Origin of the sequence: Methanolobus profundi (assembly GCF_900114835.1) — an archaeon.
In the GTDB taxonomy this organism is placed as follows: Archaea; Halobacteriota; Methanosarcinia; order Methanosarcinales; family Methanosarcinaceae; genus Methanolobus; species Methanolobus profundi.
Window position 1 is genome coordinate 1 of record NZ_FOUJ01000007.1, and the last position, 57,671, is coordinate 57,671.

58 protein-coding genes and 1 tRNA gene (1 of these 59 running past the window's edge) are annotated in these 57,671 nt (G+C 41.7%); 28 read left to right on the forward strand and 31 right to left on the reverse strand.

Annotated elements, in window-relative coordinates; genetic code table 11:
• From BM008_RS14970 to BM008_RS13205, 3 genes are all read left to right on the forward strand, one after another.
• The coding region (locus BM008_RS14970) for a hypothetical protein (RefSeq protein ID WP_177188075.1) at positions 1–888 on the forward strand (888 nt) is incomplete at its 5' end.
• 9 nt (positions 889–897) lie between these two features.
• Positions 898–1,812: a hypothetical protein gene (locus BM008_RS13200; protein WP_091937812.1), complete on the forward strand. Its 915-nt coding sequence runs from the start codon at positions 898–900 to the stop codon at positions 1,810–1,812.
• A gap of 8 nt (positions 1,813–1,820) precedes the next feature.
• Positions 1,821–4,562 (forward strand): hypothetical protein, encoded by a 2,742-nt coding sequence (locus tag BM008_RS13205; protein ID WP_091937814.1) that lies wholly within the window; start codon positions 1,821–1,823, stop codon positions 4,560–4,562.
• On the opposite strand, the gene BM008_RS13210 is transcribed toward BM008_RS13205, so the two are convergent.
• Together BM008_RS13210 and BM008_RS13215 are read right to left on the reverse strand one after the other, a co-directional pair.
• On the reverse strand, positions 4,545–5,753 hold the full coding sequence (locus BM008_RS13210; RefSeq protein ID WP_177188076.1) for a tyrosine-type recombinase/integrase: 1,209 nt from the start codon (positions 5,751–5,753) through the stop codon (positions 4,545–4,547). The genes BM008_RS13205 and BM008_RS13210 overlap by 18 nt on opposite strands.
• A gap of 77 nt (positions 5,754–5,830) precedes the next feature.
• Positions 5,831–5,904 (reverse strand) — tRNA-Thr (locus tag BM008_RS13215).
• A 97-nt stretch (positions 5,905–6,001) separates the two neighbouring features.
• Here BM008_RS13215 and BM008_RS13220 point away from each other — a divergent pair.
• From BM008_RS13220 to hisC, 9 genes are all read left to right on the forward strand, one after another.
• Positions 6,002–6,556 (forward strand): aldolase, encoded by a 555-nt coding sequence (locus BM008_RS13220; RefSeq protein WP_091937818.1) that lies wholly within the window; start codon positions 6,002–6,004, stop codon positions 6,554–6,556.
• Positions 6,557–6,614: 58 nt separating this feature from the next.
• Positions 6,615–7,229: an archaetidylinositol phosphate synthase gene (gene pgsA, locus BM008_RS13225; protein WP_091937820.1), complete on the forward strand. Its 615-nt coding sequence runs from the start codon at positions 6,615–6,617 to the stop codon at positions 7,227–7,229.
• 78 nt (positions 7,230–7,307) lie between these two features.
• Positions 7,308–7,751 (forward strand): archease, encoded by a 444-nt coding sequence (locus BM008_RS13230; RefSeq protein ID WP_177188077.1) that lies wholly within the window; start codon positions 7,308–7,310, stop codon positions 7,749–7,751.
• Between the two features lie 109 nt (positions 7,752–7,860).
• Positions 7,861–9,327, forward strand: a complete 1,467-nt coding sequence (locus BM008_RS13235) for an RtcB family protein (protein ID WP_091937823.1) — start codon at positions 7,861–7,863, stop codon at positions 9,325–9,327.
• A gap of 402 nt (positions 9,328–9,729) precedes the next feature.
• A complete protein-coding gene (locus BM008_RS13240; protein WP_091937825.1) occupies positions 9,730–10,203 on the forward strand; it encodes a PUA domain-containing protein in 474 nt (157 codons plus the stop codon).
• A gap of 78 nt (positions 10,204–10,281) precedes the next feature.
• Positions 10,282–11,178 carry an acyltransferase gene (locus tag BM008_RS13245; protein ID WP_342707583.1) on the forward strand — a complete coding sequence of 299 codons (897 nt, stop codon included), beginning with the start codon at positions 10,282–10,284 and terminating at the stop codon, positions 11,176–11,178.
• 38 nt (positions 11,179–11,216) lie between these two features.
• Entirely contained in the window at positions 11,217–11,558 is a 342-nt protein-coding gene (locus BM008_RS13250; RefSeq protein WP_091937827.1) for a hypothetical protein, read from the forward strand.
• Positions 11,559–11,748: 190 nt separating this feature from the next.
• Positions 11,749–12,855, forward strand: a complete 1,107-nt coding sequence (locus BM008_RS13255) for an acetylornithine transaminase (RefSeq protein WP_091938070.1) — start codon at positions 11,749–11,751, stop codon at positions 12,853–12,855.
• Positions 12,842–13,930 (forward strand): histidinol-phosphate transaminase, encoded by a 1,089-nt coding sequence (gene hisC / locus BM008_RS13260; RefSeq protein WP_091937829.1) that lies wholly within the window; start codon positions 12,842–12,844, stop codon positions 13,928–13,930. Before BM008_RS13255 ends, hisC begins: the two co-directional genes overlap by 14 nt.
• 1 nt (position 13,931) lies before the next feature.
• Here hisC and BM008_RS13265 read toward each other — a convergent pair whose 3' ends face one another.
• From BM008_RS13265 to artA, 4 genes are read right to left on the reverse strand one after another with little or no spacing between them, the layout of a single operon-like run.
• Complete coding sequence (locus BM008_RS13265) at positions 13,932–14,291, reverse strand: dihydroneopterin aldolase family protein (protein WP_091938072.1); 360 nt, start codon at positions 14,289–14,291, stop codon at positions 13,932–13,934.
• A gap of 8 nt (positions 14,292–14,299) precedes the next feature.
• A complete protein-coding gene (locus tag BM008_RS13270) occupies positions 14,300–14,971 on the reverse strand; it encodes an archaetidylserine synthase (RefSeq protein WP_177188078.1) in 672 nt (223 codons plus the stop codon).
• A 5-nt stretch (positions 14,972–14,976) separates the two neighbouring features.
• Complete coding sequence (locus BM008_RS13275) at positions 14,977–15,585, reverse strand: phosphatidylserine decarboxylase (RefSeq protein ID WP_091937834.1); 609 nt, start codon at positions 15,583–15,585, stop codon at positions 14,977–14,979.
• Positions 15,586–16,401, reverse strand: coding sequence for an archaeosortase A (artA, locus tag BM008_RS13280; RefSeq protein WP_091937836.1), 816 nt, complete (start codon positions 16,399–16,401; stop codon positions 15,586–15,588).
• Between the two features lie 66 nt (positions 16,402–16,467).
• On the opposite strand from artA, the gene BM008_RS13285 reads away from it, so the two are divergent.
• From BM008_RS13285 to priL, 4 genes are all read left to right on the forward strand, one after another.
• Positions 16,468–16,884 carry an NUDIX domain-containing protein gene (locus BM008_RS13285; protein ID WP_091937838.1) on the forward strand — a complete coding sequence of 139 codons (417 nt, stop codon included), beginning with the start codon at positions 16,468–16,470 and terminating at the stop codon, positions 16,882–16,884.
• On the forward strand, positions 16,862–17,176 hold the full coding sequence (locus tag BM008_RS13290; protein WP_091937840.1) for a transcription factor S: 315 nt from the start codon (positions 16,862–16,864) through the stop codon (positions 17,174–17,176). Before BM008_RS13285 ends, BM008_RS13290 begins: the two co-directional genes overlap by 23 nt.
• A gap of 109 nt (positions 17,177–17,285) precedes the next feature.
• Complete coding sequence (locus tag BM008_RS13295) at positions 17,286–18,023, forward strand: DNA polymerase sliding clamp (protein WP_091937842.1); 738 nt, start codon at positions 17,286–17,288, stop codon at positions 18,021–18,023.
• 3 nt (positions 18,024–18,026) lie between these two features.
• Positions 18,027–19,109: a DNA primase regulatory subunit PriL gene (gene priL / locus BM008_RS13300; RefSeq protein ID WP_091937844.1), complete on the forward strand. Its 1,083-nt coding sequence runs from the start codon at positions 18,027–18,029 to the stop codon at positions 19,107–19,109.
• A gap of 54 nt (positions 19,110–19,163) precedes the next feature.
• On the opposite strand, the gene BM008_RS13305 is transcribed toward priL, so the two are convergent.
• The 3 genes from BM008_RS13305 to BM008_RS13315 form a co-directional block, all read right to left on the reverse strand.
• Positions 19,164–19,790: a PEF-CTERM sorting domain-containing protein gene (locus tag BM008_RS13305; protein ID WP_091937846.1), complete on the reverse strand. Its 627-nt coding sequence runs from the start codon at positions 19,788–19,790 to the stop codon at positions 19,164–19,166.
• A 223-nt stretch (positions 19,791–20,013) separates the two neighbouring features.
• Positions 20,014–21,378 carry a PEF-CTERM sorting domain-containing protein gene (locus BM008_RS15155; protein WP_245748049.1) on the reverse strand — a complete coding sequence of 455 codons (1,365 nt, stop codon included), beginning with the start codon at positions 21,376–21,378 and terminating at the stop codon, positions 20,014–20,016.
• A gap of 259 nt (positions 21,379–21,637) precedes the next feature.
• Complete coding sequence (locus tag BM008_RS13315; RefSeq protein ID WP_091937850.1) at positions 21,638–22,954, reverse strand: cobyrinic acid a,c-diamide synthase CobB; 1,317 nt, start codon at positions 22,952–22,954, stop codon at positions 21,638–21,640.
• Positions 22,955–23,044: 90 nt separating this feature from the next.
• Here BM008_RS13315 and moaA point away from each other — a divergent pair, with 90 nt between their 5' ends.
• A complete protein-coding gene (gene moaA, locus BM008_RS13320) occupies positions 23,045–23,959 on the forward strand; it encodes a GTP 3',8-cyclase MoaA (RefSeq protein ID WP_091937852.1) in 915 nt (304 codons plus the stop codon).
• Between the two features lie 15 nt (positions 23,960–23,974).
• Positions 23,975–24,124, forward strand: a complete 150-nt coding sequence (locus BM008_RS14975; protein WP_177188079.1) for a hypothetical protein — start codon at positions 23,975–23,977, stop codon at positions 24,122–24,124.
• A gap of 28 nt (positions 24,125–24,152) precedes the next feature.
• On the opposite strand, the gene surE is transcribed toward BM008_RS14975, so the two are convergent.
• From surE to BM008_RS13335, 3 genes are all read right to left on the reverse strand, one after another.
• Positions 24,153–24,941 (reverse strand): 5'/3'-nucleotidase SurE, encoded by a 789-nt coding sequence (surE, locus tag BM008_RS13325; RefSeq protein ID WP_091937854.1) that lies wholly within the window; start codon positions 24,939–24,941, stop codon positions 24,153–24,155.
• Between the two features lie 78 nt (positions 24,942–25,019).
• Entirely contained in the window at positions 25,020–25,436 is a 417-nt protein-coding gene (locus BM008_RS13330) for a hypothetical protein (protein ID WP_091937857.1), read from the reverse strand.
• 98 nt (positions 25,437–25,534) lie between these two features.
• On the reverse strand, positions 25,535–25,816 hold the full coding sequence (locus BM008_RS13335) for a hypothetical protein (protein WP_177188080.1): 282 nt from the start codon (positions 25,814–25,816) through the stop codon (positions 25,535–25,537).
• A gap of 316 nt (positions 25,817–26,132) precedes the next feature.
• On the opposite strand from BM008_RS13335, the gene alaS reads away from it, so the two are divergent.
• The 4 genes from alaS to BM008_RS13355 all read left to right on the forward strand — a co-directional run bounded on the left by alaS (position 26,133) and on the right by BM008_RS13355 (position 31,869).
• Complete coding sequence (gene alaS, locus BM008_RS13340; protein ID WP_091937859.1) at positions 26,133–28,907, forward strand: alanine--tRNA ligase; 2,775 nt, start codon at positions 26,133–26,135, stop codon at positions 28,905–28,907.
• A 25-nt stretch (positions 28,908–28,932) separates the two neighbouring features.
• Positions 28,933–30,273: a gas vesicle protein GvpD P-loop domain-containing protein gene (gvpD, locus tag BM008_RS13345; RefSeq protein ID WP_091937861.1), complete on the forward strand. Its 1,341-nt coding sequence runs from the start codon at positions 28,933–28,935 to the stop codon at positions 30,271–30,273.
• Positions 30,274–30,369: 96 nt separating this feature from the next.
• Positions 30,370–31,425, forward strand: coding sequence for a response regulator (locus BM008_RS13350; RefSeq protein ID WP_091937863.1), 1,056 nt, complete (start codon positions 30,370–30,372; stop codon positions 31,423–31,425).
• 69 nt (positions 31,426–31,494) lie between these two features.
• Entirely contained in the window at positions 31,495–31,869 is a 375-nt protein-coding gene (locus tag BM008_RS13355; RefSeq protein WP_091937865.1) for a response regulator transcription factor, read from the forward strand.
• Here the strand turns inward: BM008_RS13355 and BM008_RS13360 are convergent.
• On the reverse strand, positions 31,863–32,882 hold the full coding sequence (locus tag BM008_RS13360) for a methyltransferase domain-containing protein (RefSeq protein WP_245748050.1): 1,020 nt from the start codon (positions 32,880–32,882) through the stop codon (positions 31,863–31,865). The genes BM008_RS13355 and BM008_RS13360 overlap by 7 nt on opposite strands.
• 177 nt (positions 32,883–33,059) lie before the next feature.
• On the opposite strand from BM008_RS13360, the gene BM008_RS13365 reads away from it, so the two are divergent.
• The 6 genes from BM008_RS13365 (at position 33,060) to flaJ (ending at position 39,420) form a co-directional block, all read left to right on the forward strand.
• Complete coding sequence (locus BM008_RS13365) at positions 33,060–34,370, forward strand: FlaD/FlaE family flagellar protein (RefSeq protein WP_091937869.1); 1,311 nt, start codon at positions 33,060–33,062, stop codon at positions 34,368–34,370.
• Positions 34,360–34,791 carry an archaellum stator protein ArlF gene (locus tag BM008_RS13370; RefSeq protein ID WP_091937871.1) on the forward strand — a complete coding sequence of 144 codons (432 nt, stop codon included), beginning with the start codon at positions 34,360–34,362 and terminating at the stop codon, positions 34,789–34,791. The genes BM008_RS13365 and BM008_RS13370 overlap by 11 nt, the downstream gene beginning before the upstream one ends.
• A 75-nt stretch (positions 34,792–34,866) precedes the next feature.
• Entirely contained in the window at positions 34,867–35,373 is a 507-nt protein-coding gene (locus BM008_RS13375) for an archaellum stator protein ArlG (RefSeq protein ID WP_091937873.1), read from the forward strand.
• Positions 35,374–35,386: 13 nt separating this feature from the next.
• A complete protein-coding gene (locus tag BM008_RS13380; protein WP_091937875.1) occupies positions 35,387–36,082 on the forward strand; it encodes an archaellum protein ArlH in 696 nt (231 codons plus the stop codon).
• 17 nt (positions 36,083–36,099) lie between these two features.
• Positions 36,100–37,755 carry a type II/IV secretion system ATPase subunit gene (locus tag BM008_RS13385; protein WP_091937877.1) on the forward strand — a complete coding sequence of 552 codons (1,656 nt, stop codon included), beginning with the start codon at positions 36,100–36,102 and terminating at the stop codon, positions 37,753–37,755.
• Positions 37,756–37,764: 9 nt separating this feature from the next.
• The gene (gene flaJ, locus BM008_RS13390) at positions 37,765–39,420 is read left to right on the forward strand and encodes an archaellar assembly protein FlaJ (RefSeq protein WP_091937879.1); all 1,656 of its coding nucleotides are present in this window, start codon (positions 37,765–37,767) and stop codon (positions 39,418–39,420) included.
• A gap of 41 nt (positions 39,421–39,461) precedes the next feature.
• On the opposite strand, the gene BM008_RS13395 is transcribed toward flaJ, so the two are convergent.
• From BM008_RS13395 to BM008_RS13480, 18 genes are all read right to left on the reverse strand, one after another.
• On the reverse strand, positions 39,462–40,460 hold the full coding sequence (locus BM008_RS13395) for an isocitrate/isopropylmalate dehydrogenase family protein (RefSeq protein ID WP_091937881.1): 999 nt from the start codon (positions 40,458–40,460) through the stop codon (positions 39,462–39,464).
• Positions 40,457–41,320, reverse strand: coding sequence for a DUF7714 family protein (locus BM008_RS13400; protein ID WP_091938074.1), 864 nt, complete (start codon positions 41,318–41,320; stop codon positions 40,457–40,459). The genes BM008_RS13395 and BM008_RS13400 overlap by 4 nt, the downstream gene beginning before the upstream one ends.
• Before the next feature lie 9 nt (positions 41,321–41,329).
• Positions 41,330–41,821, reverse strand: a complete 492-nt coding sequence (locus BM008_RS13405) for a 3-isopropylmalate dehydratase small subunit (protein WP_281246285.1) — start codon at positions 41,819–41,821, stop codon at positions 41,330–41,332.
• Between the two features lie 88 nt (positions 41,822–41,909).
• Positions 41,910–44,369, reverse strand: a complete 2,460-nt coding sequence (locus tag BM008_RS13410) for an oligosaccharyl transferase, archaeosortase A system-associated (protein WP_091937883.1) — start codon at positions 44,367–44,369, stop codon at positions 41,910–41,912.
• A gap of 69 nt (positions 44,370–44,438) precedes the next feature.
• Positions 44,439–45,566 (reverse strand): glycosyltransferase, encoded by a 1,128-nt coding sequence (locus BM008_RS13415; RefSeq protein WP_177188081.1) that lies wholly within the window; start codon positions 45,564–45,566, stop codon positions 44,439–44,441.
• 92 nt (positions 45,567–45,658) lie between these two features.
• On the reverse strand, positions 45,659–47,128 hold the full coding sequence (locus BM008_RS13420; RefSeq protein WP_091937887.1) for a capsular polysaccharide export protein, LipB/KpsS family: 1,470 nt from the start codon (positions 47,126–47,128) through the stop codon (positions 45,659–45,661).
• Positions 47,129–47,165: 37 nt separating this feature from the next.
• A complete protein-coding gene (locus BM008_RS13425; protein WP_091937889.1) occupies positions 47,166–48,074 on the reverse strand; it encodes a class I SAM-dependent methyltransferase in 909 nt (302 codons plus the stop codon).
• A 122-nt stretch (positions 48,075–48,196) separates the two neighbouring features.
• Positions 48,197–49,243, reverse strand: coding sequence for a pseudaminic acid synthase (gene pseI, locus BM008_RS13430; protein ID WP_091937891.1), 1,047 nt, complete (start codon positions 49,241–49,243; stop codon positions 48,197–48,199).
• 54 nt (positions 49,244–49,297) lie between these two features.
• Positions 49,298–49,927, reverse strand: coding sequence for an HAD family hydrolase (locus BM008_RS13435; RefSeq protein WP_177188082.1), 630 nt, complete (start codon positions 49,925–49,927; stop codon positions 49,298–49,300).
• Positions 49,920–50,879 (reverse strand): ATP-grasp domain-containing protein, encoded by a 960-nt coding sequence (locus BM008_RS13440; RefSeq protein ID WP_091937895.1) that lies wholly within the window; start codon positions 50,877–50,879, stop codon positions 49,920–49,922. Before BM008_RS13440 ends, BM008_RS13435 begins: the two co-directional genes overlap by 8 nt.
• A 2-nt stretch (positions 50,880–50,881) precedes the next feature.
• Positions 50,882–51,790 (reverse strand): NAD-dependent epimerase/dehydratase family protein, encoded by a 909-nt coding sequence (locus BM008_RS13445; RefSeq protein WP_177188083.1) that lies wholly within the window; start codon positions 51,788–51,790, stop codon positions 50,882–50,884.
• Between the two features lie 37 nt (positions 51,791–51,827).
• On the reverse strand, positions 51,828–52,364 hold the full coding sequence (locus BM008_RS13450) for a GNAT family N-acetyltransferase (protein ID WP_177188084.1): 537 nt from the start codon (positions 52,362–52,364) through the stop codon (positions 51,828–51,830).
• 47 nt (positions 52,365–52,411) lie between these two features.
• Complete coding sequence (locus tag BM008_RS13455) at positions 52,412–53,146, reverse strand: cytidylyltransferase domain-containing protein (RefSeq protein ID WP_091937901.1); 735 nt, start codon at positions 53,144–53,146, stop codon at positions 52,412–52,414.
• A gap of 11 nt (positions 53,147–53,157) precedes the next feature.
• The gene (pseC, locus tag BM008_RS13460) at positions 53,158–54,297 is read right to left on the reverse strand and encodes a UDP-4-amino-4,6-dideoxy-N-acetyl-beta-L-altrosamine transaminase (RefSeq protein ID WP_091937903.1); all 1,140 of its coding nucleotides are present in this window, start codon (positions 54,295–54,297) and stop codon (positions 53,158–53,160) included.
• Positions 54,294–54,701: a polysaccharide biosynthesis C-terminal domain-containing protein gene (locus tag BM008_RS13465; protein WP_091937905.1), complete on the reverse strand. Its 408-nt coding sequence runs from the start codon at positions 54,699–54,701 to the stop codon at positions 54,294–54,296. Before BM008_RS13465 ends, pseC begins: the two co-directional genes overlap by 4 nt.
• Position 54,702: 1 nt before the next feature.
• Entirely contained in the window at positions 54,703–55,686 is a 984-nt protein-coding gene (gene pseB / locus BM008_RS13470) for a UDP-N-acetylglucosamine 4,6-dehydratase (inverting) (RefSeq protein WP_091937907.1), read from the reverse strand.
• Positions 55,687–55,911: 225 nt separating this feature from the next.
• On the reverse strand, positions 55,912–57,198 hold the full coding sequence (locus tag BM008_RS13475) for a hypothetical protein (protein ID WP_091937909.1): 1,287 nt from the start codon (positions 57,196–57,198) through the stop codon (positions 55,912–55,914).
• A protein-coding gene (locus tag BM008_RS13480) for a GDP-mannose 4,6-dehydratase (protein WP_245748052.1) crosses the window boundary here: on the reverse strand, positions 57,195–57,671 show its 3' portion. 417 nt of this gene lie beyond the right edge of the window; 477 of the gene's 894 nt are visible here — the last part of the coding sequence; its start codon lies off the right edge, out of view — the gene reads right to left on this strand; the stop codon is at positions 57,195–57,197. The genes BM008_RS13475 and BM008_RS13480 overlap by 4 nt, the downstream gene beginning before the upstream one ends.

A 57,671-nucleotide genomic window follows, 5' to 3' on the forward strand; every position in this document is an offset into this window, starting at 1 on the left:
TTTTACAGTGGAGCAAAGGTGCTTGCAGACTTGATAGATGAGATAGCTGACAAGCTAATAGCAGAAGGCTGGACGGATGGAGACACAACATGGGACACCACAGACAGGACGGTAGGTGCAAATGACGCAAGAAGGTGCCTGTACCACTCCACAGATGACATATATCTGACCCTGGAATGCCATGACCAATCATATTGGATATATAGTACATCATACCAGGCAAAAGGATTGAGGATTGCATTTCATTCGACGTGGGATTCGGTGAACCACACATACCCGAACATGGACTATCATACCTATATTCCATTCTTTGGAAGAAGCAGCACAACGCCAGTGACTAACTGTTTCTCGACTCAGCTAACATATTATTGTTGGGTGGATTCTACAGGATTTGTATTGATGGCAAGACCGGAAGCGAACTCAACTGATAACTTGCAAGTTTCAGCAATTACTGTGGTAGAAAGAATTGCCAGTAAAGAATACAGTGATGGCTTGACGAATTTCTACAACTACACGAAGTTGAATTACGAAGGCTGGAGGAACACTGCCGGGAACTCTCTAGGAAGATGTCATAACATGTGCAGGCCATTCACCTATACAAATTCCTGGAGCACCGAAGGCATCCAGTTCTGGCACGCTGATTATCATGCGTTCAAGAGCGATGGGAACGGGAAGGTCTACTATGCAAAGCCCCTGATATTCAACGACCAGGCAGAGACAATGCCCATAGGTCAGAGCGAACTGTTCTTTATGTTCTCAGAAGGTGGCGGCCTTGTGGATGGAGATGTAGTAGCAATAGACGGAGCTACAACGAAGTTCCTGTGTATAGGAATGGACTCCCCAGACAACACAGGCAGGGTAAACTACGCAATAAAGTATGTAGAGTGAGGTGGAAAAATGGGATTTACAAGTGGAGCAAAAGTATTACCTGACATCGTGGATGAGATCGCTGATGCATTGATTGCATCTTCTGTGAACTGGGTAGAAGGAGATGCGACCTGGGATACAACTGATCGGAGCACAGAAGCTACGTTGGCTAGAAGATGCTTAAAATATACAGGAGATTCAGCAGACATCTGGATGACGCTGGAAGTTCATAACTACAAGACAAGTGAAGCCATAAGGTATCAGGGAAATGATACTGGTGCACAGGGATTAAGGGTTACGTTTACATCAACTTGGGACTCTATAAACCATACCTGGGGAGACACGAAATTCCAGACATTTATTGGATTTGAGGGAAGGGACTGGTCTTATGATATGTACACCGACATGGCAACCCTTCAGATAAATTATTGGCTGTGGGTGGATTCTACAGGGTTTGTGGTAATGGGCAAACCAGAACCTTCAAGCAACGACAGGCAGTCAAGTTTCATCTGTGTAATGGAGCACATGGGCACCAAAGAATATTCAGATGGCCTGACAAATTTCTATTGTTATACTACCAGAAACGCATGGTGGGCAGGCACTGGGGAACACTCTGGATTGGAAAATTACAGGATGACCAGGCCATTCTCATTCCAGGACAGGGATGAAAACGATGGCATACAGTTCTACTATGACACGCCATACGCTCGGAAAAGCAACGGGAACGGGAAAGTCTATTTCATGAAGCCTGTGATACACAATACAGCAAACAACAAGACCCCAATATATCAGTCGGAGCTGTTTTTCAGGCTATCCATAGATGCAGGACTGGTGGACGGGGACGTGATAGCCATAGATGGAGCAACGACTAAGTTTCTGTGTAAGATGCTCACATCTCCGGACCATTCAAATGTGCTGGCGTTCGCTATGAAATACGTGGCATGAGGTGAAGCATGGCATTTGATGCTGTCGTGTTCGGAACTTATGTTGTGGGAACAGGATTCACTGTGGGAGATTCAATATCTTCAGGCGGATTCAGGTGTTTCATAGTGCCACAGGCCACAATAGGCGATGCGCCTCTGGATGTGACTATTACTTATGTAGACCAGTTTGGCAATTCACAAACAGCAGACGTTAGCACTTCAGTAGAAGCCTATAAGACGTCGGGCAGTCACATAGAAATAGCTCTCAATGCAGGTGACACAGGGATCAGGAGTGTATCGGCAGTATCAGTGACAGGCGGGACAACAGGAGATGAGTTCACGCTTGAGAGCTGGAATGAAGGGTTAGGTGGTTCCCTTGCATTGGAATCATCAGATGCAAGCCAGCCAGATTCAAATACAGGACTGATTGGTGTAAGGGAATTTTCACCGGCTATGCTGCTGGAAGAGGAAACAGAGAATGACCTGATGTTCACAGAAGGAGTCACTACGTTAAACGTGGACTATGATGGCGATATGTTCATGCTCCAGACAGAGCAGATCGACATCTATCCAGAGAACTCATCCCACGTAGATACAGATGATGGATTCCTGCCGGGTATGTTTACTCTGGATAATTCTACAATGAGCATGAAACTGGACCTGGCCGACGAAAGTGATTACAACAAGGTGGATGAGACCTACATGAACAAAGGGTTTGAGATAATCGCATCAGGCTTTATCCAGATAACCTTTGACTATGATGTAGTGCTGAATTCATCGTACTTCATTGCAGAGCTTGTGGACAGTGAAGGTACTGTGAAGTGGAGCAAGACAGGGACAGCTTCTGGCACTGGCCAGGTGGTTACCTTTGTAGACGATTACTGTGTATTCCGGGTCAGGTGCATTGCTCCGAATTCTCCTTCGGTCTGGACTTCGCCTGTGGATCCTTGGGACAACCACATGTACATAGGCAACGTGGTGCTGGACAGGTACAAGACTTCAGGCTACATTGAGCAGACGGTTTACAAGTACAAGGAATTCATGAAAGCCTTGAGAATAATAGATCTTGGCTATACACTGGGCACAGCCGATACACAGGTGAAAGCTCAAATCGATGTAGGTGACAGTCTGGCATCCACGTCAGGATTTGTAGGCCCGGACGGGACATCGAGCACTTATTATACAGACAACAACGGGAAAATATGGACAGGAACGGCTGCTGGCAAATACTGGAGAACGAAAGTATGGTTAACCGGTGACGGAAAGTACACGCCTTCATTTGACTTTATACGGTATTATTTCGACATGTGGATAAAGCACAGATTGCTCAGTTTCCCGGACACGAACCCCGCAACAGTGCTGGTCCCGGTTGATTTTCATCCACTGGTAATAGAGAGTTCACAGGCCAATCAACCGGACAGTCAATTCTTTTATTTGTCTAAAAACGAGATGCTGCACTCGGCTCTAACGACAGACATAGAGATATCATTGGAGCACACCGCAGACGTGGACAACAAGACCGGTGAGATTGGCCTGAGCACATACAGGATTAACAAAGAAGTGTTCGATGCTACAGATTTTGTATATGGCTGCATCACGAGCGGAGTGGTGTTCAATAACAATACCTTTGAACTAGAGGAAGAGGAAATCGAACCGAACTATTCAACAGAAATAGATGAGGATGACGGGTTCCTGTCGTGCAATGGCACCGTTGATGCAGGCAATAAAGAGCTGAAAATAGATCTGTTGGCAGACACTACATACACGGTGATAGATAGTAACTATCCGAATCATGGCTTCATATGGCAAGAATCAGGTTTTCTGTCGGTGGAGTTTGATTATGATGTGAATATCAACTCGAGCTACTTCATACTGGAGCTGCTGGACGCAGACGGGACGGTGGTATGGTCAAAGAGCGGTACTACTTCAGGCACCGGTCAGGTGGTCACTATGAACTCGACCAAGTTCCATTTCAGGCTCAGGTGTAAGGCAAATTACACGACACCGACAGACTACTCCGAAGGAATCACGGTCAGCAATATCAAAATAACCCGATATCCGACAACAGGACTGATAGAGATGCCCTGGTACCTGTGGAGAGAGCATAACAAGTCGCTGGATATATTCTATATGTCAATCACAGAAGCGGTAGGCTGCGATATAAGAGCACAAATCTACATCAGCGATGACCAGAGCGGAACACCGAATTCCGGATGGATTGGACCGGATGGTACAAGTACCACATCCTACAGTGCAGGTTATACGCCCATGAATAGTGCAGGATATGCAGGCAAATACTATAAGCTGAAAATAATGTTTACCTCTGACGGGATGCACACACCCACATTCCACAGGATAGAGATACAGGAGACAATGTATATTTATCTACGACATCTGAAGTTGGCTACATCTTGGTCAGAATCATCGGTAGGTGTGGTCATGTCCGGCTATGCCATTGATCAAGAAAGTAACCCTATAATGAACGCAATAAAAGTGATACTAGAGAGCACCTATGTGTTCGGGAGGGATACAATGGGAGTGGTAAATCCGGAAACAGGTTTTTACCAGATATTCGTCAAGGATGCCTATTACGACAAGCGCCACCTGATATTACAAGTGCCAGGGAAAACTACGAATCTATCTCTGCGAGGATATGGAACACCGGATGCAGTAGATGCTACATCAGGCATACCAGAGAACCAGGACTTACAGTTCTGGAAGGCACCGCTATGCAAGTCCGTGGCTCATGTTGATTCACTTGTCACTTATTGAAGTGGAATCACTATCATTCAACGCTTCCTTCAATTTCCCCAGGTATCCTTGCAATTCTTGGACATCCTTTGGTTCTTTTGCTCCTATTTCAAGAAGCAGTTGCATACCCAATTGTTGCATGTCATCAACATTCGTTGCTGCAACTGCATTAAGAGCCATTCCACAATTGCTGCAGAAATCTGCTGTTGGGCCATTTGTGGTCTTGCAACGTGGACAATTCTTAGGGGTAAGCTCCGAGGGCTTGTCCTGCTTTTCCTTTAGTCCATAATGTTCAAGTATGGTGCTGTCAACCTGAGCACCCGCAAGATGAATATATGTGCCGGACTGCCGCGTTCCATGTACCCATCCCATGTTTTTTTCCAGCTGTGCCTGTGTCATAAATGTGGCATATTCTGTAATCCTTGAGTGCCTGAAAAGATGGTTATATACACGCTTTTTTATTCCGGCTTTATTTGCAGCTCTTTTTATGACCATTCGGATGCCGCCATATTTCATTGCCCTGCCTTTGTACTTCCCATAATTGACCCAAAGAGGTGCATCTGGATTATCCCTTTCCGGATGCGTATCAAGCCACTTTGATACATAAGGGGCACTGAATACAAGTCGAATTCTGCGCATACCAGTCTTTCCTTTTACCATCAGAACTGCACCATATACGTCTGGAACAAAGTGTTTAATCTTCGCTTCTCCCATCTCCCCGACTCTCCCGCCGGCATCATACCACATGGCAACCATAGCTCTGTTGCGCGGATGATCACATACGTCAATCATTTGCTTCACTTCATCTTCTGTGAGCAATTCTTCTGGCAATATCTGGTCACACTGCTTTATGTTTGTCTTGATCCATCTGGTTATCTCTGGATCTGTCTCACTATTATGCAACCATCTGAAAAAACGCTTGATTGTTACCTTGTACCCTTGTTTTGTCCATGCCTTTCGGTCAGATCTCTCAATCTCAGCCACTACTCTATACATATCAGATTTGGTGACTTCATCGAAGTCTTTGTCAAACCAGCTAGCTAGTATGTTTAAATTACTGAGATATTTGAGTATCCTCGCTTCAGATAGACCTTCAGCGTACAATACGTGAACAAAAGAAAAAATAGTGTCTTTATTTTTTTGAGAATAATCCGCATCAAGGACGCGTTGCTCAGCACTAGCTATTCTTTTACTGAAATCATATAATCCCATGCCATATACCTTCATTTCTTGATTTATATTTGAAATCCAAGCTGGGTGAAAGTATAGGCTTCAAACTGAGAAAATGAAGCCCCGGGCGTGATTTGAACACGCGACCTAGTGATTACAAATCACTCGCTCTGCCGGGCTGAGCCACCGAGGCACCATGAATGTGCTCCACATCTATTTATGGGAAGCAATCCCTTACATATCATAATAGCAGATAAATTTTATGGTAGCACACTACCTGGAGACATCCTATGTGGCGTGAAATATCAAGGATAGGAAAAAAACTTGTTGAGAATGGACTGGTAGAATCCCACTTCGGGAACATCAGTGTAAGAGTCGGCGACCGAATGCTCATCACAAGGAGCGGTTGCGCGCTGGATGAGATCACAGAGGATATGGTAGTAGAGGTCAGTGTGGACGGTTCATGTGCCCTTGACATGATCGCATCATCAGAAACAGTTGTCCACAGGGCTATTTACAGTAACACACCGGCACTTGCGATAGTTCATGCCCACTGTCCCTTTGCGGTGACCCTCTCTTTGCTGGAAGAAAGTGAGAGCATCACTCCGGCAGACAGTGAAGGTCAGTATTTCCTTGGAGAAGTCCCCATTGTCAAAGGTGGCATCGGTTCGGATGAACTGGCGCAGAACCTTGCCGCAGCTCTTGCATCACACAAGACAGCTATAATCTATAGTCACGGCACATTTGCCACAGGAAAAGTACTTGAAGAGGCGTACGTGCTCACAACTCAGGTAGAGCATTCCTGTAAGATCAAATACTGGTATGACCTTGCAAAGAAAAAGTAATATTCTCTTTTTCCCGGAAAACGTTAAATCATAAAAATGTACATTGGGTAGGTTAGTCATGACATTCAATGCTTTAAGACCTGTAGCAACAAAGATACTTGAGCCAATTGCCAGAAAAATGGCAGATGCCGGCATATCTCCAAATGCTATATCAATGCTCTCTCTCTTGTTTGCAGCGTTTTCAGGTTTTCTATACTACTACTCGGCCTTTGACCCGCTTCTGGTGCTTGTAGCCGGGCTGCTGGTAGCCCTGAACTCATTCTTCGATGCAATGGATGGTCTTATAGCCCGATATCTCGATATAGCCAGTGCAAGAGGCGATTTCCTTGACCATGTCATAGATCGTTATTCGGATGTATTCATCATCTGCGGTATCTTCTTTGGAGGCTATGTTAGCTGGCAGATCGGTGTTGCTACAATAGTCGGTGTGCTTCTAACAAGTTATCTTGGTACACAGGCACAGGCACTTCAGCTTGGAAGATACTATGGTGGTATCATTGGAAGGGCTGACAGACTGGTTCTTATCATGCTCTCTTCAGTGGTCTATTTCGTCTACCAGTCACCAATATATGGTTTCTCGGTCCTTGGATGGATGATCATAATAATCGGAATAGGTAGTCACATAACAGCTTTCCAGCGTATTGCCCATATCTGGAAACAACTTGGAGAATGAATATCCATTCCATTCCTTTATTCTATTCTTTTTCTTTTCAGGGGGCTAATTTAATTACACCAGGGACAATTAAGGTTCATGCCATCTGATATGAACAAGGACTTCGAGTATCTGGAACACACAGCAGATGCCAAATTCAGGGCTTACGGGAAAAGCCTTGGGGAAGCCTTCGAGAACGCTGCACTTGCCATGCTCAATGTCATGGTGGAGACCGATTCTATTAACAACAGCTCATCGGTAGATGTTGAATTAAGTTCTCCTGATGCAGATGCTCTTCTCTTTGACTGGCTTTCCGAGATACTGTTCCTTTTCGAGGTAGAAGAAATGGTCTTTGGTGGCGTTAAGGTCAACGAGCTGGAGATAAGTGATGAGGGTTGCACACTCTCAGCAACATTGTCCGGTGAGGCGATCGATCTTTCAGTACATGTCTTTGACACAGAGGTAAAGGCAGCCACGTACAATGATATGAAGATAGAACAGGTCGATGATGGCTGGATGATACAGGCAACAGTGGATACCTGAATATCCTTTATGTCCTATCAATTTCTTATTATCGATATATTCATACGATCAGAGTACATAGTCTTCATTATAGATGCTTGAATGAAGGATTTGACAAGAGGAGTTAATGATGTCAGAGGAAAATGAGAGTTCAGTTTATGATGTTCTTACAAAGGTAAATGATAACACATGGGAGGTGCCTGGTAATTTCAAACCCGGCATGAATGTCCCCGGGAGGATATTCGTATCAAAGCCCCTTCTTGACCTGCTTGATAATGAAACACTTGTCCAGGTTGCAAATGTGGCTTCTCTTCCAGGTATACAACAGTATTCAATGGCAATGCCGGACGCACACCTTGGATACGGTTTTTCCATAGGTGGGGTTGCAGCTTTCGATAAGGACGACGGTGTGATAAGTCCTGGTGGTGTCGGTTTTGACATTAATTGTGGAGTTCGTCTGATACGCTCCGATCTCACAGAAGATGATGTACGCCCAAAACTTCCCGAACTGCTTGATGCATTGTTCGAGGCCATACCTTCAGGCGTTGGTTCAAAGAGCCGCCTCAGGGTTAACGACACAGAACTTGATGACATATTCGTTCATGGTGTACAGTGGGCTGTGAAGAATGGTTATGGTGTAAAGAACGACCTTGCTCATTGTGAGAGCAATGGTATGATGCGTGGTGCAGATCCATCGAAGGTCAGTGTTAAAGCACGTAAAAGAGGCAGACCACAGATCGGTACACTTGGAAGTGGGAACCATTTCCTTGAGGTGCAATATGTGGACAAGATCTATGATGAGGAAGCTGCTGAAGCATTCGGGCTCAAAGAAGGACAGATCACATTCATGATACACTGTGGTTCCCGTGGTGCAGGTCATCAGATATGCACTGACCATCTTCAGAAGCTTACACAGGCTTCAAAGAAGTACAAGATCCCTCTGCCTGACAAACAGCTTGCATGTGCCCCTGCAAGTTCCGAGGAAGCACAGGATTATTTCAAGGCTATGATATGTGCCGCTAACTATGCATGGGTGAACCGTCAGGTGATAATGCACTGGTCCCGTGAGGTATTCGATGATATCTTCAAGGAAGAGCATGGTGACCTTGGACTTGATCTTGTCTATGATGTGGCACACAATGTTGCCAAACTTGAGAAACACATTATCGATGGCGAGGAGAAGAAGGTATATGTTCACAGGAAGGGTGCAACCCGTGCATTCCCTGCCGGACATCCAGAGGTTCCTGATGACTATCGCGATATCGGACAGCCGGTTATCATTCCCGGAAGTATGGGCACTGCATCCTATGTTCTGAAAGGATGTCCTGCTGCAATGGAACTCACCTTTGGCAGTGCCTGTCATGGTGCAGGAAGGGTCATGAGCCGAAAGAGTGCAAAGCAAGAGCTTCGTGGCGAGGAGATCCAGAAAGAACTGAGGTCACAGGGTATCATCGTAAGGGCTACTCAGCCTTCACTGATAGCCGAGGAAGCACCGGAAGTTTACAAGTCAAGCAGCGAGGTTGTCGATGTCGTACACAACCTTGGCATTGCTACAAAGGTTGCACGTGTTCTCCCAATGGGAGTTGTCAAAGGTTAACTCAGGTTGACCTTTTCTTTTTTAATTTAATTTCTACATTGATATATTGTATTTTACAGCCACGGCTATATATCATATTATTACTTCAAAATAGCAAAGTCATAACTAAAGGTTGTAATTATTTGTAGAAAAGTTCGTTGCTTTATTGAGCAACGAGGAAACAGGAACATGTTTGAGGGGATGAATGGTTTTGCTTGGTTACAGTTACTATACCTTTGAATACAGTTACAAGCAGTTGCTCCCGTTTCCTCAACTTATAATTAGTCATTATTATATATAAATGTGTTCGATATTCTTTATATAGCAATAATGATTCACTTTCAAAAATAAAATAGGTGAATATCTTTTATTTACCACTAATTAACCGCTATCAATTTAAAACTTACATATTATCTAGCGTCTATGAGCAATATTGATAAAAATCTCAAAAAGGTAAGAATAATGGCTGACATCCAGTTCGGAAAAGGTTGTGGTGAAGTCCTTTTTCCTGATGATGTCACTTTTCAGCTTTCAAGGACCAAGCGCGTGAGGCAGGTTCAGCATAATGGGAAGCATATAGCTACCGTTCGTGCAAGGGATGGCAGGCTCACTCTCAGTGTAGATGGTGCAGTTGCCCTTAGTGGTGTGCTCGAAAAGCCTGCATCCAGAGTGGTCATCTGTGAGGACGCTGCTCCCTTTGTCTCAAAGGGCAAGACCGCTTTTGCAAAGCATGTCATGGCAGTTGACCCGGAACTAAGAGCAGGCGACGAAGTTATAATAGTTGATGATTCTGATGCGGTCCTGGCTACAGGCCAGTTATTGTTGTCACCAGGTGAAGCTGTTAGAATGGACAGGGGTCCTGCAGTGGATGTAAGGCGTGGGATAGCACAATCTTAGAATAACTATTTATAAATCGATATCTATTAAATACGATGCAAATAAAGTCATAGTAATGCCTTTGATGCAGTAAATCCCTTGCCGGAGAGTGAAAGCATAGAAGAGGAGATATTTAAGACATTTGTAATTCCAGACAACACAAGGATGGAAGAGCATACAATAGTCGTAGATGGGGATGTCATAGCTGGCAATCACTCTGAGATCAAATACGGTATTATTGCAAATTCTGCAATATTCGGTGAGAGAGTAACTCTTACAGGTGATCTTACAACAACCGGAGATTCTAGGATCGATATATGGTCACAGATAGGCGGGAATGTCAAGACCGATAATAATGCCTATATTGGTGAGTTCGTTACCATCGACGGTAAACTGGTGGTAAAGGGTGATCTTGATATCGGCAACGATGTTAAGATAAACGGCGGTTTTGAGGCAAAAGGGTGGATAGTTGTAAGGAACCCGGTTCCTGTCATAGTCTATCTTTTCCTTTACATCAGTGAACTTTTGAGACTTGGAAAGGACGAGGAAGTTGAAAAGGCATTGGAGGATCTGTTCGAGGATGACATGGAGTCCATAGGACTTAATTCCATGATAATCCCAAACGGTTCCAAATTATCCATGGACTCTATCAGGGTACCATCAAACGCTATAATTGGAAGCAAATGCAGGCTTGTTGGTAATATCAGGGCCACTTCACTTGAAATGGCTAACGAGACCACACTTTACGGAAGTATACGTACCATACAGGACGTAAAGTTGGGTAATGATAATATCATCCACGGGAACATCATCTCAAGGGGTAATGTCTACGTTGCGGCTGGCACTCATATTCTGGGAGAGATAAATTCCCAGTCCATAACTATTCATGAGTCTGCCCGCGTGGATGGAGTGATGCGAGCACCCGGTGGAATTGTCTTTGAGCGTGAGGATGACGGTGCTTTAAGTGATAATGAGTTGATGGAACTGGATATCTGATATCACAGGGTGTTACACACAAACATGAGGGGATGGCTATGAACTCTGATCCATTGTTAAATTTACTGGACCTGGCAATGCGGCTCTGTATCGTAATTCTGTCGGTACTGACGTCATATTTGCTTGTAAAGATAGATCCGGACGTTATCCGGTCACGAATATATGTTTCCTTTAAAAACCTTAAAAAGTACTTCCTTGCACTTACGGTTGGTTTTGTACTATATCTTTTTGAGGTGCTGATAACCATCAATTCTGTTCCGGAAAGTACGCAGTATGATGGTATCAAGGGCATAATGCTTCTTGTATTCCAGCTTAGCATACTTGTTTTCCTTTATCATCTGTATGTGGCGATAAAGGTCCCGGACAGACGTATCCTTTAGATAGTGATATTTGACCTTTTCAGAGGTCAGTTTCGCTTTTATTTTTTCTTCGAGTTGTTTACCATATATGTAGCGATAGTCAGATTTAAAAAAGGTTCCAATATTATAATGGAGAGGTGTTAATTTGCAACAGGACCATAATTCATCATCAGATCCACAAAGCATCTTTGATAAAGATTCAAAATACGTAATGCAGACATATGGACGACAGCCGATCGTCCTTGAAAGTGGCAAGGGTTCACTTGTATATGATACAGAAGGACGTGAGTATGTCGACTGTGTCGCCGGAATTGCCGTGAACAATGTGGGCCACTGTCACCCACGTCTGGTGGAAGCATTGAAGAAGCAGGCTGAAAAACTGATCCACGTGTCCAATCTATATTACACGGAGCCTCAGGCAGAGCTTGCTGAGCAGCTAGTGGATGTAACGGGAATGGAACGTGTATTCTTCTGTAACTCCGGTACAGAGGCAGTTGAAGCAGCAATGAAACTTGCCAGGGTCACTACAAAGAAGACTGATTTTGTAGCTGTTGAGCACTCTTTCCACGGTCGTACCATGGGTGCCCTGAGCCTGACCTACAAGGATATGTATCGTGCTCCTTTCAAGCCCCTGGTCCAGGAAGAGAAATTCGTTCCTTTCAATGATGCACAGGCAGTATCAGATGCTATCACTACGAATACAGCAGCTGTCATAGTTGAACCGATCCAGGGAGAAGGTGGCATAAATGTACCCTCTGAAGGTTACCTGAAAGAGGTACGTAAGATATGCGATGAGAATGAGACCCTTCTCATATTCGATGAGGTACAGACCGGCTTTGGAAGGACCGGAACCTGGTTCTGCAAGGAACATTTCGGTGTTGAGCCAGACATCATGACAATGGCAAAGGCTATCGGTGGAGGTTTCCCTATGGGTGCTATAGCAGCCCGTGATGGAATATCATTTGGGCGTGGTGAACATGCCGCAACATTTGGTGGCGGACCACTGGCATGTGCAGCAGCCCTTGCATCCATTGACATTATCCGTGATGAGAAACTCGTTCAGCGCTCAAAGGAAATGGGTGAATACTTCAGGAAGGAGCTTAGCCGTCTCTCAACAGATGGTCTTGTAGAGGTACGTGGAAAAGGTCTCATGCTTGGTGTTCAGTTCGATCGCAAATGTGCTGATCTTGTAGATTATGGCCGTAAGAACGGTATTCTCCTTAACTGCACTTCAGAGACCGTCCTGCGTATAGCACCACCTCTGGTCATTACAAAAGAGGAGATCGACAGGGTGGTGAACGTACTTGAGCAGGCCTGAACTGATCAAAGATGTGGTCTCGTCAATAGCAGAATATGTTCCCGGTAAGTCCATCGAGGAAATAGCTCAGAAATATGGCATTGCTCCATCTGAGATAATCAAACTGGGATCAAATGAGAATGTACTTGGTCCTTCCCCTATGGCAGTTGAGGCTCTGTTCTCCACTGCATCGAAGGTCAATATCTATCCTTCTGCTGATGCTACAGAACTTGTAGAGGCTATCTCGGCCTATACAGGTCTTCCTGTTGAGAATATCTGTGCTTCAGGTCCTGGTATGGATGGGTTGCTTGATAACCTGATGAGGCTCCTTATCGAACCGGGTGATGAGGTTGTTATCCCGACCCCTACGTTCTCCTATTATGAGATCGCAGCACGTGCTAATGGTGCTGTGGCGGTCCATGTGGCACCGGGAGATGAACTGGAGTTCGATGTGGAAGCTATCAAGGATGCCATCTCTGACCGGACAAAGGTGATATTCCTTTGTTCACCGAACAATCCAACTGGTAAACTGTTGGCAGAGGATGATGTACGCAAGATCCTTGGATCAACAAAGGGTCTGGTTTTTGTGGATGAGGCCTATGTAGAGTTCGCAGACCATGATCTCTCTGGCCTTGTGGCAGAATATGATAATCTCATTATTGGAAGGACGTTCTCAAAGGCATTCGGACTTGCAGGATTGCGGATCGGGTACGGGCTCATGCCTGCATGGCTTAAAGCCCAGTACATGAAGATCGCAACTCCGTTCAATGTCAGTCTCCCTGCTGTAATGGCAGGTGTGGCAGCACTTTCGGATACCGAGTATCTTGAAAAGAGCATTTCATGCACAAAGGAAGGTCGTGTGTTCCTTGCAGAGAACATTCCTTTCAAAGTGTATGATTCCCAGGCAAATTTCGTACTTGTGGATGTATCTCCAATGATCGCTGCTGATGTTGCAGGATCTCTGCTTGAAAAAGGTATTATCGTCAGAGATTGCAGGTCATTTAAGAACGCAGGTGATTCCCTTATCCGTGTGACCGTGGGAACCCCTGAGCAGAATAAGAAAGTGGTTGAGGCCTTTAAGGAAGCAAAGGCCTGAATCAATATATTTTTTCTATTTTCATAAGCGGATAGTCAAGTTCTGTATCAAATGCAAGACTTACATCTGCTTTTGCACTTTTAAAATTAGCAGTTATCCTGACATCCAGCATACGGCCTTCCAGTTCACAATAGCCATATTCGCTGTTCAGTTTGGAACTTATCATATCCCTGTTGATCGACACTTTGATATCCTCTACGCATGGCTGGACCGAGATGCTTTCCTGTATCGCTATCTCAAGGCTGTCCACTGTTCTGAGATTGACAGGTGAGCCTGTGAACTGGTGATAGAGGGCACCAAGTTTTATTCCGGCTTCGAAAAGCACATTGTCCCTGTCAGTTATTGTTTTATTTTGCTGCATGATATTCCTCATGTAGTCCTTTTGATAATTGGTGATAGTACATATATCGCCATTATCCCTGACAAGAGGGATGCGAATATATGCATAATTTCGATGTTGATGAAATATGAGATCATTGTTGCTGCGAAGATCAGTGTCAATGGCATGAGGATTCTCTTGTCCCTTGCTTTCATGTATGGGATATCACTTATCATGAGCACTCCAAGTATCAGGACTATTGCGGTCACCAGGTAACCGTTAAGGAAAACCTCTCCCATGAGCAGATATGAGGCTATGGCTATTCCACCTGCAGTGATCGGCAGGCCGCTGAATGAATTAAGTTCCTGATGCATGGTATTGAACCTTGCAAGTCTGAGTATCCCACAAACGAAATAGAATATCAGTGCCGGAAGCAAGATGTATTGCATTCTGCTTTCCATGATCGCAAATGTGATTATCACTGGTGTTACTCCAAAAGAGATGACATCTGCAAGTGAGTCCAGATTACTTCCTATCTCACTGGACGAGAACTTTCTGGCTATGTGGCCATCAAGGCCATCTGCAACTGCTGCAATGAGGATCAGCAAAGGTGCAAGATAGGTCGGCTCGTTCAACGTCAGAAGAATAGCTGTTATTCCGCATAATGCATTTAGAAGGGTGACGAGGTCAGGTAATTTTAAAGTATGGAGTATCTGGTTCACATCCTTTATCTTATTCTGGCGATAACCGTTTCTCCGGCAAATACCCTGTCGCCTTTCTTTGTTAGTATCTCAAAGTTCTCAGGGATCGTTACATCTACCCTTGAACCAAAACGGATCATTCCAAAACGCTGTCCCTGTTGCATGTAATCTCCTTCCTGTACATAGGAGACTATTCTGCGGGTCACGGTTCCGGCGATCTGTATGACCTCCACGATCCCGTGTTCTGTCTCAATTAGCGTATGGCTTCTTTCATTTCTGTGTGAGTCCTTACAGAAAGCAGGTATGTATCCTCCTTTCTTATGTTCTATCATGTGGACCTTTCCGTTGATAGGTGCCCTGTTGACGTGCACGTTCTGGAAGTTCATGAATATGCAGACCTTTCTGTCTCTTATATCCACGATCCTCCCATCGGCTGGTGAGAGCATGTAGCTGTTATGTTCCTTGATATCTCTTTCAGGGTCCCTGAAAAAGAAAAGAAAGAATATTGTCACACATATAGATAAAAATGCAACCGTATCTGTATATGGTATCTTATACAAAAGATAGGTCAGCGAACTGACCATACCTGCAATTACAGATGTCAGTATCCATGGAAAAGAACCTTTCGCAAGCATTTATTGGTTTCCTACTACTTTATAGAATAGCTTCTGAACGAATCTGGTAACCAATAGCCAGACCCCTTCTATCAGATCTATGAGCTCGGGCAGGATACGCATGACCACATAGGCGATAACAAATAGCGCAACACCGGATCCTATCTTTGCGATATTATGATGTGCGATCTCAAAGCTATTTGGGCCAAACCACTGATATCCGTAAGCCATGATGACAAATACGTCCCTTATTATATTCAATATGTATATAACAGGTACTGATGCTATGAATGCAGCGGCCAGTCTCTTGAATGGTGCATTTACAGATGCTATAAGTCCTATGAACAAAGCTATGCTCTCAATTGCAGTACATGCAAGGATGATCTCTACCTGATAGCCGCTGAGTGCTATCTTGTTCCATGCGGTTAGTTCTGCAGGTACGTTCAGAAGATGCAGCATCCAGAGTACATTATCTGTTACCTGGGCTATTATCCATACATTCAGGAATTCCATTTGTGCGAATGGGAAATAGAACAGGGAACCAAGGGCTGTAGCACTTGTTGCCATTGTTGTTATGTCCGGACTGGATATATTTCCATCCTTGTACTCTTTGAGCATAGTATATGCTATTATCAGGCATACTATGCCTACAGTGATGACCAGGGCAACATTAAAATAATCTTTTATCTCAATGTAATGTAATGGCTGGTAGAACCAGTGTATGGAAAAGAATGCCCATCCTGCGGCAGACAAGGCTCTACGCGGTCTGAAACTTTTTGGGATAATTGACCCGAGTAGCATGAAAGCTACAGCAATCCATAGAATATTCTCGATCATTTAAGCACACCTTTAATAGGTATGGCTCCTATATATTTGATGTAGCCTATTAAGTTTTTGTTCATTATGTCTCTTAATACCCCAAAGCTTACAGTTGATGCAGTGATCCTATTGGATGAAAAGATCGTTCTCATAGAACGAAAGAATCCTCCGTTCCGGGGCAAATTTGCACTTCCCGGTGGTTTTGTAGATATTGGTGAGACAACTGAGGAAGCTGTTGCACGTGAGGTTATGGAAGAGACCGGTCTTACAATAGAAATAGTTAAGTTACTTGGGGTATATTCTGAACCTTCGCGCGACCCTCGCGGGCATACTGTGAGCATAGTCTATATGGTCCGGGGGAAAGGTGTCCCAAAGGCAGATTCGGATGCAAAAGGAGTATATTTATTTGATATCCATGACATACCGGAAATGGCCTTTGACCATAACTTAATAATAGAGAATGCGAGAAGTGATATTTATGGAATTTTGTCCCGAATGTAAAAGTATGATGTTCCCTTCAGATGGTTCCTTCAAGTGCAGAAAATGCGGTTATGTAAAAGGAAAGAAGGCCGATTCCGATTCCCTTATGTCAAAGTCATCAAGGGAGAACAGGGATGTGACAGTTCTTGAGGGCAATGTCGATCAGGGTCTCCCTACAACCACTGCAAGGTGTGAGGAATGTGGTCACAATGTCGCATACTGGTGGTTGCGCCAGCTCAGGTCTGCAGATGAGTCTGAGACACGTTTCTTCAAGTGCACAAAATGTGGATGCACCTGGCGTGAATACGACTGATCCTATTATGTCCGTTAGTTGTTCGGTCTCGGACATAGATCAAAAAGAAAACTTATATTACTTATTAGATATAATGACGTAAAAATTCAAATTATGGTGGCGAATCAAGATGTTCAAGGCAACAATTGACGCAGATATCTTAAAAACTGCAATTGAAACTCTTTCTGTTCTTGTCGATGAGGCAAGGTTCAGGATATCTCCTGAAGGACTGGCTGTACGGGCAGTGGACCCGGCTAATGTAGCCATGGTCAGTTTTGAACTCGGCTCCGGTGCTTTTGATGAGTTCAATGCAGATGACTGTGAGATCGGTATGGACCTTTCAAAGATAACTGATATCTTTGGCGTCGCAGGCAGGGACGAAAAGGTTGTCATGGAGCTTGATGAGATGTCACAGAAGATGTCTTTGCATCTTGGTGGATTATCCTATACCCTTGCACTGCTCGATCCTTCAACTATCAGGGCAGAGCCAAGGATCCCACAACTTGAGCTTCCTGCTGAGGTAGTTCTTAATGGTAAGGACCTCCAGAGGGCTGTAAAGGCTGCTGAGAAGATCAGCGATCACATGTTGCTTGGCGTTGATGAGGATGTCTTCTACATGGAGGCAGAAGGTGACACCGACCGTGTGCGCCTTGACATGGCACGTGATACTCTTATCGACCTTAGATCTGGCGAGGCACGTTCTTTGTTCTCACTTGATTATCTGTCAGATATCGTAAAGCCTGCATCCCGCTCTAATGAGGTTACAGTTGAACTTGGTAAGGACTTCCCTGTAAAGATCGGTTTCTCCATTGCTAATGGTGCAGGAAAGATAGGTTATCTCTTGGCACCAAGGATCGAGTCTGACTGATCTATGGATGAAAAGGACTTTGCTTTATATCCTTATATTTCCGGGGCATCATTACACGTAAAAAGCCTCGGGATGTCCCTTGACCGTCTTGTCACTTCAAGGGCAATGGAATCTGCACGTGTACGCGGGAAAGAGCGTGTTCTGCAGGCCATTGAGGGCGAACTTACTAAACCTAATATTTCCAGCTCGGATGAACAGAAGATCCTGCTGGAACTACTTTCCTATCCTTTTTCGAGAATACTTGTCTCATGTATCGATGATGCTTTCCTTACAAGGAGGTATTGTCTTGCCGAAGCTGTAGCCTCATATAGGCTATTGAAGATGCAGAAGCATGATTTTCTGATGGAATTCGCTTCTGACTTTGAGGTCTACCCGGACGAGAGTGAGACAGGGTTCAAGCTGCATTTTTCTTCTTATATCAGGATGGCAAGTTCCCTCAAAGCAATGGAATGGAAGCTTGTAAATCGTAAGTTAAGACATGGGAATGTCAATGTTTCAAAGGAAGAGCTAGCACGTCTTTTGCAGGAACTGATCAAGACCCGTGTTGAGCATAATCTTCCCATGGCCGTCCCTGATGAGCTTGCTGAGAAATGCGAACCATATCTCAAAGAGATACGTGAATTCCTGGAAGAGCGAAAAAGTACATTTGGTGAGTCCGAGTTCGAATCTGTGGAAACCGACCTGTTCCCTCCATGTGTCACTCATGCCATAGCAAATACCCAGGCAGGTGTGAACCTTGCACACTCTATGAGATTTGCCATGACAGCTTTTCTTCTGACGATCGGTATGTCTGTTGATGATATTATCAATATGTTCGGCACGTCACCTGACTTTGATGTGGAGAAGGCAAGGTATCAGGTAGAGCATATTGCAGGTTCCTCTGGAACTCATTACAAACCTCCGTCCTGTTCTACTATGCAGACCTATGGTAATTGCTATGCACCTGATGATATGTGCAAGAAGATAAGTCATCCTCTTAATTATTATAGCCGTAAGCTCTGGTTCAAGAAAAGGGATGCTCAAAGGAACAGTGGGAATCAGACCGCTGAAAAGCCCGAACCTGTCGGGAACACAACTGAAGAATGATCAATTTCTAAAATAAAAAAGATATTAGGGACAATAAGGTCCCTTATTTTAAATTCAGTCCTTTCTGCGCTGCATGAAGAATGCAAGTCCGATAATTGCTGCCATTGGGATAGCTACGGTTGGGAACTCCGGAATTTCCTGCTCACAGTTGACCTTTTCAACAGTCACCTGCATGCTTCCGCTGATGCCTGTTATTGGTTGCTGGTTTATATATAATGTGTCAAATGCGAAGTTATATACTCCTCCTGCAACACCTTCAAATGTTACAGTGCCGGTTACTGGTATTGTTTGTGTACCTATTATGAGGTCTGCAGTAAAGCCGATCTTATTGTTAAGTACCCATACATCTATTCCTTCAGGGAAATTCAGATTTGCAATATCGATCTGAGCTGGTAGTGTATATGGTACGGTGGGGTTACTTGTGAATGATTTTACTGTAACAATAGTTCCTTCTTTGCTAACTGTACCATCAGCAACTATATTCATAGTTGGGGGGATAAGATTTGCATAGTAAGCTGGGATGCATGCAGGGTCAATGTTATAGTTTCCATTGATGCTTATATGGTAGCATCCATCTTCCTGGCTCATCAAATAGTGATATGGGTTGATCTGTGCACTTGCAACTAATGTTGTTGAAGACAACATCACCATTAGTATTAATAGTAAACTTGTTTTTTTCATATTGTACCACCAAAATTATTTTACGAAATGTATTTATTACCATGAATACATTTGTAATATTCTTTAAATGTAGTACGTAAATTATTGTATATAAGTATTGCTAATATCTTCCTAAATGTAGCATGAAATATCTGGTGTTATCTGAGAGCTTCAGCTCTTCGATAATTAAACACAAAAATGAAAAAAGGTGCAGGGTAGGCCCCTGCTGATCAAAATATTGTTATTACTTCCTGCGCTGCATGAAGAATGCCAGTCCAACGATCGCTGCCACTGGAATAGCTATTGTTGGGAACTCAGGTATCTCTTCCTGTCCGCATTGGTGCATGTCCAGTGTAAAAGCTCCTGTCAGGTCATACTGCATGTAGCCACCTGTTGGGAGTGGTACTCTTACGTATCCTGAGCTTGATATTATGCTCAGGTCACATGCTTTTATCAACATCTCTCCATAGAATGGATATCCCATGTTGCATGTCCCTGTGGCTGTAACTGTTATAACTCCCGTATCTTCGTCCAGTATGGCTACCACGTTCAAACTTCCTTCATCTATTTCCGGGTAGCTTCCTGTTGTATCCACATTGGTTATTCTTATTATTCCGCTGTCGAAGTCTGCCTGTATGTCTGCTTTCAGGTTGAACGTTCCCTGTATGTCCTGTGCAGTGTATGTTCCTTCCAGGGTTCCACAGTACATACCATCAGGTAGTTCTGTGCAGCATTCTCCTATGTCCAGTGTGAACTGTCCGGTGAGGTCATATTGTGTATATCCTCCTGTTAGCAGCGGGATCCTTACGTATCCTGAACTTGACATTATGCTGAAGTCGCATGCTTTTATCAGCATCTCTCCATAGAATGGATGTCCCATGCCACATGTTCCTGTTGCGGTTACTGTTATGGTCCCTGTATCTTCGTCCAGTATGGCTACTACGTTCAAACTTCCTTCATCTATTTCCGGGTAGCTTCCTGTTGTATCCACATTGGTTATTCTTATTATTCCACTGTCGAAGTCTGCCTGTATGTCTGCTTTCAGGTTGAACGTTCCCTGTATGTCCTGTGCACTGTATGTTCCTTCCAGGGTTCCACAGTAAGTCCCATCAGGTAGCTCCATGCAACATTCTTCTACGTCCAGTGTGAAATCTCCTTCGAGGTCATATTGTGTATATCCTCCTGTTTGCAGGGGAATCCTTACATATCCTGAATTTGATCTGATGCTGAAGTCACATGGGTCAATAAGCATCTCTCCGTAGAATGGATAGCTCATTCCACATTTCCCTGTAGCGATAACTTTTATGAGTCCATTGTTCTCAAAGGTTGCAATTATGTTCAAAGTACTTTCATCAATAGCAGGGTTACTGCCACTGGTGTCAATATTTGTAATTGTTATCATCTCATTGTCAAGGTCCGCTTTCACATCTGCCTTAAGGGTGAATGTAGCACCGTACAACGGATGATCTTTGCTTACGTCGGGTGTATAGGTTCCATTTAATGTGCCACAGTATGTCCCATCATCAGGAAGACACTGCTTAGCACTTGCATTCGCGATTGTTAACATAAGTATCAATGCGATTACAGTCAGTATGCTCAATTTCTTCACTCGTACCACCATTGGTCATTTATTTCTAAACTAATTATTTATAAAGAGATATACATCTTACATATATTTCTAATGTATGTTTGTAATTTGCATATAAATATTTATCGAATTTAACTAATATATGCAAATGTAAATATTATGTTTTTGGATCCTTGGTATGGGCATCACTCGGGATCAACAATGGTCATTGCATGTATGTAGACGCATCTAATGCCATTATCATGCACAAAAAAATAAAAATTAAGGTAAAAGGGATGCTTTATCTTTTCTTATATTCTCTACACTTCTCAACAAAGCTCTCTACAGGGAAAGATGCCGGATGTGCATGTGTATAGCTTGCAAGCGCATTGTATTCAGTAAGTCCGTCCTTACCGTCAACTATGCCCTTTCCTCTTTCCATTTCATAGATGAGTTTTGCGTCATTATCACAGTATGTGGCTGAATAATGGAACTCGTGGCCTCTTATGGTTCCCTTGATAAAGTCACCATTAGCCTGTCCCTTGGTGTATCCAAGAGCCTGTAGCTTCTTTGTCAGCACTGTTTCTGCAGGCAGGACATCTGCCATCTTGTAAACTGTGCCCTCTATCTCATAGGATGTGGAAAGATATTGCAGGCCTCCACATTCTCCATAGATGGGTATTCCATCGGCTGACAGGTCTTTCAGGGCCTTTGTTGTTTTAGACTTCTCAAGCTCGGATATGTAGAGTTCAGGATATCCTCCGCCAAAGTAGAGCCCATCTACTTCTGGAAGTTCATCTTTCAGAGGACTGAAAAAGACCGGCTCTGCACCAGCACTTCTGAACGCATCGAACATGTCCTGATAATAGAAACAGAAGGCACTGTCATATGCGATACCTATCTTTATATCTGGTTCCTTTTGTTCCTCATGTACGTATTCTTCCGCATCTGCCGCATTCTCTGCAAGCGAGATTATAGCATCAAGATCGATGTTCTCTTCTATGAACGATGCAAGACTATCTGTATCGAAGTCCTGTTCATGTGCCATGTAAAGCCCAAGATGGCGTGAAGGGACAGTTACGTCCTTGTTGCGTGGAAGTGTTCCGACCACGGGTATGTCAGGTATGGAGTCGATGATCATCTGCGCATGTCTGGGGCTGCCTACTTTATTGAGGATGACACCCGCTATTTTTACATCCTTGTCAAATTCTGCAAATCCTTTGACTATGGCTGCGGCACTTCGTGACATGCCGTGTACGTTCACAATAAGTATTACTGGTATATCCAGTGATTTTGCAACATGGGCAGAACTTGCGGTCTCGGTAGCTCCCATGCCATCAAATAGTCCCATCACTCCTTCGACAACATTGATATCTGCATTTTCTGAGTAGTGGGAGAAGGTCTTTTTCACCCCATCAACCTGCATCATGAACGTATCCAGGTTCCTGGATGGTTTGCCACATATCGCTGTGTGGTATGTAGGGTCGATGTAATCAGGTCCAACCTTGAATGGCTGTACTTCCATCTGTCTCTTTCTTAGGGCTGCCATAATACCCATGGACACTGTTGTTTTTCCAACTCCACTGTTGGTACCTGCAAGTAACACCGCTTTAGTCATGGAGTTAATTGTGCACAGTTCGTATATATGTATTATTCTATTGGGTGAGTTATTCAAAATAGTTAAATAAATAACGAATATCTAGGTACTATGTCTTCCTCAGGAAACGTGGAAGTTCTTACAGACCCCTATGGCCGAACGGTCAGGAGTCTGAGGATGTCCATAACCGACCGTTGCAATCTGAATTGCATCTACTGCCATAACGAAGGCCATATCGGCCACAGTAAAGAGATGTCAGTGGATACTATAGTCAATATAGTGGACGTTGCTTCACAGTTCGGTGTGAACAGGCTGAAACTTTCAGGTGGGGAACCTCTTCTTCGAAAGGACCTTGAGGATGCACTTGTTCGCCTGCCGGAAATGCGGGACGTTTCCCTTACAACAAATGCTGTTCTATTGAGGGACAGGGCCTCTTCACTTAGAGAAGCAGGTCTTAACAGGGTAAATATAAGTCTGGATACCCTTGACCCGGAAAAGTATAATATGATCACCAATTGCGGGAATGGTACTTTTGATAAGGTGCTTGATGGCATACATGCAGCTGTGGATGCAGGTCTTACTCCCGTAAAGCTGAACATGGTACTTCTAAAGGACCTTAATGACAACGAGATCGCCGATATGCTTGAGTTCACACGTAACTATGGTGGTAATGTCATCCTGCAGCTGATCGAGCTAATGGATTTCAGGGACCTTCCACAGTACAGGATAAACGCACGCGAAGTTGAGCAGTCTTTGCTCAATGTTTCTTCGGATGTGAAGGTCCGTGAACTACATAAAAGGAAAAAATATATCATTGATGGTGCAGAAGTCGAGTTCGTAAGACCGGTGGATAACACTGAATTCTGTGCTAACTGCAACAGGCTAAGGGTCACAGCTGACGGGCAATTGAAACCATGCCTGCTGATAAATGATAATCATGTAGATGTTGCGAATGCCACCAGGGAGGAACTGCCCGATCTCTTCAGATCAGCAGTTAGCAAGCGTGTACCATTCTGCAGGAATTGACAGGAGTAGTAAAAAATGGAAGTAGTATTGACAGTAGATGGGAAGGATATTGAGATAAATCATTTTGTTCAGTCCATACTTGGCAGCACAGTTGTCGGTGCAGCCACGACATTGCATGGTGTGGACAAAGATTGTAAAGAGATCCTCATTAAAGTAAAACAATAATCTTTCTCTTTTTTATTTTCACACCTGCTTATAGCAGGTGCTCTATCTCGGAGAAGTCTATAGGTGATGTAGCATCAAGTGATATAGGTGTCACAGACACATTCCCATTGTGCATGATCGCATGTACATCGGTGCCTTCTTCCTCATCCACTACAAGGTCCCCGGCGATCCAGTAGTATGGCCTTCCTCTGGGGTCATGTCTTTCTTCAACATCTGTCTTGAAGAACTTCCTGGCAAGACGTGTGATCTCTATCTCAGGCTCATTTTCAGCGTGATGCGGTATGTTGACATTAAGCAGGTCCACATTCTCAGGCAGTCCATGTTCAAGAACTTTCTTTGCTATTCTGTTGACCACTTTTATGGCCACATCATAGTCATGCTTGAATTCCCTGTTGTCATCGAACTTATCTCCTTCTTCCATGACCTGTATGGAGGCTGCAATTGCAGGAATGCCGTAGCTTGCACCCTCAAGCGCAGCACCAATGGTTCCTGACGTTGTTATTGTATCAGTACTTATATTCTCTCCAATATTGAAGCCTGAGACGATCATGTCAGGCATTTGTTTCATTACTGAGAATATGCCAAGTATCACTGAATCCGTGGGTGTGCCTGCAATAGCATTGACCTCGATCCCGTTAACAGTTGTCTGTGTGATCCTCAGTGGTTCAAAAATAGATATTGAACGGCCAACACCACTTTGCTGTGTCATGGGGGCTGATACAGTTACGTCTCCCAGTTCCTCTACACTTTTGTAAGCGGCATGTATGCCAGTAGAATAAACGCCGTCATCATTTGTGACTAATATCTTTTTCGTCATGTCTACAAGATTGTAGGTTCATGCCTTAAAATTAATGGATAAAAAAGTATTAAGTAAAATAAGGGGGAGGTGATATATTCAAACGTTCGCGTATACTCTGTCCTTGCTGTGAGTGGGAGATGTAAAACCTTCCTGTTCGGACATGTCTGCTAATGCTTTTACTTCTTCGATGACCTCTATCTTTTCGCTCATCTCATCAAGCTTGAATATCATTTCCTCGACCATTTCGTTTTGCTCTGTGGTGAGGCCGGAACTACCCTTTACAATTTCCAGTAAAATAGATGCATCATCTATCACCTGGGCCAATATGGTCCTGTCCATGTATGACTTTGCAAGGTCTGAATCCTCGCCTGTAAGTGTATCGTTGAACTCGTTGAGCTGTTCTTCGAACATTCCTATGTCATAATGTGCGCTTCTGAATATCTTCTTAACATAGTCCTCTCTGTAGACCTGTTTTGAGTTCTTGAGTACCTTCAGAAGTTTTTTGTAGTCCATTGTTTTTCACCCTTAGGTTATGTAGGTGCCTGTTCCCTTCCCGTGCAGTTCTCGTCCTGCCAGGCCCTACTTGTATGATCATAGGTCTTGTTGCCCATTTACTGGCTGATACTTGCCTCGCTTTCAAGGTTGTGCCTGATATTCTCTGAAGCAAATGCCTTGTTCATAATGTATGCCTGGCTGAACTGTCCGCCATTCACATCATATTCACTCTGCATATCCATTCCATAATCTTCTTCCATCTCGTCGATTATAGAATCGCAAAGATAAACCTGCAGGCTGCCATCAGCATCCATAAATACGGATGGTCTGACACCTGTGTTATTATATTCTTCTACAAGCCCTCTGAATACTAATGACATATAACGCATTGATTCCATCGGTCATCACCAATTATACCTTTTTCATGATCATGCACTTAAACCTAATGTACTATTAATTGGAGTTATGTTCAAGGATTGTTAATTCTATGTTCATAGAATCCATGTTTTGTTGTTCGTAATTTGTCGAAAAAAGGGGTCAATAGAAATTATCTGTCATGTATATTTATAATAGGTTTTATATACTACAAATGTACTTTGAGGGTGTATAATATGCCTGGGATAAGAAACGTTTTTAATCATTGATGCGATAGTTGGAAGAATAAATTAGACTTACCTTACATTATACTAAAACAATCATCCAGTTGGAATAATTATGCTTGAAGACGAGTATCAGCTTGATTTTTTCTCTGAGAACGGATTTGTTCGTAAACAGTGTTCTAAATGTGGAAGCCACTTTTGGACCCGTGATACTGAAAGGGCTACATGTGGGGATGCTCCATGTGATCCGTACTCTTTTATTGGCAATCCTGTTTTTAAGAAAAAGTTCGACCTTGCTGAAATGAGGGAATATTACCTGAATTTCTTCGAGGAAAGGAGTCATACAAGGCTCGAAAGGTATCCTGTAATTGCACGATGGAGAGATGATATATATCTGACCATTGCTTCAATTGCTGATTTTCAGCCTTTTGTCACTTCAGGAGAGGTTCCTCCTCCAGCAAATCCATTGACGATCTCACAGCCATGTATACGACTGTCCGATCTTGATGCTGTAGGTAGGAGCGGTCGCCATTTGACCACCTTTGAAATGATGGCCCACCATGCTTTCAACAAGCAGGGTGACGAAATATACTGGAAGGACCGGACAATGGAACTATGTGATGAGTTCCTTAATTCACTCGGTGCCGATCCAATGGCCGTGACATACAAAGAGGAACCATGGGCAGGTGGCGGTAATGCCGGACCATGTGTCGAGGTGCTCATTGGTGGTCTCGAAGTAGGGACACTTGTGTTCATGAACATGGAACAGTCAGATGATGGCGACATTGTGATCAAGGGCGAGAACTATCGCAAGATGGACAACTACATTGTGGACACTGGCTATGGTCTTGAAAGACTGGTATGGGCATCAAAAGGTTCACCTACAATATATGATGCAGTGTTCCCGGGTATTGTGAATGAGATCATGGACCTTGCAGGTGTCAAACATGAGCTTGATGATTCCGAATATGCTAACATCCTCTCTCAGAATGCACGTCTGGCAGGTCTTATGGATGTGAGCGAAAAGGCCAATCTTTTCGAGCTAAGGAAACAGGTTGCTTCCAGTATCGGAACGACCGTTGAGAAGTTATCTTCTATAATGGAACCTGTAGAGAGCGTTTATGCCATAACCGATCACACCCGCTGCCTTACATTCATGCTTGCAGACGGTATAATCCCATCCAATGTGAAGGCCGGTTATCTTGCAAGACTTGTACTTCGCCGCACTCTGAGGATGATGAAGGATATGGGAATAACGATCCCTCTGTTTGAGATCGTGAAGATGCATGTTCATAACCTTCCTGAGTATCCTGAATTCCAGGAAAAGCTCGAAGTCATCGAAGACATACTCTATCATGAAGAACGCAAATTCGCAGACACACTTGAACGTGGTAAGCGTATGATCCAGAAGTCTGCAAAGCACTACAAGGAGGCAGGCGAGAAAATACCTCTTGACACTCTTATTGAGATGTATGACAGTCATGGTATCCCACCGGAGATATCCAAACAGGCAGCATCTGAAGTCGGTGTTGATGTAGATCTTCCTGATAATTTCTATTCACTTGTTGCCGATGGACACAGTAAGGCAGAAAAGAAGGTTGTAAAAGAGTTCTCTTATTCAGGGAGAGTATCTAAACTTCCAATGACCAAGAAACTGTTCTACGATGAACCTACAAGGATGAGGTTCGAGGCAGTGGTCCTTGATATATTTGACAATCATCTTGTACTTGATAGTACACTCTTCTATCCGGAAGGTGGAGGGCAGCCAGCTGACCATGGAACTGTCACTGTGGAGGATGTTGTCCATAACATAATAGATGTTCAGGTAGTGGATGGTGTGGTCGTACACATCATTGAAGAACTTGAAGATGAGCTCCATATCAGGAAAGGCGATATGGTCTATGGCCATGTGGACGAGGAACGTCGTATGTCCCATGCATGTCATCACACTGCGACCCATATTGTCAATGATGCGGCACGTAAGGTGCTTGGTGACCATGTATGGCAGGCAGGTGCCCAGAAGTTCGTGGACAAGGCTCGTCTTGACATATCACATTACAAACGTATATCTCAGGAAGAGCTTAACCAGATAGAGATCCTCGCTAACCGCACTGTTATGGAGAACCAGCGTGTCACTGCTGAATGGATGGACAGGGTCGAGGCTGAGAAGAAATATGGTTTCGGTCTCTATCAGGGTGGTGTCCCACCAGGAAGTACCATTCGTGTGCTCAAAGTTGCCGATGATATCGAAGCCTGTGGTGGTACGCACTGCGTAAGCACCGGACTTGTCGGTCCTATTAAGATGCTGAAGACCGAACGTATCCAGGATGGTGTTGAACGTATAGAGTATGCAGCAGGTCTGGCAGCAGTAAAGGCTATGCAGGAAATGGAATCCTATCTTACTCAGGCGGCCGATGCGCTGCGTGTGAGGCCGGAACATCTACCTTCTACTATCGACCGTTTCTTTACAGAATGGAAAGAGTTCAAGAAGGAGAACCAGAGGTTGAAGGATGATCTTGCGCATGTTCATGTTATGCAGATGGCAAATGAAGCTGTAAGTATCGGTGACCTTCGCCTTGTGGCCACAATGATCCCGAATGCTGACATCGATGAGCTTGTGAAGATCGCTGGTGAGCTGACAACCAACAAGAATATGGTAGTTCTTCTGGCAAGCGATTCTGCAGGTGTCAAGATCGTAGGCGCCGCCGGTGAGGATGCATTGAAGGCCGGTGCAAATGCCGGGCAGATCGTTAGGGAGATGTCCGCAGTAGTTGGTGGCGGCGGTGGCGGTAAACCAGCCATGGCCCGTGGTGGCGGTACTGATGCCAGTAAGATCGATGAGGCACTTGAAGCTGGCCGCAGCATGCTTGAAGAACAGATCAATAAATAATACAGTGATCTAACAGAGGAATAAAATGATACCCGGTGAGGTAAAGGAGTTCTTCTCCTCCCAGTTTGGCAAGTCCCTTCTCGTAAAGGGAAAGCCGGGAACAGGAAAGACAACCTTCGTATTTGGAATACTTGATGAGATATGTTCCGAAGGAAATTGTGTTTATATCTCTCCGCGTATCGACAAATCTTCTGGATATGGTAAATACCCCTGGATAGAGGGAGATTTCAATAACAACGAGGATTTCCTCAGGATGCTTGCCACCCGTATCAAAGAGATATGGGAATCCAGCGAGACAAAACCAACCATTGTGGTAGATTCCATCGATTCTCTTAGTATCGCTACTACAAGGTCTGCTGACTGGGAGGAGAACAAGTTCGAACTTGAGCGTCTGCTCTTCGATTTTTCCAGAAAGGTCAATGCAGATCTTATAATGATCACTGAACAGACAGAGGTCAATTCTCTTGACTATCTTGTAGATGGTGTTGTATTTCTTGACATTGTCGATATATCTGATCGTGATATAAGGAAGATCGATCTTTTGAAGATCCGTGGTGTGGAACTTTCCCAGTCTCGCTATCCATTCACTCTTGATGGTGGTGTGTTCACTAGTTTTGAACCTTTCAAGGTATCATATCCACAACAGACCCAGATCCCGCAGCCTCTGCCTGATCCGATCGAAAGCAAGATCTCAACAGGTATGCCTGATTTTGATAAGATCCTGGATGGTGGTTATCAGAAAGGCAGTTTCAATCTTTTTGAGATAACAAGCGGGGTCGGTGACTCATTTTACAGTTTACTTTTACCAACATTCATAAATCACCTTAATATGGGGCGTGGCCTTCTCAGCATGCCCACAGAAGGTACAAGTGTCGAGACCGAAAAAAGGATGATCTCCTCTTTCACAGGTGATGACAGGTTCCATGGCCAGTTCATGGGATTTGAGATCCGTGATGTCAACGGGCGCATCCCTGGATATATTGAACCATTCTCCGGCAATGTCTACAAGGATATGGATATATTCCATAAGTCCAAAAATGAAATGCTGAGGCAATATGGTTCTCCACTTCTTGATTATATCGGTCTTGACAGTATGGAGTACAATTACGGTTGGGAGAACATCGGCTCGATCATAGGGCAGATGGCATCCATTACTAAGACAACTGAGAACGTTGTCCTTGCAGTTACAAAGCATGGACAAAGGATAACAGAATCCGTGGCTCATATGGCCACAACCCACTGGAAATTTGAAAACGTTGACAAGACCCTTGTTATGTATGGAGTTGTTCCGCGGACCGGTGTCTTTGCAGTTCATATGGAATTTGTATCCGGTTATCCTCAGGTTAGCCTGATCCCTATGAAATGAGCGAATATCTCTGCCGCAAGTATATTTTCTTCCCAAACATTAATAAGAAAATAAACCTAATAATATTTACTAAACAAAATTAAAAGGTACTTGTCAATGAACGTTCAAACGCAGGAAATCCTTTCAACCCTCAGGGGAGAGCTGACCACAAAAAATGCTTTGTTCTTAGCTCCTGTTGACAGTTCTATTGAGCGGCTGGTCTATTTTTACATCTCGGGAATATTACGGGAAGAGCCGCAGAGAACTGTTGTATGGTTGTGTCTGAGTGCTTCAAGAGATAAGGTACTTAGCAGGTTCGAGGACTTTGGTTTCGATATTGATCCAAAAGGTCGTATGCTCTTCATTGATATTGATGCTCCCGGCAAGGAACATCATGATGATACCTTATATTGTAGTTCGGTAGCAGATTATACGAAGATGGCCTCGCATATATCCAACATCTTCCTGAACAATCCAAGTTCCTTGCTTGTCATGGATAACATGAATGTGCTTGCAAGCGATACAATGCAGGTAGTTGAGAATTTTGTTCAGTTCATTGAGAAGAAAGTAGCTGAAAATGAAGGTAGCCTTCTTTCTATTCTTTCCAAGAACATCCTTCCTCCTGAAACGGAGGTTCTGATCTCTTCTTTCTTTGACGTTGTTATTGAGATAACCAACGTGGGTGAGATACATACAGAGATCGGCCTGAAGGATTTTGATTTCAGATATTCAGTGGAGGATGGTTCCATTGAGTTCGAGCCTGTACAGAAGAGGATAAAAAGGGACAGGCTGAAGATACTGATAGTTGATGACGAACCGGATATTCCGGAATTGCTGAAACTTTCTCTTAGCAGTGAGCCATATGATTTCCTTGTGGCACATAACGGTGAAGAAGCGATCGAGCTGACATTAAAAGAGCTTCCTGACCTTATCCTTCTTGATATAATGATGCCTGATATGGATGGGTATGAGGTGGTGGAACATCTCAAAAAGAGCAAGTCTGCGAACACTATTCCTGTTATCATGGTCTCTGCCAAGACTGCCATAGAGGATAAAGTAAAGGGAATGGAACTCGGTATTGATGATTATATTTCCAAGCCATTTGATAAGAGAGAGGTCAAGGCCAGGATAAAGATGGTCATGAGACGTCTTGGATGGGTGGATGAGGAATAATTATCTATCTTCAATATATATTTATAGAATTAATACCATTAGTTCCTTTTCAGGAGCAATTGATCGATCATGTGTCCCAAAGTAATGGTTGTTGATGATGAACCGGATACCATAGACCTTGTAAAACTTATACTGGGTTCTGAGGATATAGAGGTAGTCGGGGCCAAAAGTGGTTTTGAATGTCTGGAATCAATAGACAAAGAGAAGCCAGATGCTGTTCTTCTTGATATTATGATGCCTGATATGAATGGATGGGAGACCTTCCATAAAATAAAGGAACTTCAGCCACGTTTACCTGTGGCCATGCTCACAGTGAAGAGCCAGGAATTCGACAAGATGCTGGGATTGCATGTGTTAAAGGCTGATGATTATATCACCAAACCTTTCAGCAGAAAAGAGCTCATAAAAAGAACAAAGGAATTGCTGGAAATGGAATTTCACTGATCCGGCACTTCACATATTATAGCTTCATTATCCTTTACGAAGAGATGTGCTTTTCTTTCTCCCTTCAATCCATTCTCAATATCCTTACGTACTTCCCAATATCTTTCAGGTTCGATAGATGCTCTGATGATCACTGTTCCAAATGAGTTCTGCCTGAGATATCTGTTCACTTCATTGAGATTGAATTCCATGACCTTTGAGACCTTATAGGAATTCTTGAACAATCTGCATTGCAGAGCTTTCTCTGAACTGATAAGTGTTCTCTTATCATCGATAGTGTATATGCCTGTCCCATCCTCTTCTTTGAAGGAAGCTGCAAGTTGTTCCAGCAGACCTGCCTTTGTCACACATTCTTCAGGTTCGTATGCATAACGCTTCAGATCGTCGAGTCTTTCTGCATCTTTACTAACATTGCTCTTTCTGATTACCGCTTCTCCCGGAAGGGCTACTGCGGAGATATCAGCTTTTTTCAGATCGCCAAAATAAAGGTTCAAACGGTTAAGTTTCCCATCCAGGGACATATACTCTTTCTCACAGTCAAAAGGTATCTTTTCAGGTGATAGTTGAGGTGGTGCCTCGAATGCAAAATTCGAGCTTCTGTCAGCATAAGCTTTCATAACCTCTGGTATTGAAGGGCTCAGGTTCTCAATGTTCCTTTCTTTTTCAGAAGGAGGTCTTGCAGGGTCTGAGAATACAACATCCAGCTCTGGAAGCTGTGATATGGTATCTGGTGAAAGTGCATCACCTGTTATGAACTCTATGTTGTCGACACCCATTATCCTGGCATTCTTCCTTGCATAGGCTATCTTCTTTGGGTCGATCTCAACTGCATAGACCTTATCACATCTTTGTGCGAAATATATTGCCTGTCCGCCAATGCCGCAGCTGATGTCTGCGATAACTTTACATTGCAATCTCTTTGCCCTGTATTCTGCAACAGGTTCCGGGGTGGCGAATCTGATGCCATCCTTGTCGGATATCATTTGGGTTTTGAATGTTTTCTTACGTGCCACATGGATCAGTTATGTAAAGTCCAATAAATGATTTAAACTCATCCGGTCATTTATCTCTAATTTATCTCTAAAAAACGCCGGCACCATTTTATTCATAATTTATATATATTATTAAGGGTATACATGATGTAATCTAGATATATCTATCTCATATTATTGATCATTACCAGTGGAACCATGGCCGGATTTAGTGACAAGATAAAAAAGATGACCTCTTCTCTTTCCAAGAAGGGCAAAAAAAAGGGAGCAGACTCTCCATTCGACTCAGGTTCACCTCCATTTCTTGAAGGACCTGACCTGGGTTCCGTTCCTGATCTATCCGCAGGTTTCCCCCCGGCACCACCAGGTGGGCCACCTGGCATGGGTGCTCCTGATGCAGGTGGTTCTCCTCAATTCCCGCCAGGTATGGCTCCTCCGGGTGCCCCTCCTGGCCCGCCAGGCTCAGCACCACAGGCCCAACAGTCCTCTGTGAGCAATGAGATGGTCGAGGAGAATCGTAAAAAGCTCAAAGATGTTGAGACCAAGCTCTCAAAGGCAGATGTGACCCTCAATATGGTCCAGAGAGAGAATGAGGAGGTCAAGAAGACCGTAGATAAGATAGACCAGAGTGTCCTTGAACTTCTATCCCTCTATGAGATCGTGTCCAATCAGGTAAATCCATTTGTAGGCGATGATGTAGGTTCACGTGCAACTATCGAGCGATTCGAGAAAACAGAGACCCGTCTCACCGAAATGGGTGATATGCTGGTTCTCCTGAAGAACGAAATGGATTCTAATGCACAGAAGTTGAGCATGCCTCAGGGTATCTCTACAGAAGTCGAATCCCGAATGCAGGACCTTGAGTCGAAGATGGATGCATTTGCAGATGCTATGGTCATGCTGCATGAAAGTATCGAAAAATTGTCTGCAAAGTCCGAGGATGTATTAATTCGTACTGACACTCTTGACCAGAATATAATGGACCTTGCGGAGACAACAGCTAATATTACTTCAAGGCTTGATGATCTGGAAAAGAGACCTGTGTCCACAAAAGAAGTAATTACCAAAGAAGAAGGCATCTCTGTGGATGAGAATGGAGATGAGGTCGAAGCTGAGCACGTTGGGTCCGCTGCTCCTAAAAAGGCTGTTATCCCGATGGTTCGTCTGGAATCCATTAAGGCAGATCCTACAAGTGTCGTTGTTCTTCTTAACTGGATCGAGTTCCTGATGGAACGTGTTGGAAGGAACAATCTAATGGATGCACTTGATTATTATGTTGATATTGGCTGGATAAGCGAAGATGTCATGTCCGAGATCATGGCCTATGCACGAGGTATCGATTATTATGTGGAGAAACCCACATGGCGTCTCCTTCCAGAAGATCATACCAAGTCTCTCCTGTTCATTGAAAGGCTCTCAGGACGTAAGATCGACAGGAACATGCTAAGTTCCATAGACAGGGAAATGGCAAAGGTAAAGCACGGTCTGGAGGAACTTTATGGGATTTGAACTATCTGTTGTAGCTATCATCTTTTTTATATCTGCGATAATTCTGGGAACGTTCTCCTATACAATGCTGAGTAATTCCAATGATGTGATCGACAGTGCTTCTGATGATAAATATCGTATGCAGAGCATGAAACTTCAAACCGATATAGTTGTGGATGATTCAATACCGGACATCTCAGGTAGTGATTACAATCTGACATTGACAGTTTCTAACACAGGCAGCGAAACTCTTCATTTTGACAGGTTGAATGTTCTTGTTGACGGGAACCTGCAAGCATATACATATACGGAAACTGCAGATTTCTGGACCCCTGAGGAATCAAGGAACCTGACCGTTACAGGTCTGTCCGGCTTAGGTATGCACAGGGTCAAGGTAGTGACCGAGAACGGCATTTCAGCTTATGATACATATCTTGTATGATCAGAATGGCAGTTTTATATACTATCAATTATATATTAATATAAAATTCGAAGAATTCCGGACTGGCAGAAAAACATGAGACTCATGCTAACTACAGAGAGAAACAACCTATTAGAGGATACGGCTGCGGACACAGCTATCACCCATATGATATTTTTCATAGCAGCCATTATTCTTGCTATCAGCGTGGTTGCCGTTATATCAGGGGATGTACAGTCAATGATGTCCTCGTCAAGTTCAAGCAGCAGGTTACTCTCTGATCAGATGAGGACCGATATCACGATAGTGAACGATCCTGAGATGATCCCTTATGATAATACTACCCAGAAATATACCTTCTATGCGAAGAACACCGGAAAAACAGAATTAGTGCCGGAATTTATCACTGTCATTGTTGATGGTATCCTCATTGTACCAAACGATGTTGACACAAGTCTTGTAGACGGTGATGTAGTGTGGCGACCAGGAGATGTTCTGACACTCAATGTGACAACTGTTCCTAACCCACTGGGGTCTGGTGATCACAGAGTACTTGTAGCATCTGAGAATGGCAAGTCCGGTTCAATGAGCTTTAAAACGTAGATCAGAGGCAAAAATGGCAAAGATCAATTCATTTTCGATCCCTAGGGATGACCTTAACGATAAATTAGGTGGCGGTTTTCCAGCTGGTTCACTTGTAGTGATAGAAGGAGGTAGTGGTGGAGGTAAAAGCTCTATCAGTCAAAGACTCTCATTCGGCCTGAACGAGAACGATGTTAGTGTTACTTTCGTTTCGACCCAGATGACAACAAAAGGTTTCATCAACCAGATGTATTCCATGGATTACCCAATAGCTCCGTATCTATTGAACGGCATGTTGCTATACATCCCGGTCATACCTCTGGTACAGGCTGCAAAATCACGTTTTGATTTTATCGAGAGACTTATGGCAGCAGAAGAGCTTTTCGAGAAGAATGTGATAATTATCGATACACTTTCCTCTTTGATAAAATACAGCGCCAATACTGAAAAGAGTCTTGATCTGATATCGTTCTTTAAGAAGCTCAATGGAATGGGCAAGGTCATCATTCTTACAATAGAAGCTAACCAGTTGAGTGAAGACATAGCATCGATGTTCCGTTCATCATGCGATGTGTATATCTCACTGAAGACAAAGCCCCTTGGTAGTGAGGTCAAGAGGACGATTCTCGTTAACAAGTTCACCGGTGCCAAGGCCCCTGTAGGACAGATGATAGGATTCAGGATAGAACCAAAGGTAGGTCTGGTAGTAGAGATCGCTTCTGTATCATGAGCTGAAAGGGAGTTTATATGAATTCGGAATTTCAGAAAGCTATACAAAGGAACCCTCATCTTGGAACTTACGTAAAGAAGTTCATGCAGGAAACAGGGGATGAAGAGCCAACTTTTATGGTAAGTCTCTCAAAGGATATCGACCCTTCGAAAGTGAACATTATCCTTCCAGTAGGGGATCCCGTATTCGTTCATCTTCATGGAGGCGATGAGCTTGGAGAGATCAAGTATTATGGTGTAGAACCTCAACTCAATAGCACTGAAAAAGCAAAGTACCATACTATTCTGGATATTATTCTTGAAAAATCATCAAGTGAACCTGTTCCTGAAACAGAGGCAGATCTTAAGGAACTTATTACCAAGCTGCTTAACTCATCTGTAGATGTTGGTGCAGGTGGCAATGTCGAGGAAGACAGTGGCAAGACAAGTATTCTCCAGAAACTGATGCCTGTTCAGAAAAAGGTACCTTTGACCCAGGAAGAGTACAACAAGATCTTGTATCATGTCGAAAGGAATATCATCGGCTCAGGACCGATCGAGCCTATCATCAGGGATCCCTATCTTGAGGATATCAGTAGTATAGGTGTGGACAATATCTTTATCGTTCACAAGATATTTGATACCATAAAGACAGACCTGACATTTGGGGATGAGCAAGGTCTTGACGACTGGCTGCGTAGTATGAGTGAACGTATCGGTCGTCCTGTGAGTGATGCCAGGCCAATTGCCGATGGTGCACTTCCTGATGGTTCACGTATTAACATCATCTACCCCATAGATGTCAGTAAGCGTGGTAGCAGTTTCACCATGCGTAAGTTCAGTGAGGTTCCTGTAAGTATTATCCAGCTTATCAACTGGGGTGCACTAGATGCGGAAATGGCAGCTTACATGTGGATGTGTCTTGAGAACGGTATGAGTATCTTCTTCAGTGGTGAGACCGCAAGCGGCAAGACCACAATGCTCAATGCATGTCTTGCTTTTGTCAACCCTAAGGCAAAGGTATTCTCTGCAGAGGACACAGCCGAGGTTCAGCCACCACAGCCTGTATGGCAGCAACTGATCACTCGTGAGGAAGGTCCTCCGGAATCCAGGGTAGATACATTTGCACTTCTAAAGGCTGCTCTGCGTTCCAGACCTAACTATATCATTGTAGGTGAAATACGAGGAGCTGAAGGTAACGTTGCTTTCCAGGGTATGCAAACAGGTCACCCTGTACTTGCAACTTTCCACGCATCTGCCGTGTCAAAGATGATCCAGCGCCTGACAGCAGACCCTATCAACGTACCTGTGACCTTTATTGATAACCTGAACATTGCCATGATCCTTTCCGCTGTCTATCGTAAAGGTAAGTTCCTGCGGCGTGCACTTGCCATAGAAGAGATCGAAGGTTATTATGAGGAGATAGGCGGAGTTGCCACAAGAGCTGTATTCATATGGGAACCTGATAGTGATACCCATAAGTTCCGTGGTCTCAATAACAGTTATATTCTCGAGGACAAGATCGCTTCAAAGCTTGGTTACGAGGATAAGAGGATGATCTATCAGGATCTCTTCCTCAGGGCAAAGATACTGGAAGAGATGCGTTCAAGAGGTATCGAGGACTATTATGATGTCCTGGAGATCGTGGTCAACTTCTACAAACATGGTGTGGACGGACTTCCCTTTACTATTTAGGTGAGTTTTATGAGCTATGAGAAGGCATTCAAGAATCTTGGCATGGAGCCTAAGGATTATGCCCGAAAATTCGCCATACCTATCATAGCATTTGGTTTTATCTTTTCTATACTACTGTTTGCCGTACTCCCTACACTTTTTACAGGTACTACGAAGCTTGTGCCTGTATTGATACCAATTGTATGTGTAGCCTTTGCACTTTCATATCCGTTGTCCATACTTGCTGGCAAAGCATCCAGAATAGACAACAATATGCACTATTACATTACCCAGATGGGATCGATCGCAACAGCAGAAACTCCGAGGATCGATATCATACGTATCGTTTCTGAGAATGAGGACTATCAGGAACTTGCAGAGGAGACCAGGAAGATATATGATCTTGTTACTGTATGGCATCTGAGTCTTGCAGATGCATGTCGGTTCACATCAAAAAGGACACCTTCTATTATATTTGAGGATTTTCTTGACAGGTTCGCCCATGCACTGCAGTCCGGAGAAGATGTCAAGACCTTCCTTTTCGCAGAGCAGAACGTTGTAATGAATGAATATGAGGCCATGTACAATGGTGCTCTTTATACTGTTGAGGTCATCAAAGAACTCTTCGTATCCCTGATAATGTCCCTGATATTCATGGCATCATTTGCTGTCATAATGCCTGTTATCACGGGCATGAATGCAGAGCTTCTAATGGGTGTTGTCGTGCTCATATTCCTGGTGACCGATCTTGTAATGCTGATGTTCACAAAGAGCAAGATACCAAAGGACCCGGCATGGAGCCATTCTAAGAACGTCACTGAGAATAAATTAAAATTATATCGCTCAATTCCTATTTCTATTGCAGGTTGTATTGTTGTTCTCATTATTGTATTACTATACGGCAAGATCGAAACATCGATCGCTGTTGCAATGGTGCTCACGCCGCTTATGTATACAGGTCATGTTTCCAGGCAGATAGAGAAGGCTATCCGAAGGAAGGATGAGAATTTCCCTGCATTCATCCGTTCTCTTGGAAGTTCTGCAGGTGCAAGGGGTGGTGTGATCGATGACGCTCTCAAGGCTTTGAGGGCACACGACTTCGGTCCTTTGACCAAAGATGTGAACAATCTGTACAAGATGCTTGTTACAAGGATCAATAAGTTCAGTTCATGGGAATATTTTGCAGCAAATACGGGAAGTAACCTTATACAGCGTTTCTCCGGTATGTTCGTACAGGCAACCAATCTGGGTGGGCAACCAGAGGTCATAGGTGACATCATAGCCACAAATTTCCACAGGATCGTAACTCTCAGGAAGAAAAGGTCCCAGTCCTCAGGTAGTCTTGTAGGTGTCCTCTATGGTCTGACAGGTGGTATTGGTTTTACCATGTATATCTCACTTGGTGTGGTGGGACTGATGCAGGAAATGTTCACATCTGTTGAGATGCCTGCCGGTATGTCAATGGGAATGATCCTGTACACAAATGTAGGTAGCATTGATACACTTTCAAACATGGTCCTGGCCATCATGGTAGGTCACTCTCTCATGTCCGCGCTTCTAATTCGTATAGTCGATGGAGGGCACATGCTGAGTGCTACCACAGACTTTGTTATCATGGTATGGATATCAGGAGCAAGTGCAGTTGTCACAATGGCTGGAGTATCCTCACTATTGGGTCTGGCTTAGCACAAAAGAAAAAAAGGACTATAAAAAGCTGATATGGCTTTTTATTCAAGTCTTGTTCTGATATATTTTGCAATGATATTGCCAACTTCTGATGTAGTGTACTTTCCACCAAGATCAGGTGTACAGATACCCATGTTCAGTGCAGAGTCTATAGCTTCCTCTAATATGGCCGCTTCAGCAATATCTCCATGCCACTCAAGGAGCATCTTGAGGCTCAGGATGGTGGCGAGGGGGTTTGCCTTGTTCTGACCTGCAATATCCGGTGCGCTTCCATGTACCGGTTCAAAGAAGGCGTACTTATCACCAATATTGGCGCTTGGAAGAAGCCCCAGTCCTCCAACCAGTGCTCCTGACATATCGCTCAGGATATCTCCAAATAGGTTAGTTGTAACAATAACATCGTAGTTCCATGGTGATGTGATAAGGTTATAGGCGAATGAGTCAACAAGTTCGTCACGATGAACGATCCCTGTATCAGTTGCAGTCTCCCTGCAAACATCCAGGAAGAGTTTGTCTGACTTCATTACATTTGACTTGTGGACTATTGTCAGCTTCTTCATCCTGTTGTTTGCAAGCTTGCAGGCGTAATCAGCTATCCGTTTGGCCCCTTTTCTTGTGATAACCCTCTTTGTGGTGGAAACTTCATCTCCTATTTCCTCTATGCCGGAGTACAGACCTTCGGTGTTCTCTCTCACAATGATAAAATTAAAGTCATTACGCTCATGAATACCTTTAACTGAGGGTAAGGGACGTATAGGTCGGATATTGGCGTACATATCCAGTTCTTTGCGGATAGTAAGAAGTACACTCTTATAATTGGGGTCAGGTGGTGTTGTCACTGCACCAAAGAGCACACAATCACATTCTTTCAATGTTTCTATATCCTCATCGGTTATTGCAGAACCTGTCCTCTCCCATTTACCATATCCCAGTTCCACAGGTACTTTTTCAATATCCATCTCAAAGGCATCAAGTATCTCTACTGCTGCAGGGATCACTTCTTTTCCAATGCCATCGCCTTCTACAACTGCAAGTTTCATGATAGTGCCTCTTTTTCATCTCTTTCTCTTATGTCTGCTACAAGGTCCCAGATCGCCCTGGTAACATCGAATTCAGATGCACCCCAGTGGACCACTGCTCCACGTATCCCATTGATAGTAACAATGCCGGATTTCTCAGAACGGCAGCACCTCGTGATGAATGGTCTGGATGGTTTGAATATGTCCGATTTGAATGGACAGATGTTTACAAATGAATACTCAAGTCCGGGGAAACGTGACTCAAAAAGGCTCTTGGATATCTCACATCCTACAAGCAAAGCCCCGTCATCTTCGATAATGTCGCAATCAAGACACTTTCCTTTGAGTCCCGAGGATGAACATGGGAAAACCGTGTTATCTCCTTCGAACCTTCTGAGATCGGTCAGGTTATCTGTGAATTTGATGGTCAGGTCGCCGAATATGCCGCTTTCTTCCAGTCTGCGTACAACGCTTGAAAGCCATGATGGCTCAGGCGGTACTACATCGACGATCTCGATATCAAGGATAGCTTCAATATCCGGTCTGTGTACAAAGGTCAGGTGCTTGTCTATGCCTGTGAATATCACAGTATTGACCTTACCCTTGCAGAGATCAGTTGCGATCTCAATGAGAAGTGCCCTGTTCTTTATATTAAGCTCTTTATCGTAGTGAACGACCTCTCGCCCGGAGGCCAGCTCTTTTAAGGATACCACATCTCTCAGTAGATCATCGCCCTCATGAACTACTTCATAAAGCGAATAACTATCTCTATCACAATTTTCGACAATGAGGTATTTTGTAAGGAAATAGATGCGCTTATCGTTGTCATCAGGAAGATGCCTGCTATGGCCTACATATTTGTATTCATCGGGAAATATCATGCTCATTGATTACTGAATGTTCTTCTTTGCCTTATGCTGGGCTACAAGTCCGCCTGCCTGTAACATCTCAAGCAGGAAATCAGGGAGTTTGTTCCCCTGGAACACTTTACCATTTACTGTTACGATTCCCTGGGTCAGGTCTATTTCTACTTCATCGCCCTCATTACAATCCACGTCTGCTTCCATCAGTGGAAGTCCTACATTGATAGCGTTCCTGAAGAATATCCTTCCAAATGACCTTGCTACAACACAACCAACACCGGCATACTTCAATGCAAGTGCTGCCTGTTCCCTGGATGATCCGCATCCGAAGTTATCATCAGCAACAATGATATCTCCTTTCTGTACTTTTTTTGAGAAATCCGGGTCAATTCCTTCCATTGCATGGTCTGCAAAGACCTGCATATCCTTTGTGCGCAGGTATTTTCCGGGAATTATTACATCAGTATCGATATCACTGCCGAATATCCATGCTTTTCCCTTGATCATATTGTCCAATATATCACCTTAGAGCTAGCTTCTGCATGATATTATTTGTAAGTGTCGGGAAAGTGGTCTAAAAAAGAAAAAATGGATGGGATAGAAGTCTTCAGACTTCTATTGTGTTCCCATTCAGTACGTCCAGTTCGCTAACACTGACCTCTTGTGTGCTGCCTCCATAACTTATTACATAAGGTCCTGTAGGCATTGCATCGAATTGTGTTTCACCTTCGATAGGGCCTTCTGTAGAGTAAGGCACTGTGAAAGTGTAAGTTCCATCAGATGTTGTGGACTGTGAGTAGACGAATGTCCTCATCTGACTTGTCAATATGGTCGTACTTATGGTCACTGTCTCATTGGCAGGGGCAGTACCTGTGATGGTTGCACCTTCCACATACTCGAATATCTTAACATATCCTGTATCTTCTTCAGACACGCTGCCACCAAAGAGTTGATTGTATACGCTCTTGTATCCGGGTTCCTGTGTGCTTCCTGCAGGTGTTTCATGTACCAGACGATACTGCTTGAGCCCGTTACCATCGAACATGTGAAGTCTTGCTTCCATTGAATTGTAGTATCTTGGTCCGGGTACGGTCATGTATCCAGAATCGGTCTGGACCTGTATGTAATAGTTATCTGTATCCAGCGTCCAGGCAGTCATGGCATAGAATTTACCGGTTGCCATCTCAACATCTGAGACTATGTAACGTGCCCCTGCCTTTTCAGGGTCAGGATGGACTGCTTCAAGGACTGCAGTTGCCTCTTCTTCGGAAGATGCTGTGAAGAAGGTTGATGCGCCTGGAATATTTTCTTCTTCGATGCTGTTGGTACGGCCACCAATTCCTTTTTGAAATGGGTTTGAATTTGGAATACGATGTCCAATGACCTCTATCCAATGACCATAGTCCCACCAGGACATTACTCCATAGGCTGTATCAGGATATTCGTAGCTTTCTCCACTTGCAGGTATTTCATAGTTTTCGTAGTAATCAAGTCCGGGGTATGGGGTGTTGTAGTTTAACCACATTGTTGCTTCTATCCAGTAGCCGTTTGGTCCACCTGTTCCTTGATTTTGTTGCATTGCTAGGTTGTAGCTTGGGTACATCAGAACAAGTACGATGAATATAGCTGAAAGTATGTGCATTGCCTTTATGTTTTTAGCATTGAAAGTCTTGGATCTTATGCTATTGGCTATATCTTTCCATCCAGTTAGGTCCAGAATTTGGATGCCTACCCATGCACTGAGTATAGCAGCGTTTACTGAGTAATAGTATGCAAAACGGTTCTGCTGGAGCATAGCCCATATGATCATTAAGGTCCAAACTATTAGGAAAGTGTTCTCAGGTGTGTTCTTTCTTGTAAATGCCTTGTAGATGAGTATTCCAAGTGCAAAGAATGATATGTATCCAAGAGTACCAAAGTTGTACCAGAGTGGTTGAAGAGTGAAAACTCCTCCTGATGATAAGAGTGGGGATGCTTCTGCAATTGTGAGACCGCCACCTGTGCGCATGAAGAAACTGAATACACTGGTTATTAGGTCATATGCTGATTCAGAAAGTAACTTTGAAATTGCAACACTTGCAATGAAAAGCAAACAAATTGATAATGGGTAATAATATTTTTTAAGATTACTTCTGTTCATCATTTTGGATATGCCACTAAGAACCGGAAATGCAACGATCCCAGCAAAGAGGCCTTTAATTGTGAGTGGTTTTGTACTTCCAATATGTGGTGTTGCTAAGACCATTATTAGTGCAACCAAAAAGATCATGATTCCGAAAATTGCAAGATAGTCGCTTTTTTTCCCTTGCATGTGGTCTACAATATATTGTATTGTTATGTAGATGCCAATTACAAAACTAAAGAATATAGCACCAATCCATGTAATTGAATATGCGCCCAGTGCAATTCCAGCTAATAGTATGTAGGGGAGGACTTTTTTGAACGATGCAAAATCTTTGTTTTTAATCATATCAAAAGTTAGTTCTTGGTCCTTTGCAATCTTAAGAACCATTATTATAAACATTGCTGTAATAGTTGTAAGTAGTGTTTCAGCAATGTGGTGGTCATTGAAACCAATGATCGATCTGGACAAGAATTGTCCGGGTGCAATTGCTATGAGAAATGCGGAAAGAAGTGCTACACGACTATCAAATATGTTCTTTGCAACAAAATATGTTGGGATAATAACAAGTGCTCCTAATATAACAGGGTTATAAGCACAAATTGTGTTGATTGTATCCTGGCTTGGATTACCAAGTCCTATTATCCATATAACAGTTGAGAGGAAATAATCAAAAAATGGTGCAAATACCTGATTTCCACCACTGGGATATTGTGTGTAAGCATCAAACCATAACATGTTTGGATAATTATGTACTATCGATTCTACATTCCTTAAATGGTACCAGGGATCGTTCCCTCCAAAACGTACAAACGTGTCAGAGATAAATACGCCTGCTTTGGGTATTGTTCTTATGTATATGGAAACAAGCAACGAAAGTATTATTCCTCCTAAATATACCAACTTGTTTCCAGATATTTTCGATTTTTTGTTTTCGGTGGTCATTTGCTTATTCTCTCAAATATATCAATTAATTTAGCACAATAATTGTAATTATTTCCAATAAATTGCATTTTATTTATCATTTGTTGAATTAAGATCATATCTTGCATCTTCCACAGCTTCCCAAGAACCACCTGTTGGTACAAGGAATGAAAAATTCATTATTAATTGAGTTGTAACAAAAGATACTGCAATTTTCCCAATTTTAGGCAGCACAAGCAGTATAAGAAATCCTAGATATAAAGGTTCTTTAAGCATTACCAATGGATACAGGATGGTTAATAACAAAATTACAAGTGGGGAGACAATATGTGTGAGTAATGCATAGGGATATATTATTTTTCCAAATCTTCCTTTTCCTATTAATTGGAAATTATTCAGATAAACTTTTCTTAAACCATTTATTCTCTTCATTTTCTGGATGGTGCGTCCCTTTACAGTTAGTGGAACACGTTCGTATACTACTGCTTTCTTATCGTACACCACTCTATATCCTAATTTTATTATTTTGTAAAGCATATCAGAGTCATCTGCATAGGCATTAGGGTCGATTTTTATTTTATGTAACAGTTCGGTTCTAAAACCCATTAAAGGGCCATTACATACAGAAACGGATGCAATTTTGCTTTCTCCCTGTCTCCATACATCAAAATAGAAACGATAAGAATCTTCCTGTGATTTTGAAAACCTTGCTTTATCAGAAAGAATTACTATTTTTCCTGTAGCTCCTCCTATTTTTGGATCAGTAAAGTTCTTTATTATTTGAAGAAGGGCATCTTCTTTTAACAATGCATCTGAATCGGTTATTACTGTAATATCGCTGCTGATTTTTGAAAAGATCCAGTTTAATCCTCTTGCCTTTCCTTTGCCACCATCATTTTTAACTACTCTGGCTTTCAGGGAGCTTTCATTGATGGCTTTCGTTGAAATCACTTCAGAACTGTCTGTCGAGTAATCATCTAGTATTATAACTTCCAGTTTGTCTTCTGGATAGTCAATAAGGGATGTATTTTCAATTTTCTCCCGGATCACTTTTTCTTCGTTGTACATTGGTATTACCAATGTAACTGTTGGAAGCTTGTTATTTATGGGGAGTTGCTCTTCTTTTTTGGAATAGATATACATGACTAAAGTATATGAGGAAAAAAGAGCTACTTCAAACACTACCAAAAGTTGCCAGATCAACACCAGATCAATCATATGTAGTAACATTGGTTATAACCATTTATATTTATTTAACAATTTGTTTTGTTTCGAATTAATTTATATTTGATGAGGTCTCAGGCGTTTTATCAGGGAAGATGCAGTTTCCACTTAATTTTTCTGATAAGATATGCTGTAGTAAATATTATTTTTGATATCATATTTTTTGATAGGAGTTTTGATTTCAATCTTTCAATTTGTGGATTCTTCAGATATTTTCCCATAAAAGTCCCATGTCTTACGGACTCTGGTTTGTAATATATATATTCGTGGCCGTTAGACACTTGCCAGTATGCAAACTTAATAGCTCCGGTTTTATCCATTGGTTCTAACTTTTGATTGATAAGATTGATAAGTTCTTCTCTATTATTTGGTATGTAACATACCTTGATGTCTTCATAGACTGCTCTACCAATAAGTATAGATGGCTTGCTCCAGAATACACTTTCAATTCCCACTGTTGACCCAAATGTAATTATTTTTTCACAGGCATTCATTAATTCATATGAATCTATTTTGGAATCTGCGGAAATAATATGCAGGTTTTGAGATTTTAATTCGTTCAATTCTCTTGTTTGTGTATTCTTTAAACCTTTCAAATTGGGATGTATTCTCAAATAGAACATTATGTTATCATCAACTTTGAAATTGATGAGTTCTTTTAGTGCAGATGTCTGGTTTTTGTATAATTGATTTTTCCATCCAGTTATGGCTTCAAATTCATCCTGAGAAGAGATATAAATCGCAATATTTCTTTTTGAGGAATCAAAACCTTCTGGCAAATTTCCTTTTACCTGAGATTTAGTAAAGGAATACCAACTTTGGTCTTTTCCACCTCTTCGGTCTTCAAACCATTTAATTGCAATTTCATTCTTTTTCGTATTATCTGACTCGTTATCCCAATATTTCTCTATTTGTTTTTTCTGGTATTCTATATCATGGGGATATGTGTCTTCCGTAAGTGAATACTTGGTTAGGATCCCCGCTCTCTCATGGATGTATGTTTTTATATTCATATCCTGTGCAGCTCTTAATGCAGGTCTTAATGGTGCGTATCTTCCATTGAATAGGTAGAATACATCAGGATTTATTTGTTTAAGGTGGTGTTTAGTTGCATTATAAACGGCTATTGCCATTAACAGGTTTTTTTTAATAAAATGTCTATAATGTATTACATTAGGACTAGGTTCACGCACCATGCTGATAAGTGAAGAGGCAACTGCCATTCCAATATCGACTCCATCAATCTCAAAGTTCTTTAGTTCTTCCATGGATGAAAAATCAGGTATTTCAATATCTTTTGTAAAATTGCCCAAGGCAAGCTCGTGCCTATTTTTGTCAGGAAGTTTTATGATGCCTAATCCTTTATCTCTTCTTGATTTACACAAAAAGCATGTGAGTTTGATGTGGTTTGGGTTTGGTTCACAAGCAGGTAAATCTCCTGAGCATTGTATGATATGCACCTCGTCCCCTGCATCAATGTGCTTGGTGGCTATTTCGAGGTCCGTTGCAAGATGAGGGACCCAATCGGCAAAAGGCATGTAGATAAGGATTTTCATATTAATCTCAAATTATTATTATAATAAGTATATTTTGTCATTGTTTATGTGGATTCAATGTTGCATATATTACACAAGTTCTTCCAATCCCTAATTGTGCCATCGAATTATATAGGTCTCTCCGAATTTCATCACTAATGTTTACCTCAAAACTCATTCTTCTCTTATGACACTTGCTTCCTTTTTCTTTGTTGTCGACATAGTTATCCTCCATCAACAGAAAGAGTTCCATTGGAAAATCTGTGGTCTGCAGATGAATGTCGAATCCACATTTTTTTAATAACTGACTTAAGCTGGAAAAATCAAAGTAATTAATGTGATCAGGTATTGCCAACCAATAACGGGATTTGCATAGTTTTAATCTGTGTGTTTCTAGCTGGAGTATATTGAAATCATTTGGGACTTCTATACAAATTATTCCTTCTTCTTTTAGTAAATACTTACAAATATTAATTATTTCAGTTGGGTTAGGGACATGTTCCAGAACACATTTCAAATTAATAAAATCAAAATATCTATACCATTTGTCTTCAATAAAATCTTCAAGCGTTTTATTTTTTACATTCAAGTTTAAAGAATTAGCTATTTCACTTGCTGTAAATGAAGGTTCTATCCCGTTAGCTTCCCAGCCATTCTCACTCATAAACCTAAGGAATAGTCCATTTCCACAACCAACATCTAATAGTCTTTTAGTTTCACTATGATATTTGATATAATTGTTCACTATATCAAGCTTATCTTTATACCACAAGTTTGACCATTGCGTCTCTCTGATTTCTTTTTCATAGTCAAGAAGATTTGGTTTTGTATCCTGATAGTATTGTTTTTCGTAGTATTTCTTAATTTCTTCTTTGGATGGTATTGGTTGTAAATGCTTAAATCCACAAAGTTCACAGTCAATTATTTCAGTTTTTCCATCTTTTACTACAATTTTTCCTTTATGCACAGTTTTCCCTCCTCAAGTCAATTTGATAGTAACTATTGAAAAATACTTCTTAGAGTTTATTGTGGCTAGTTTTTGAAGCTAATTGCCACCTATCTCATTTTTGAACCTGTTCAGTTTCATGTTTATCGTATGATATCCCAACTCAAAGGAGTTCCTTTTTTAAGATCGTTTCTTGCTTTTCGACACAGAACTTCATTTAAATATCTGGTGTGCAATCCAAAACCAGGTCGTATAGATCTTACATTATCTTTTGTGAAATTCTCTCCGGCTTTTATATCTTTCACAACAAAAAGAGATCTCGAAAAATCTCTGCTCTTTTTTGCATTTTCTGTCAATTCATAGTTGATTTGACCAAGTGCTTTTTCAGTTTCTCTTACAGCTTCCACCATGTTTTTAAATTCTTGTGCATCAAGTGAGAATGCGGCATCAGGACCCCCCATATTTCGATCCAGAATAAAGTGCTTTTCTATTATTCTTGCTCCGAGGGCAACTGCTGCTATTGGTGCAGATATTCCAAGAGTATGGTCGGAGAGTCCTACCACAGTTTTAAATGTTTCTTTAATATTTGGTATTGTGTTCAAATTAAGCTCTTCAAGAGGTGCGGGATATGCAGATGTGCATTTCAAAAGTGCTATCTGTTCATTTCCCATTCTTTTACATGCAGCAATGGCTTCTTCTATGTCTGAAAGTGTTGCAATACCAGTGGATATGATTACCGGTTTTCCTTTTGATGCAACATATTCTATGAGGGGAATATCGGTAATCTCAAAGGATGCGATCTTGTAGGCAGGAACTTCCATATTTTCAAGAAAATCAACTGCAGTTGCATCAAAAGGGGATGAGAAACAGATAAGTCCAAGCTCTTCGGCTCTTTTTTTAAGCTTCGGCTGCCATTCCCATGGAGTATATGCTTCCTCATAGAGATTGTAAAGCGTTTTCCCGTCCCATTGAGTCCCATGTTCTATCTGAAAGAAATCATTATCACAGTTGATTGTAATTGTATCCGGTGTATATGTCTGAAGTTTTACAGCATCGGCACCCGAATCTTTGATTGCTTTAATTGTATCGACCGCGAGGTCAAAATTCTGAAGATGATTTGCTGAAACTTCTGCTATTATGAATACTGGATGTCTTTCACCGACGTATCTGTCACCAATTTTAATTTCCATGTTTCCCTCATTGATATTGGTTATTTGTAATTATTGATATTTTCTACTTAATCGTTATATATTATTATGCAGGAACTGCATAATTTTCTGCTTTTCATTATCATCCAGCTCATTGCTTATCTGAAAGTACGGTATGTTCAGATCCTTTGCTCCCTGTATGTCCGCAACAGGATCATCTCCTATCATTAAGGCTTCAGAAGCCTCTATCTTGTAGAATTGTAGAATCTTCATAAAATATTTAGGATGGGGTTTTGCGAGGTCCAATCCATCCTGCTGTGAATAATAGATTGTATCAAAATATCTGTCAAGCCTCAAAGACTCGACTTTCATTTTCTGGGGCAGCAACCATCCGTTGGTGAGCAAGCAGAGCTTGTATTTCCTAGACAATTCCAAGAGGAACATTTCAATGTCTTCCTTCAGGGAAATTTCAGGATAGTGCTCTCTATAAACATCCACTAGCCTTCTGATAATACTCTTGTCAATGTTTAATTTATTACATAGATAATTGAAGTTTTTTCCTCTTTCATTGATTACAAATGATTCTAACAGCGAAGAGTAAACTGTGCAATAATCTAGAGACTTTTCTCTAGCTAAAAAAAGAGCAACGGCTTTAAACCCGCTGATTACGTATTCTTTTTCATTGTACAGCGTGTTGTCGAGATCAAATATTATTACTTTAATCATGTGCATCAATAAATATGTCTTCACTATAACGTAGCATTATGAGTCCTTCTTTGAAAGGTTTCACTTTGATATTGCTCTTATTCAAGATTTTGATGAGATATAGGGGAGTGCTTCTTCCAGCAGCGAAACTTAAATTAGATGCACCACCAAAACGCGGGTTCACTTCAATGATTTTTAAGCTTCCAGATGTTGTTTTGAAGCATTGAATTACATTGTGTCCTATTAATTTTATTTTAGTGGCAAGTGAAATACACAGATCTGTTATTTCCTGTTCATTTACTGTGATTCCTATTTTTGATTCCCCTGAAACCACTTTCATTCTGACTCTAGGTACCTGACTGATATAGTTCCCTTCAAAATCCGTAAAATAATCTATACTGTATTCTATTCCTTCTATATATTCCTGTATGATAGGATCTTCTATATTTTCAATGAGTTTGTTCAACTCTTCTTTGTCTTTAGCGATGTAGAATTTCCTGGCACCAGCTCCTGATCTCGACTTAATTGCGCACGGATACGTGATGTCATCACATATTTCTGTCCATGACATTATTGCTGGAAGGTCATGTTCCTGCAGGAATCTGAAGAAATTGAATTTATCAGAACATATTTTTGCGACCTCAATATCGGGGACCATGACCTTTGCCATAGTTCTGTTCTCAATGTACTTTTTATGTTTTGACAGGTAAAGGACATCTTCATCCCTTGTCGGAACAATAAGTCGAACTTTTTTTTCGATACATAGTTTCTCTAAAAAATTAAGATAGTCTGGACTATCAAGTCTGGGGCATATGGCATATTCGTCGCAGAAATAAAGTGCTGCAGAAAGTGGGTCGATATCTATCCCGATAACTCTACCTTTGTCTTTCTCTTCAGCAAGTGCTTTTTTGAACTCTTTTACAAGCAGTACTTTTGTAGAAACACTGGTAATCAGGACTGTAGTTTCAGTCATCTTCAGTGATTCCTTTTCTTTTCATAAGCAATTATTTCCTTTATACCAGATTCAAGATCGTATTCAGGGGACCAAGAAAGCTCATTTTGTAGTTTACTTATATCTGCACAACTTGATTCAAATAATTCTTCTCTGGATTCAATTGTATTGACATCGAAATTCCCCAGGTTATTTTTCAGAACTAAAACAACGTCTTTTACTCTGGAAGATACGCCAGTTCCAAGATTGTAGATAGCTTTGGCATTCTCGTTCTCACCCAATTTTAATAGTCCTGTAGCTACATCCCTTGCAAATATGTAGTCAAAACGGTTGTTTTCATTAAACAATATAATATCTTCTTTCTGAAGTATGGCTCTTACCCATCTGGAAATAATGTCACGTGACCCTTTACCATATACTCTGAATATCCTTGCAGATACGCAATCGAATGGATATTCGTTGTTCCTGCTAAGAAACTCCAGATCTGCCTCAGTCTGGAGTTTTGCAACACCGACTGTGTTTCTGGGATTTATAGTAGAACTTTCATTCAAGATGTTCTCATCTTCTATATTATTATACTGTTTCTCGTCGTATATCAGATAACTAGATGCAAATATCACTTTCTTGAGGGAAGGACACTTGATGATCTGTTCTATTAGATTATGAGATGCAAGGATATTGTTCTTAAAGTTAGACTCCCAGAAATCCTTTCTTTCTTCAGTCCTTTCAAAATCCGCGGCTAAATGAAAAACATATTCTGGTTCAAAGCGGAAAAGAAACTGGTTACCTGGTCTTGAAAGATCCATCTGAAAGTATTCTATGTCGGTCAATTCTGAAGGTTTTTCCTGAAAATCCACACATCTTATTATGGCACCTTGTTTTCTAAGCATTTCAATGAGTTCTTTTCCAATTACTCCTGCTCCACCAGTCACTAATACTCTTTTGTTCTTAAAAAACATCATGTTCACCTTATAAATATTCAGATCTTAGCATTGAATGTATCATACTGTCATGGTATTGGCCATTCTTGAAAACGTGTTTTCTGAGGATGCCATCTCGTTTCAGTCCAAATCTTTCCAGTGTTCGTATGTGTTCTTCCCTGTAAACATAGGTCTCTGTAAATACCTTGTTTAAATTGAGCTGCCCAAATCCGTATTTTGAGAGCATTTTGAGGACTGCGAGAAGTGTTGTGTCATGTTTGATGCTATTGCGGTCAAGGTCGGTATCCAATAAAAAGGACAATTCACCCCTTGATGATATGTAGTCGATATTGGTAAGGCCGCAATAACCAATAAACCTGTCATTCTCATCGATTATTGAAAAGAGGACTGAATCATTGTTGTTTGCAATAACATCCCAATATTTATCCTGATTCCTGTCGGTAAGGGGTTTCCATTGCCGGAGTACGGACATCTGTTCATTGCGCCATATTTTGATATTTTCCAGATCAGTGAATTCTATGTTTGATAAATATAAACCATCTGCTTCTAATATTCTCGCTCTCACGATTCAGTCTCCTATTAATTTTACAAAAGAATATTAAATTCTTAATTTTAATGTACTGCTTTTTGCATAATATGTTCGTTAATTTTTATTAAATCCGGTCGTTTATTAAATAATTCTTGAATATGTTTTAGCAAAAACATTTTTTTTGTGGGGTGCAGATGGCAGTATATCTCTGTGATCAACTCAAAATCTTCTGGTGTATCCAGTGTGAGTCGCAAATGACTTAGGTTCTCTTCATTTGAAACATTGCACTGCTTAAAAATATCGGGATGTTCTCTTATATAAGGCGTAACATGCTCTCTTTCATAATCCTCTTTTGCTTCTTTCCATGCTTTTTCAAGTGCTTTAAATGTGAAAATTTCTGTATCCATCCCCCTTGGATATGTAAGTTCCAGAGTGTTAGAACAGTAATCACATCCGTTAGTCAGAAATTCTTCGATAACCTTATCTATTATAGTAGGATCTATCAATGGGCAATCTGATGTAATCCTGATAATGATATCAGCTTTTGCCTGTACAGCAGCTTTGTAATATCTGTCAAGGACGTCGTTCTCGCTTCCTCTTGCCACAGTTATTTTATTATTATATTGTCTAACTGTACTTTCTATAATGTCATTTTCCTCTCCATAAGGTATAGCAATGACAGTTTCATCAATTAGCATGGAGCTGGAAATTCGATCTATATCCCATAATATCACAGGTTTACCCAGAATAGTTTTCATTACCTTTCCTGGAAGGCGTGTGGATCCTATTCTTGCTTGAACAATTGCCACAATTTTCATATTGACATCCTCTATCTCTTATTTTCGATAAAATCCAAAATTGACGATGTAATATACTCTACATCCTTTTGTTCCATGTTTGGGTACAATGGCAGTGTAATTATTCTTTTAAATACATCTTCAGTTACAGGGTAATCTTTTTTGTTAAATCCAAAAGATTCTTGGTAGAAAGTATGTCTGTAAACAGGTATGTAATGAACATTTGTTCCAATGTTCTTTTCTTCTCGTAGGTGTTTGAAAAGTTCATCCCTGTCTATAGTTTCTTCAAGCAGAATCGTATATAAGTGCCATCCATGTAGGATACCATCCTTGGTGGAGGGAAGACTTATTGATTCCATGTCATGGAATCGTTCCTGATAGTATGAAGATATATTGTTCCTTCTTTCTATAAAATGGTCTATCTTCTTTAGCTGGGATATTCCCAGAGCCGCCTGGATATCGGTCATGCGATAATTACGTCCAAGCATTTTCATATCATATGCCCATTCGGCATTAGGACCGTAGCGGGATATTGCATCTCTGTCTATCCCATGATTATGAAGCATCCTTGCTTTTTTTGCCAGTTCCGGATCATTTGTAACTAATGCTCCTCCTTCTCCTGTGGTTATAGGTTTGACCGGGTGGAAACTGAATACCGTAAAGTCTGCATAATTTCCAACTTTTTTTCCGTGGTAGCTAGCTCCAAAGGAATGGCATGCGTCTTCAATCAAATAGAGGTCATGTTCATTTGCGATATCCTGTATCTCTTCTATGTCGCAGGGATGTCCAGCATAATCCACATATATTATTGCTTTAGTTTTAGGTGTGATCTTCTTTTCAATATCTTCTGGGTCGATATTGCGTGTTTCTATTTCGATGTCTGCAAAAACGGGTTTCAATGCATTATAAAGAAGTGCATTGCTGGTTGCAGCGAATGTGAATGGAGTCGTAATTACTTCTGAATCCTTCGGCATGTCCAATGAAGCCACAGCAACATCCAAAGCACTGGTACCGCTATTCATTGCTACAGCATGTCTGCATCCTATGTAGTCACAGATTTTCTTCTCAAATTCGGATATTTTTGGTCCAGTAGTTAACCAATCGCTTTTAAGAACCTTTATTACTTCTTCGATATCTTCATTGTCTATCGTCTGATGTCCGTAAGGAATCATAATGCAACCTCATAGGGAATTGTATCTTCTTTATCCTCTGGATTCTTGCTGAATACTATAACGCTTGCTTCACCCTTCGAAATATTCTTTAACGCATGGGCAACACATGGCTTGATATGGATTATTTCATAAGTATCTGATGTTGAATCCATAACTATTTCTTCGTATTTTCCTGAAACAACATCTTTTAAGCATAATTTGATTGTTCCCGCAGCAAGAGCTAACCATTCCTCTTTTTTTAGGTGATAATGATTGGCTCTGGTCTTCATGGGTTCGATGGACACTACATAAGTATGTACACAATTGAATGGTTCATCTACATAGTTCATCGATATTATCTCAGAGAGCCATCCATCCATCCTTTTATGTTTGACACGTGTCAATTTGTCGTATATCGGTGGCATACTACAACATTCTTTTCAGTTCATCACTTGTTAGCCATTTGTCGTTGATGTCACTAGAGTACCGGTAGTTTTCAGGGAGGCTCTTTCCAGAAAGAGTATTTTCTTTTTTCCAGAATGAGAACTCTGGTTCGATAACAAAATGTTCTGCGAACTCTTTTGTATGTCTTGATTCATCTTCTGTTATCATTATCTCGTGTAGTTTTTCTCCTGGTCTGATTCCAGTGAATTTTTTTGTTGCTTCAGGAGCGATTGCATCTGCTAGATCACTTATTTTCATACTGGGTATTTTCGGGATGAAAATCTCTCCTCCTTGCATTCTTTGTATAGAGTTCAGTACAAAACGTATACCTTGGTCAAGAGTTAACCAGAAACGTGTCATCCTTTCATCAGTGATTGTTAGAATACCCTCTTTTTTCTGTTCATTAAACAATGGAATCACGCTTCCACGGCTACCTATGACATTCCCATATCTGACACAACTGAATCGTGTTCTGCCTTTTCCTGTATAAGTATTACCTTGAATAAACATTTTTTCTGCAACCATTTTTGTCGCCCCATAAAGGTTTACAGGGTGAACGGCTTTGTCTGTGCTTATCGCCATCACTTTTTCAACGGCATTGTCAATGGCTGCATCAATGACATTGACAGAGCCATCAATATTTGTCTTTACAGCCTCTATGGGGTTGTACTCGCAAGCTGGAACCTGTTTTAATGCTGCAGCATGTATAACGATATCAATCCCATTCATTGCACGATAGAGTCTGTCCCTATCCCTAACGTCGCCAATCAGGAATCTGAGACGTTTATCACTAAATTCCTGTTTCATTTGATATTGATTAAATTCTCCTCTAGAATATATTCTCAAGCTATTTGGATTACATTCACTAAGTACAATTTCAGTGAATTTTTTACCAAAAGAACCGGTTCCACCTGTGAGGAGAATATTTTTACCTTCAAATAAAGATGCATCAGTTTCTAATTGCATGTTTCTACCATCTCTGGATTATGAATATATCACTTATTATGGATATTTTATTATATAAAGTTCGGTTTGAAAGGACATTGCTTCCTATGGGCAAATTCCCTGCATAATATAGGGTTTGAGAGCAATACAAATATCATTAGTATATAATATAAATATTGTTGAATGGATTTACTCTTTAAGAGCATATGGGTATATGTTTAAAGAGAAAGTGACAAAACCAAATAGTTACCATGTAAAACTTTCCTTTAGTGTGATAAGTGAATTTTCAATGGTACATTCATTGCGTAATTTCAGGATGTTATTTCTAAATTTCTGGAATTCAGGCTGATATGAATCATAATTTTCAATAATATTTTCCATTTTGCACACAAATTCATCAAGGCTGCTACAACGGATTCCTATTGGATTTTCGTTTCTGTTAAAGGCGTTGATGCAGTCATTGTCAAAATGCAGGATTGGTTTTGTATAAGACAATGATTCAAGAATCGACCCCGTACAACTAAGTCTATAACGTGTTTTGTCGTATAATATCAAGAAAGCATCAATATCTTCAGCATACTTTTCCATTTCATTTCTGTCAAGTCTTTTTCCAGGGCTCGGGCATGTGACATTCAGAAATTCGGAAGTACCTCTGTTATCCATTCCAATTATTCGGATTTCATAATTGTTTTTTAGATTCTTCTGTGAAAGCTTAACCAGTATATTGTGCAATATCAATGGGTTTCCATAGCCAAATATTGCAAATTTAACGTATTCATTCTCTGGCTGTTTAGAAGGTTGTCTGAAAACTGTAGGAAGGATAACTGTATACATATTCATTTCCTTTACGTTCAGATACCTTGCAGCATTTTCAATAATATGGGTTGACAATGCGATATATCTGTAGTCTGCTGAATGTTTCCAGAGCATCATTTTTCGGTCCGTGAATACTTTTTTCAACATTAACTGCCAAGGCATAAACTTATTAAAAAAAGATGCAAAAACATGAGGTAACTCTGCGATTTTTACATGTCTGAGTATTCGAAGCTTATATTTGATATCATTCTGATTTTTTATCTTTTTAATCGGCAATGATAGGGGGTCTGGTTTATCATTTTCATTTGCAACAGTATCAAAGCTTCCATGAAGGACGAAAGTGAATTTCATTTCATGGTAATCACTCTTTCTCTTCAACTGTTTTAGAGCATAGAGAATTACAGGATTAAATGAAAAGAAGAAAATTTTGTTTACTTTTACCTCAATTGCATCTTTTAATATTCTATCAAAAGGCGAGTAATATTTGACTATTCCCCTTATACTATACAGGTTTCTGAATTTGACAGGAATATATTCGATGTTATCAATAATAATTGCATCATGGTCTAATATATTCTTTATTGCCTCAATATGTGTTATATCTGCATAGAATCTGATTGTTTCCTGCGGATAAGCTAAGTGTAGTCCATAAATAAAACCACTGTTGACCTTTTCATGAGTTGACCCTCTGGCAATAGGTTCGCAGATTATAATCATTGTGTCTCCATCATCATGTCTGCCAGTTCATGGAAGCCAACATTTTGTTTCCAGCCAATACTCTTTATTAATTCAGGATTGCTAACTAATATTTTGTAATCGGGGACAAAATCGTTATCAATTATCACGTGGTCTTCCCATTTCTTGTTGATTCTTTTAAAGCAGTATTCTACCCATTCACGAATGCTATGGGTTCTCCCACATCCTATTGTTGCCTCAAATATTGTGTCCTGGTTTATCAATGTCCAGACAGCTTCAATCACATCGCCTGCATAATTAAATTCCTTTTTGACATCAATATTTCCAAGCATGAGTTTTTCAGTACTACCTTTTGCAATTCGTTTTACTGAGTTTACAACTTTTTGGTTTACATGTCTCTCGGATCTTAGGGGGCTGTCGTGGTTAAAAAAATATCCAACATAAACCTTTAAATTAAAGGCTGAACGATAATATCTACCGGCATAAACAGATTG

What these genes read in the sequence shown, in the direction of transcription:
- BM008_RS13200 (WP_091937812.1), top strand. Translation starts at nt 898, where the DNA reads ATGGGATTTACAAGTGGAGCAAAAGTATTACCTGACATCGTGGATGAG.
- BM008_RS13205 (WP_091937814.1), top strand. Translation starts at nt 1,821, where the DNA reads ATGGCATTTGATGCTGTCGTGTTCGGAACTTATGTTGTGGGAACAGGA.
- BM008_RS13210 (WP_177188076.1), bottom strand. Translation starts at nt 5,753, where the DNA reads ATGGGATTATATGATTTCAGTAAAAGAATAGCTAGTGCTGAGCAACGC.
- BM008_RS13220 (WP_091937818.1), top strand. Translation starts at nt 6,002, where the DNA reads ATGTGGCGTGAAATATCAAGGATAGGAAAAAAACTTGTTGAGAATGGA.
- pgsA (WP_091937820.1), top strand. Translation starts at nt 6,615, where the DNA reads ATGACATTCAATGCTTTAAGACCTGTAGCAACAAAGATACTTGAGCCA.
- BM008_RS13230 (WP_177188077.1), top strand. Translation starts at nt 7,308, where the DNA reads ATGCCATCTGATATGAACAAGGACTTCGAGTATCTGGAACACACAGCA.
- BM008_RS13235 (WP_091937823.1), top strand. Translation starts at nt 7,861, where the DNA reads ATGTCAGAGGAAAATGAGAGTTCAGTTTATGATGTTCTTACAAAGGTA.
- BM008_RS13240 (WP_091937825.1), top strand. Translation starts at nt 9,730, where the DNA reads ATGAGCAATATTGATAAAAATCTCAAAAAGGTAAGAATAATGGCTGAC.
- BM008_RS13250 (WP_091937827.1), top strand. Translation starts at nt 11,217, where the DNA reads ATGAACTCTGATCCATTGTTAAATTTACTGGACCTGGCAATGCGGCTC.
- BM008_RS13255 (WP_091938070.1), top strand. Translation starts at nt 11,749, where the DNA reads ATGCAGACATATGGACGACAGCCGATCGTCCTTGAAAGTGGCAAGGGT.
- BM008_RS13265 (WP_091938072.1), bottom strand. Translation starts at nt 14,291, where the DNA reads ATGCAGCAAAATAAAACAATAACTGACAGGGACAATGTGCTTTTCGAA.
- BM008_RS13275 (WP_091937834.1), bottom strand. Translation starts at nt 15,585, where the DNA reads ATGCTTGCGAAAGGTTCTTTTCCATGGATACTGACATCTGTAATTGCA.
- artA (WP_091937836.1), bottom strand. Translation starts at nt 16,401, where the DNA reads ATGATCGAGAATATTCTATGGATTGCTGTAGCTTTCATGCTACTCGGG.
- BM008_RS13285 (WP_091937838.1), top strand. Translation starts at nt 16,468, where the DNA reads ATGTCTCTTAATACCCCAAAGCTTACAGTTGATGCAGTGATCCTATTG.
- BM008_RS13290 (WP_091937840.1), top strand. Translation starts at nt 16,862, where the DNA reads ATGGAATTTTGTCCCGAATGTAAAAGTATGATGTTCCCTTCAGATGGT.
- BM008_RS13295 (WP_091937842.1), top strand. Translation starts at nt 17,286, where the DNA reads ATGTTCAAGGCAACAATTGACGCAGATATCTTAAAAACTGCAATTGAA.
- priL (WP_091937844.1), top strand. Translation starts at nt 18,027, where the DNA reads ATGGATGAAAAGGACTTTGCTTTATATCCTTATATTTCCGGGGCATCA.
- BM008_RS13305 (WP_091937846.1), bottom strand. Translation starts at nt 19,790, where the DNA reads ATGAAAAAAACAAGTTTACTATTAATACTAATGGTGATGTTGTCTTCA.
- BM008_RS13315 (WP_091937850.1), bottom strand. Translation starts at nt 22,954, where the DNA reads ATGACTAAAGCGGTGTTACTTGCAGGTACCAACAGTGGAGTTGGAAAA.
- moaA (WP_091937852.1), top strand. Translation starts at nt 23,045, where the DNA reads ATGTCTTCCTCAGGAAACGTGGAAGTTCTTACAGACCCCTATGGCCGA.
- BM008_RS14975 (WP_177188079.1), top strand. Translation starts at nt 23,975, where the DNA reads ATGGAAGTAGTATTGACAGTAGATGGGAAGGATATTGAGATAAATCAT.
- surE (WP_091937854.1), bottom strand. Translation starts at nt 24,941, where the DNA reads ATGACGAAAAAGATATTAGTCACAAATGATGACGGCGTTTATTCTACT.
- BM008_RS13330 (WP_091937857.1), bottom strand. Translation starts at nt 25,436, where the DNA reads ATGGACTACAAAAAACTTCTGAAGGTACTCAAGAACTCAAAACAGGTC.
- BM008_RS13335 (WP_177188080.1), bottom strand. Translation starts at nt 25,816, where the DNA reads ATGGAATCAATGCGTTATATGTCATTAGTATTCAGAGGGCTTGTAGAA.
- alaS (WP_091937859.1), top strand. Translation starts at nt 26,133, where the DNA reads ATGCTTGAAGACGAGTATCAGCTTGATTTTTTCTCTGAGAACGGATTT.
- gvpD (WP_091937861.1), top strand. Translation starts at nt 28,933, where the DNA reads ATGATACCCGGTGAGGTAAAGGAGTTCTTCTCCTCCCAGTTTGGCAAG.
- BM008_RS13350 (WP_091937863.1), top strand. Translation starts at nt 30,370, where the DNA reads ATGAACGTTCAAACGCAGGAAATCCTTTCAACCCTCAGGGGAGAGCTG.
- BM008_RS13355 (WP_091937865.1), top strand. Translation starts at nt 31,495, where the DNA reads ATGTGTCCCAAAGTAATGGTTGTTGATGATGAACCGGATACCATAGAC.
- BM008_RS13365 (WP_091937869.1), top strand. Translation starts at nt 33,060, where the DNA reads ATGGCCGGATTTAGTGACAAGATAAAAAAGATGACCTCTTCTCTTTCC.
- BM008_RS13370 (WP_091937871.1), top strand. Translation starts at nt 34,360, where the DNA reads ATGGGATTTGAACTATCTGTTGTAGCTATCATCTTTTTTATATCTGCG.
- BM008_RS13375 (WP_091937873.1), top strand. Translation starts at nt 34,867, where the DNA reads ATGAGACTCATGCTAACTACAGAGAGAAACAACCTATTAGAGGATACG.
- BM008_RS13380 (WP_091937875.1), top strand. Translation starts at nt 35,387, where the DNA reads ATGGCAAAGATCAATTCATTTTCGATCCCTAGGGATGACCTTAACGAT.
- BM008_RS13385 (WP_091937877.1), top strand. Translation starts at nt 36,100, where the DNA reads ATGAATTCGGAATTTCAGAAAGCTATACAAAGGAACCCTCATCTTGGA.
- flaJ (WP_091937879.1), top strand. Translation starts at nt 37,765, where the DNA reads ATGAGCTATGAGAAGGCATTCAAGAATCTTGGCATGGAGCCTAAGGAT.
- BM008_RS13395 (WP_091937881.1), bottom strand. Translation starts at nt 40,460, where the DNA reads ATGAAACTTGCAGTTGTAGAAGGCGATGGCATTGGAAAAGAAGTGATC.
- BM008_RS13400 (WP_091938074.1), bottom strand. Translation starts at nt 41,320, where the DNA reads ATGATATTTCCCGATGAATACAAATATGTAGGCCATAGCAGGCATCTT.
- BM008_RS13410 (WP_091937883.1), bottom strand. Translation starts at nt 44,369, where the DNA reads ATGACCACCGAAAACAAAAAATCGAAAATATCTGGAAACAAGTTGGTA.
- BM008_RS13415 (WP_177188081.1), bottom strand. Translation starts at nt 45,566, where the DNA reads ATGATTGATCTGGTGTTGATCTGGCAACTTTTGGTAGTGTTTGAAGTA.
- BM008_RS13420 (WP_091937887.1), bottom strand. Translation starts at nt 47,128, where the DNA reads ATGAAAATCCTTATCTACATGCCTTTTGCCGATTGGGTCCCTCATCTT.
- pseI (WP_091937891.1), bottom strand. Translation starts at nt 49,243, where the DNA reads ATGGAAATTAAAATTGGTGACAGATACGTCGGTGAAAGACATCCAGTA.
- BM008_RS13435 (WP_177188082.1), bottom strand. Translation starts at nt 49,927, where the DNA reads ATGATTAAAGTAATAATATTTGATCTCGACAACACGCTGTACAATGAA.
- BM008_RS13440 (WP_091937895.1), bottom strand. Translation starts at nt 50,879, where the DNA reads ATGACTGAAACTACAGTCCTGATTACCAGTGTTTCTACAAAAGTACTG.
- BM008_RS13455 (WP_091937901.1), bottom strand. Translation starts at nt 53,146, where the DNA reads ATGAAAATTGTGGCAATTGTTCAAGCAAGAATAGGATCCACACGCCTT.
- pseC (WP_091937903.1), bottom strand. Translation starts at nt 54,297, where the DNA reads ATGATTCCTTACGGACATCAGACGATAGACAATGAAGATATCGAAGAA.
- BM008_RS13465 (WP_091937905.1), bottom strand. Translation starts at nt 54,701, where the DNA reads ATGCCACCGATATACGACAAATTGACACGTGTCAAACATAAAAGGATG.
- pseB (WP_091937907.1), bottom strand. Translation starts at nt 55,686, where the DNA reads ATGCAATTAGAAACTGATGCATCTTTATTTGAAGGTAAAAATATTCTC.
- BM008_RS13475 (WP_091937909.1), bottom strand. Translation starts at nt 57,198, where the DNA reads ATGATTATAATCTGCGAACCTATTGCCAGAGGGTCAACTCATGAAAAG.